The organism is Pseudomonas sp. MSSRFD41, assembly GCF_014230245.1.
GTDB lineage: Bacteria > Pseudomonadota > Gammaproteobacteria > Pseudomonadales > Pseudomonadaceae > Aquipseudomonas > Aquipseudomonas piscis.
Genome location: NZ_JACKZK010000003.1, coordinates 166,325 through 221,030 on the forward strand (window position 1 = coordinate 166,325; position 54,706 = coordinate 221,030).

59 protein-coding genes (1 of these 59 only partly in view) are annotated in these 54,706 nt (G+C 65.1%); 36 read left to right on the forward strand and 23 right to left on the reverse strand.

Annotated features, from left to right (window positions below; genetic code table 11):
• The 6 genes in view from H7A76_RS07625 to H7A76_RS07650 are tightly spaced (at most 56 nt apart) and all read left to right on the forward strand, a layout consistent with a single transcriptional unit that may run on beyond the window.
• Positions 1-784: the 3' portion of an MFS transporter gene (locus H7A76_RS07625; protein WP_185697937.1), read on the forward strand. 557 nt of this gene lie to the left of the window's left edge; 784 of the gene's 1,341 nt are visible here — the last part of the coding sequence; the start codon falls outside the window, past its left edge; the stop codon is at positions 782-784.
• A 12-nt stretch (positions 785-796) separates the two neighbouring features.
• The gene (locus tag H7A76_RS07630; protein WP_185697938.1) at positions 797-1,558 is read left to right on the forward strand and encodes an SDR family NAD(P)-dependent oxidoreductase; all 762 of its coding nucleotides are present in this window, start codon (positions 797-799) and stop codon (positions 1,556-1,558) included.
• Between the two features lie 56 nt (positions 1,559-1,614).
• Positions 1,615-2,364: an SDR family NAD(P)-dependent oxidoreductase gene (locus H7A76_RS07635; protein ID WP_185697939.1), complete on the forward strand. Its 750-nt coding sequence runs from the start codon at positions 1,615-1,617 to the stop codon at positions 2,362-2,364.
• A gap of 13 nt (positions 2,365-2,377) precedes the next feature.
• Positions 2,378-2,677: a hypothetical protein gene (locus H7A76_RS07640; RefSeq protein ID WP_185697940.1), complete on the forward strand. Its 300-nt coding sequence runs from the start codon at positions 2,378-2,380 to the stop codon at positions 2,675-2,677.
• Positions 2,674-3,681 carry a CobW family GTP-binding protein gene (locus H7A76_RS07645; RefSeq protein ID WP_185697941.1) on the forward strand — a complete coding sequence of 336 codons (1,008 nt, stop codon included), beginning with the start codon at positions 2,674-2,676 and terminating at the stop codon, positions 3,679-3,681. The genes H7A76_RS07640 and H7A76_RS07645 overlap by 4 nt, the downstream gene beginning before the upstream one ends.
• Complete coding sequence (locus tag H7A76_RS07650) at positions 3,681-4,889, forward strand: PotD/PotF family extracellular solute-binding protein (RefSeq protein ID WP_185697942.1); 1,209 nt, start codon at positions 3,681-3,683, stop codon at positions 4,887-4,889. The genes H7A76_RS07645 and H7A76_RS07650 overlap by 1 nt, the downstream gene beginning before the upstream one ends.
• A gap of 3 nt (positions 4,890-4,892) precedes the next feature.
• Here the strand turns inward: H7A76_RS07650 and H7A76_RS07655 are convergent, their stop codons facing one another.
• From H7A76_RS07655 to H7A76_RS07685, 7 genes are all read right to left on the reverse strand, one after another.
• Entirely contained in the window at positions 4,893-5,513 is a 621-nt protein-coding gene (locus H7A76_RS07655) for a hypothetical protein (RefSeq protein ID WP_185697943.1), read from the reverse strand.
• A 9-nt stretch (positions 5,514-5,522) separates the two neighbouring features.
• Entirely contained in the window at positions 5,523-5,813 is a 291-nt protein-coding gene (locus H7A76_RS07660) for a hypothetical protein (protein ID WP_260497930.1), read from the reverse strand.
• A gap of 198 nt (positions 5,814-6,011) precedes the next feature.
• Positions 6,012-8,573, reverse strand: a complete 2,562-nt coding sequence (locus H7A76_RS07665; RefSeq protein ID WP_185697945.1) for a TonB-dependent receptor — start codon at positions 8,571-8,573, stop codon at positions 6,012-6,014.
• Positions 8,574-8,694: 121 nt separating this feature from the next.
• Positions 8,695-9,657, reverse strand: coding sequence for a FecR family protein (locus H7A76_RS07670; RefSeq protein WP_185697946.1), 963 nt, complete (start codon positions 9,655-9,657; stop codon positions 8,695-8,697).
• On the reverse strand, positions 9,654-10,202 hold the full coding sequence (locus H7A76_RS07675; protein WP_185697947.1) for an RNA polymerase sigma factor: 549 nt from the start codon (positions 10,200-10,202) through the stop codon (positions 9,654-9,656). Before H7A76_RS07675 ends, H7A76_RS07670 begins: the two co-directional genes overlap by 4 nt.
• A 152-nt stretch (positions 10,203-10,354) precedes the next feature.
• Complete coding sequence (locus H7A76_RS07680) at positions 10,355-11,938, reverse strand: rhodanese-related sulfurtransferase (protein ID WP_185697948.1); 1,584 nt, start codon at positions 11,936-11,938, stop codon at positions 10,355-10,357.
• A complete protein-coding gene (locus H7A76_RS07685) occupies positions 11,935-12,564 on the reverse strand; it encodes a cysteine dioxygenase (RefSeq protein WP_185697949.1) in 630 nt (209 codons plus the stop codon). The genes H7A76_RS07680 and H7A76_RS07685 overlap by 4 nt, the downstream gene beginning before the upstream one ends.
• A gap of 106 nt (positions 12,565-12,670) precedes the next feature.
• On the opposite strand from H7A76_RS07685, the gene H7A76_RS07690 reads away from it, so the two are divergent.
• The 8 genes from H7A76_RS07690 to H7A76_RS07725 all read left to right on the forward strand — a co-directional run bounded on the left by H7A76_RS07690 (position 12,671) and on the right by H7A76_RS07725 (position 20,695).
• Positions 12,671-13,570: a LysR family transcriptional regulator gene (locus H7A76_RS07690; protein WP_185697950.1), complete on the forward strand. Its 900-nt coding sequence runs from the start codon at positions 12,671-12,673 to the stop codon at positions 13,568-13,570.
• A gap of 156 nt (positions 13,571-13,726) precedes the next feature.
• Positions 13,727-14,548 carry an ABC transporter permease gene (locus H7A76_RS07695; protein WP_185697951.1) on the forward strand — a complete coding sequence of 274 codons (822 nt, stop codon included), beginning with the start codon at positions 13,727-13,729 and terminating at the stop codon, positions 14,546-14,548.
• A 3-nt stretch (positions 14,549-14,551) separates the two neighbouring features.
• A complete protein-coding gene (locus H7A76_RS07700) occupies positions 14,552-15,346 on the forward strand; it encodes an ABC transporter ATP-binding protein (RefSeq protein WP_185697952.1) in 795 nt (264 codons plus the stop codon).
• Positions 15,343-16,542 carry an acyl-CoA dehydrogenase family protein gene (locus H7A76_RS07705; protein ID WP_185697953.1) on the forward strand — a complete coding sequence of 400 codons (1,200 nt, stop codon included), beginning with the start codon at positions 15,343-15,345 and terminating at the stop codon, positions 16,540-16,542. Before H7A76_RS07700 ends, H7A76_RS07705 begins: the two co-directional genes overlap by 4 nt.
• Positions 16,539-17,477, forward strand: coding sequence for a D-isomer specific 2-hydroxyacid dehydrogenase family protein (locus tag H7A76_RS07710; RefSeq protein ID WP_185697954.1), 939 nt, complete (start codon positions 16,539-16,541; stop codon positions 17,475-17,477). Before H7A76_RS07705 ends, H7A76_RS07710 begins: the two co-directional genes overlap by 4 nt.
• A gap of 196 nt (positions 17,478-17,673) precedes the next feature.
• Positions 17,674-18,483: a class II aldolase/adducin family protein gene (locus tag H7A76_RS07715; protein WP_185697955.1), complete on the forward strand. Its 810-nt coding sequence runs from the start codon at positions 17,674-17,676 to the stop codon at positions 18,481-18,483.
• 11 nt (positions 18,484-18,494) lie between these two features.
• Complete coding sequence (locus tag H7A76_RS07720; RefSeq protein WP_185697956.1) at positions 18,495-19,457, forward strand: ABC transporter substrate-binding protein; 963 nt, start codon at positions 18,495-18,497, stop codon at positions 19,455-19,457.
• A 38-nt stretch (positions 19,458-19,495) separates the two neighbouring features.
• Complete coding sequence (locus H7A76_RS07725; protein ID WP_185697957.1) at positions 19,496-20,695, forward strand: dipeptidase; 1,200 nt, start codon at positions 19,496-19,498, stop codon at positions 20,693-20,695.
• A 7-nt stretch (positions 20,696-20,702) separates the two neighbouring features.
• Here H7A76_RS07725 and H7A76_RS07730 read toward each other — a convergent pair whose 3' ends face one another.
• Together H7A76_RS07730 and H7A76_RS07735 are read right to left on the reverse strand one after the other, a co-directional pair.
• Complete coding sequence (locus tag H7A76_RS07730; protein WP_185697958.1) at positions 20,703-21,452, reverse strand: hypothetical protein; 750 nt, start codon at positions 21,450-21,452, stop codon at positions 20,703-20,705.
• Positions 21,446-22,462 (reverse strand): hypothetical protein, encoded by a 1,017-nt coding sequence (locus H7A76_RS07735; RefSeq protein ID WP_185697959.1) that lies wholly within the window; start codon positions 22,460-22,462, stop codon positions 21,446-21,448. Before H7A76_RS07735 ends, H7A76_RS07730 begins: the two co-directional genes overlap by 7 nt.
• Positions 22,463-22,783: 321 nt before the next feature.
• Here H7A76_RS07735 and H7A76_RS07740 point away from each other — a divergent pair, with 321 nt between their 5' ends.
• From H7A76_RS07740 to H7A76_RS07785, 10 genes are all read left to right on the forward strand, one after another.
• On the forward strand, positions 22,784-24,361 hold the full coding sequence (locus tag H7A76_RS07740) for an FAD-dependent oxidoreductase (protein ID WP_185697960.1): 1,578 nt from the start codon (positions 22,784-22,786) through the stop codon (positions 24,359-24,361).
• An 89-nt stretch (positions 24,362-24,450) separates the two neighbouring features.
• Complete coding sequence (locus H7A76_RS07745) at positions 24,451-24,948, forward strand: RidA family protein (protein WP_185697961.1); 498 nt, start codon at positions 24,451-24,453, stop codon at positions 24,946-24,948.
• A 25-nt stretch (positions 24,949-24,973) separates the two neighbouring features.
• Positions 24,974-27,442, forward strand: a complete 2,469-nt coding sequence (locus H7A76_RS07750) for a TonB-dependent siderophore receptor (protein WP_185697962.1) — start codon at positions 24,974-24,976, stop codon at positions 27,440-27,442.
• A gap of 3 nt (positions 27,443-27,445) precedes the next feature.
• Positions 27,446-28,408, forward strand: a complete 963-nt coding sequence (locus H7A76_RS07755) for an aliphatic sulfonate ABC transporter substrate-binding protein (RefSeq protein ID WP_185697963.1) — start codon at positions 27,446-27,448, stop codon at positions 28,406-28,408.
• Positions 28,409-28,697: 289 nt separating this feature from the next.
• A complete protein-coding gene (locus H7A76_RS07760) occupies positions 28,698-29,474 on the forward strand; it encodes a 2OG-Fe(II) oxygenase (protein ID WP_185697964.1) in 777 nt (258 codons plus the stop codon).
• Positions 29,475-29,478: 4 nt separating this feature from the next.
• Positions 29,479-30,228, forward strand: coding sequence for a tRNA-dependent cyclodipeptide synthase (locus H7A76_RS07765; RefSeq protein ID WP_185697965.1), 750 nt, complete (start codon positions 29,479-29,481; stop codon positions 30,226-30,228).
• Positions 30,229-30,302: 74 nt separating this feature from the next.
• Complete coding sequence (locus H7A76_RS07770; RefSeq protein WP_185697966.1) at positions 30,303-31,730, forward strand: MFS transporter; 1,428 nt, start codon at positions 30,303-30,305, stop codon at positions 31,728-31,730.
• A 13-nt stretch (positions 31,731-31,743) separates the two neighbouring features.
• Entirely contained in the window at positions 31,744-33,075 is a 1,332-nt protein-coding gene (locus H7A76_RS07775) for an LLM class flavin-dependent oxidoreductase (protein WP_185698148.1), read from the forward strand.
• A gap of 62 nt (positions 33,076-33,137) precedes the next feature.
• Positions 33,138-33,476, forward strand: a complete 339-nt coding sequence (locus H7A76_RS07780; RefSeq protein WP_185697967.1) for a YegP family protein — start codon at positions 33,138-33,140, stop codon at positions 33,474-33,476.
• 174 nt (positions 33,477-33,650) lie between these two features.
• Positions 33,651-34,154 carry a hypothetical protein gene (locus H7A76_RS07785; protein WP_185697968.1) on the forward strand — a complete coding sequence of 168 codons (504 nt, stop codon included), beginning with the start codon at positions 33,651-33,653 and terminating at the stop codon, positions 34,152-34,154.
• Positions 34,155-34,221: 67 nt separating this feature from the next.
• On the opposite strand, the gene H7A76_RS07790 is transcribed toward H7A76_RS07785, so the two are convergent.
• Both H7A76_RS07790 and H7A76_RS07795 read right to left on the reverse strand, forming a co-directional pair.
• Positions 34,222-35,109, reverse strand: coding sequence for a dihydrodipicolinate synthase family protein (locus H7A76_RS07790; RefSeq protein ID WP_185697969.1), 888 nt, complete (start codon positions 35,107-35,109; stop codon positions 34,222-34,224).
• Between the two features lie 34 nt (positions 35,110-35,143).
• Positions 35,144-35,926: an aldolase gene (locus H7A76_RS07795; protein ID WP_185697970.1), complete on the reverse strand. Its 783-nt coding sequence runs from the start codon at positions 35,924-35,926 to the stop codon at positions 35,144-35,146.
• Between the two features lie 161 nt (positions 35,927-36,087).
• On the opposite strand from H7A76_RS07795, the gene H7A76_RS07800 reads away from it, so the two are divergent.
• Positions 36,088-36,630, forward strand: coding sequence for a helix-turn-helix domain-containing protein (locus H7A76_RS07800; protein ID WP_185697971.1), 543 nt, complete (start codon positions 36,088-36,090; stop codon positions 36,628-36,630).
• A gap of 136 nt (positions 36,631-36,766) precedes the next feature.
• On the opposite strand, the gene H7A76_RS07805 is transcribed toward H7A76_RS07800, so the two are convergent.
• On the reverse strand, positions 36,767-37,786 hold the full coding sequence (locus H7A76_RS07805; protein WP_185698149.1) for a DUF4917 family protein: 1,020 nt from the start codon (positions 37,784-37,786) through the stop codon (positions 36,767-36,769).
• 157 nt (positions 37,787-37,943) lie between these two features.
• Here H7A76_RS07805 and yiaY point away from each other — a divergent pair, with 157 nt between their 5' ends.
• Positions 37,944-39,092: an L-threonine dehydrogenase gene (yiaY, locus tag H7A76_RS07810; RefSeq protein WP_185697972.1), complete on the forward strand. Its 1,149-nt coding sequence runs from the start codon at positions 37,944-37,946 to the stop codon at positions 39,090-39,092.
• Positions 39,093-39,135: 43 nt separating this feature from the next.
• Here yiaY and H7A76_RS07815 read toward each other — a convergent pair whose 3' ends face one another.
• Both H7A76_RS07815 and H7A76_RS07820 read right to left on the reverse strand, forming a co-directional pair.
• Entirely contained in the window at positions 39,136-39,420 is a 285-nt protein-coding gene (locus H7A76_RS07815) for a type II toxin-antitoxin system RelE/ParE family toxin (protein ID WP_185697973.1), read from the reverse strand.
• Entirely contained in the window at positions 39,410-39,649 is a 240-nt protein-coding gene (locus H7A76_RS07820) for a CopG family ribbon-helix-helix protein (RefSeq protein WP_068582179.1), read from the reverse strand. Before H7A76_RS07820 ends, H7A76_RS07815 begins: the two co-directional genes overlap by 11 nt.
• Before the next feature lie 196 nt (positions 39,650-39,845).
• Between H7A76_RS07820 and H7A76_RS07825 the strand changes: the two genes are divergently transcribed.
• The 7 genes from H7A76_RS07825 to H7A76_RS07855 all read left to right on the forward strand — a co-directional run bounded on the left by H7A76_RS07825 (position 39,846) and on the right by H7A76_RS07855 (position 45,555).
• The gene (locus H7A76_RS07825) at positions 39,846-40,586 is read left to right on the forward strand and encodes a hypothetical protein (protein WP_185697974.1); all 741 of its coding nucleotides are present in this window, start codon (positions 39,846-39,848) and stop codon (positions 40,584-40,586) included.
• Between the two features lie 148 nt (positions 40,587-40,734).
• On the forward strand, positions 40,735-41,316 hold the full coding sequence (locus H7A76_RS07830; RefSeq protein WP_260497931.1) for a hypothetical protein: 582 nt from the start codon (positions 40,735-40,737) through the stop codon (positions 41,314-41,316).
• Between the two features lie 3 nt (positions 41,317-41,319).
• Entirely contained in the window at positions 41,320-41,736 is a 417-nt protein-coding gene (fos, locus tag H7A76_RS07835; RefSeq protein WP_185697976.1) for a fosfomycin resistance glutathione transferase, read from the forward strand.
• A gap of 126 nt (positions 41,737-41,862) precedes the next feature.
• Positions 41,863-42,501: a LysE family translocator gene (locus H7A76_RS07840; RefSeq protein ID WP_185697977.1), complete on the forward strand. Its 639-nt coding sequence runs from the start codon at positions 41,863-41,865 to the stop codon at positions 42,499-42,501.
• A gap of 110 nt (positions 42,502-42,611) precedes the next feature.
• Positions 42,612-43,961 carry a sensor domain-containing diguanylate cyclase gene (locus H7A76_RS07845; protein ID WP_185697978.1) on the forward strand — a complete coding sequence of 450 codons (1,350 nt, stop codon included), beginning with the start codon at positions 42,612-42,614 and terminating at the stop codon, positions 43,959-43,961.
• A 128-nt stretch (positions 43,962-44,089) separates the two neighbouring features.
• The gene (locus tag H7A76_RS07850; RefSeq protein ID WP_185697979.1) at positions 44,090-44,614 is read left to right on the forward strand and encodes a DUF4142 domain-containing protein; all 525 of its coding nucleotides are present in this window, start codon (positions 44,090-44,092) and stop codon (positions 44,612-44,614) included.
• 170 nt (positions 44,615-44,784) lie between these two features.
• Complete coding sequence (locus H7A76_RS07855; RefSeq protein ID WP_185697980.1) at positions 44,785-45,555, forward strand: GNAT family N-acetyltransferase; 771 nt, start codon at positions 44,785-44,787, stop codon at positions 45,553-45,555.
• Positions 45,556-45,594: 39 nt separating this feature from the next.
• Here the strand turns inward: H7A76_RS07855 and H7A76_RS07860 are convergent, their stop codons facing one another.
• The 5 genes from H7A76_RS07860 to H7A76_RS07880 all read right to left on the reverse strand — a co-directional run bounded on the left by H7A76_RS07860 (position 45,595) and on the right by H7A76_RS07880 (position 50,014).
• Positions 45,595-46,371: an AraC family transcriptional regulator gene (locus H7A76_RS07860; RefSeq protein ID WP_185697981.1), complete on the reverse strand. Its 777-nt coding sequence runs from the start codon at positions 46,369-46,371 to the stop codon at positions 45,595-45,597.
• A gap of 97 nt (positions 46,372-46,468) precedes the next feature.
• Positions 46,469-47,737, reverse strand: a complete 1,269-nt coding sequence (locus H7A76_RS07865; protein ID WP_185697982.1) for an FAD/NAD(P)-binding oxidoreductase — start codon at positions 47,735-47,737, stop codon at positions 46,469-46,471.
• Positions 47,734-47,967 (reverse strand): (2Fe-2S)-binding protein, encoded by a 234-nt coding sequence (locus tag H7A76_RS07870; protein WP_185697983.1) that lies wholly within the window; start codon positions 47,965-47,967, stop codon positions 47,734-47,736. The genes H7A76_RS07865 and H7A76_RS07870 overlap by 4 nt, the downstream gene beginning before the upstream one ends.
• Entirely contained in the window at positions 47,964-49,085 is a 1,122-nt protein-coding gene (locus tag H7A76_RS07875) for an FAD-binding oxidoreductase (protein ID WP_185697984.1), read from the reverse strand. Before H7A76_RS07875 ends, H7A76_RS07870 begins: the two co-directional genes overlap by 4 nt.
• Positions 49,082-50,014 (reverse strand): 4-hydroxyproline epimerase, encoded by a 933-nt coding sequence (locus H7A76_RS07880; protein WP_185697985.1) that lies wholly within the window; start codon positions 50,012-50,014, stop codon positions 49,082-49,084. Before H7A76_RS07880 ends, H7A76_RS07875 begins: the two co-directional genes overlap by 4 nt.
• 320 nt (positions 50,015-50,334) lie before the next feature.
• On the opposite strand from H7A76_RS07880, the gene H7A76_RS07885 reads away from it, so the two are divergent.
• The gene (locus H7A76_RS07885) at positions 50,335-50,487 is read left to right on the forward strand and encodes a hypothetical protein (RefSeq protein WP_185697986.1); all 153 of its coding nucleotides are present in this window, start codon (positions 50,335-50,337) and stop codon (positions 50,485-50,487) included.
• A 109-nt stretch (positions 50,488-50,596) separates the two neighbouring features.
• Positions 50,597-52,168: an APC family permease gene (locus H7A76_RS07890; protein ID WP_185697987.1), complete on the forward strand. Its 1,572-nt coding sequence runs from the start codon at positions 50,597-50,599 to the stop codon at positions 52,166-52,168.
• 117 nt (positions 52,169-52,285) lie between these two features.
• Here the strand turns inward: H7A76_RS07890 and H7A76_RS07895 are convergent, their stop codons facing one another.
• Positions 52,286-52,522, reverse strand: coding sequence for a hypothetical protein (locus H7A76_RS07895; RefSeq protein WP_185697988.1), 237 nt, complete (start codon positions 52,520-52,522; stop codon positions 52,286-52,288).
• Positions 52,497-52,763 carry a hypothetical protein gene (locus tag H7A76_RS07900; protein WP_185697989.1) on the reverse strand — a complete coding sequence of 89 codons (267 nt, stop codon included), beginning with the start codon at positions 52,761-52,763 and terminating at the stop codon, positions 52,497-52,499. The genes H7A76_RS07895 and H7A76_RS07900 overlap by 26 nt, the downstream gene beginning before the upstream one ends.
• A 120-nt stretch (positions 52,764-52,883) precedes the next feature.
• On the opposite strand from H7A76_RS07900, the gene H7A76_RS07905 reads away from it, so the two are divergent.
• On the forward strand, positions 52,884-53,438 hold the full coding sequence (locus H7A76_RS07905) for a GNAT family N-acetyltransferase (protein ID WP_185697990.1): 555 nt from the start codon (positions 52,884-52,886) through the stop codon (positions 53,436-53,438).
• A 41-nt stretch (positions 53,439-53,479) separates the two neighbouring features.
• Here H7A76_RS07905 and H7A76_RS07910 read toward each other — a convergent pair whose 3' ends face one another.
• Together H7A76_RS07910 and H7A76_RS07915 are read right to left on the reverse strand one after the other, a co-directional pair.
• Positions 53,480-53,854: a hypothetical protein gene (locus H7A76_RS07910; RefSeq protein WP_185697991.1), complete on the reverse strand. Its 375-nt coding sequence runs from the start codon at positions 53,852-53,854 to the stop codon at positions 53,480-53,482.
• A 160-nt stretch (positions 53,855-54,014) separates the two neighbouring features.
• The gene (locus H7A76_RS07915) at positions 54,015-54,302 is read right to left on the reverse strand and encodes a hypothetical protein (protein ID WP_185697992.1); all 288 of its coding nucleotides are present in this window, start codon (positions 54,300-54,302) and stop codon (positions 54,015-54,017) included.
• Between the last annotated feature and the right edge of the window lie 404 nt (positions 54,303-54,706).

The window sequence follows — 54,706 nt, forward strand, 5'->3', positions numbered from 1 at the left end:
GGGCTGCTTCATCTTCGCCGCGATCCCGGCGATCGTCATTGCGGTGCTGGCGCGCAAGCTCAAGGAGAGCCCGCAGTTCCAGATCCATCAGCGCATCAGCCAGTTGCGCAAAAGCGGTTCGGTGAGCGAGGCCCGGGCGGTGGCGCTGACCTACGGCGTGGACTACGACGAGCACAGCAAGGCCGGCCTGGCCGCGGCCTTTCGTGGCCCGGCGCGGCGCGTGACCCTGGTGATCGGCGCGGCGATCCTGCTCAACTGGGCGGCGATCCAGGTGTTCAGCGTGCTTGGCACGTCGGTGATCGTCAGCGTGCATCACATCTCTTTCGAGAACTCGCTGATCATCCTGGTGCTGTCCAACCTTGTGGGGTATTGCGGCTACCTGAGCCATGGCTGGATGGGTGACAAGATCGGCCGGCGCAATGTCATCGGCCTGGGCTGGATGCTCGGCGGCCTGTCGTTCGCCGGCATGCTCTACGGCCCGAGCAATCTGCCGATGGTGGTGGGCCTCTACAGCCTGGGGCTGTTCTTCCTGATCGGCCCGTACTCGGCGGCGCTGTTCTTTATCAGCGAGAGCTTCCCCACCAGCATCCGTGCCACCGGTGGCGCGATCATCCATGCCATGGGTCCTATCGGCGCGGTGGTGGCGGGCTTCGGCGCCACCCAGGTGCTATCGGCCGGTGGCGACTGGCAGACCTCGGCGCTGTATTTCGGCGCGCTGCCTTGCTTCCTCTCCGGTGCGCTGATGTTCGCCGCGCGCCATGTGCGTCCTGAATCCGTTCAATAAGGAAAATTATCCATGACTGCGAAAGTCGCCTTGATCACCGGTGCCGCCAGCGGCATCGGCCAGGCCCTGGCCGTGGCCTACGCCCGGACCGGTGTGGCGGTGGTGGGCGGGTATTTCCCCGCCGACCCCCATGACCCGCAAACCACCCGCGATCTTGTGGCCGAGGCGGGTGGGCGTTGCCTGATGCTGCCGCTGGACGTGACCGACGGTGCGTCGGTGGACGCCCTGGCGGAACAGGCCGTGGCGCACTTTGGCCGCCTCGACTATGTGGTGGCCAATGCCGGCCTGCTGCGCCGCGCACCCTTGCTGGAAATGACCGATGAGGCCTGGAACGCCATGCTCGATGTGGACCTGACCGGGGTCATGCGTACCTTCCGCTCGGCGGTGAAGCACATGGGCGAGGGCGGCGCCCTGGTGGCGATTTCCTCCATCGCCGGCGGCGTCTACGGCTGGCAGGACCATGCTCACTATGCTGCGGCCAAGGCCGGGGTGCCGGGGTTGTGCCGTTCGCTGGCGGTGGAGCTGGCGGCCAGGGGCATTCGCTGCAATGCGGTGATCCCGGGGCTGATCGAAACCCCGCAGTCCCTCGACAGCCAGAACTCCCTGGGCCCGGAAGGATTGGCCAAGGCGGCCCGGGCCATTCCCCTGGGGCGGGTCGGGCGGGCCGACGAGGTGGCGTCCCTGGTGCGCTTTCTTACCAGCGACGAGTCCAGCTACCTGACCGGGCAGAGCATCGTCGTCGATGGCGGCCTGACGGTGCGCTGGCCGGAGTGAACGTCTTGGCCAGCCGGCTTATCGGCGAACCGCACACCTTTTCAGGAGAAAGTCCCATGCAATACCTGCACAACCGTCGCGCCGTGATCACCGGCGCCGGCAGTGGTATCGGTGCCGCTATCGCCCGGGCTTACGCTACGGCCGGCGCCCGCCTGCTGCTGGCCGACCGTGATCCGGTACGCCTGGCCGAGAGTGCCCGGGCCTGTCGCGAATTGGGGGCCGAAGTCTTCGAGTGCGTGGCCGATGTCGGCAGCGTCGAAGGTGCCCAGGCTGGGGTCGATGCCTGTGTCGAACATTTCGGCGGTATCGATATCCTGGTGAACAACGCGGGCATGTTGACCCAGGCGCGCTGTGTCGAGCTCTCCGTCGAGATGTGGAACGACATGCTGCGGGTCGATCTCACCAGCGTCTTCGTAGCCAGCCAGCGGGCCTTGCCCCATATGCTGGCACAGCGCTGGGGGCGGATCATCAACGTCGCCTCGCAACTGGGGATCAAGGGGGGGGCCGAGCTGACTCACTACGCCGCGGCCAAGGCCGGGGTCATTGGCTTCACCAAGTCCCTGGCCCTGGAGGTGGCCAAGGACAATGTACTGGTCAACGCCATCGCCCCGGGGCCGATCGAGACGCCATTGGTGTCCGGCATCAGCAGCGCCTGGAAAATCGCCAAGGCCGCCGAGCTGCCCCTGGGCCGTTTCGGCCTGGCGGATGAAGTGGCGCCCACTGCGGTGCTGCTGGCCAGCGAGCCGGGGGGCAACCTGTTTGTCGGCCAGACCCTGGGCCCGAACTCCGGGGATGTCATGCCATGAAGGAGGGTTGAGCATGTGCGGATTATGCGGGCTGCTGGGCGAAGACGTGCATTGGAGCGATCCGCTGGGGGACAGGCTGCCCCGGCGCCGCGAGCGCTTGCGCAGAATCGCCGCGATCAACCGGATTCTGGCGCCGTTCCGGCTCAAGGTCGAAGACTTCCAGGGCTCGGCCTATCTGCTGTTGGGGGCCACCGGTCGCCAGGAACTGGCCAGCGGCCTGGAGCAACTGTGGAGCCTGGCCGAGTCCATGCTCGGCCGGCCTCTGGATCCTCTTGATCCTGTGGTCCTCAAGCACCTGGAGCAACAGCCATGAGTATGCCCTTGAACGTCATCACCGGGTTTCTCGGCAGCGGCAAGACCACCTTGCTCAATCGTCTGCTGCAGGGCCAGAGCCTGGGGGACACGGCGTTGCTGATCAACGAGTTCGGCGATGTCGGCATCGATCACCTGCTGGTGGAACAGGTGGCGCCGGACACCGTGCTGCTACCCAGCGGCTGTGTCTGCTGCTCGATTCGCGGCGAGCTGAAGGAAGCGTTGCTGGGGCTCCTGGCGCGGCGCAGCCGGGGCGAGATCCCGGCCTTTCGCCGGGTGTTGCTGGAGACTACCGGGCTGGCCGACCCGGCGCCGATCCTGGCCACGGTGAACAATGATCCGCAGTTGCGTGGGCGGGTACATATCGGCCTGCTGGTCACCTTGGTGGATGCCAGCCACGCGGCGCTGCAGGAGCGCCTGCATCCGGAGTGGCTGGCCCAGGTGGCGGCCGCGGATCGCTTGCTGCTGAGCAAGACCGACTGTGTCAACGAGGCGATCCAGGCAGCCTTGCGCGAGCATTTGCAGCGTCTCAATCCCGGGGCACCAGTGCTGCTGACCCAGGCGATCCAGGGGGGCGATCAGCTGTTGCTGGAGGAGGGCCTGCGTGGCGCGACGGCGGAGCGGGAAGTGGCTCGCTGGCAGTTGCAGCGGCCACTGAAAGCCGCTGCGCCGCAGCATGGCGAGGCGCAAGTGTGCAGTCTGGAATTCGAGCAGCCGCTGGACTGGGTGGGCTTCGGGGTCTGGTTGTCGATGCTGCTAAGATGCCACGGCGAACGAATTCTACGGGTGAAAGGATTGCTCAACATCAGCGCCAGCCAGGCTCCCATCGTCATTCATGGCGTGCAGCATTGCCTGCACGCTCCCGTGCATCTGCCCCGTTGGCCCAGTGCCGATCATCGCTCGCGGCTGGTGTTTATTCTGCGCGGGCTTGAGCCTGAACAACTGCGCCGCTCCTTCGAGGTGTTCGCCCGCAGCTTCGCCCCGGTCGTCGGGGAGTGTGCCTGATGGCGGCGACGCAACCGGTTACCCTGCGGGTACTGGGCACCTCGGTGACCCTGCTCGAGTCCTTGCGGGTGCGCGCCGAGCAGGACCTGGGCATTCGCCTGGTGTATCAGGTGCACGATGTGGAACAGGCCCAGCGCATCGCGGTGATGCAGCCGGACAGTTACGACCTCTATGACCAGTGGTTTCACAACGTCGATTTCGTCTGGCCGGCCCAGGCAATCCAGCCCATCGACACCCGGCGCATTGCCCTGTGGCACGAGATCAACGACCTGCCCAAGCGCGGGCGCCTGTCGCCGGATGACCGCCTGGGCAGCGGCAGCGTGCCCAGCGAACGGCTCTATGTGCAACGCGATGGTAGCCTGGGCAGCACGGTCAGCGACCGCATCAGCATGCTGCCGCTGACCCACAACGCCGACAGTTTCGCCTACCGCCCGGAGCGCCTGCCGGCGGGTTTTTCCAGCGTCAATGAGAGCTGGGGCTGGCTGCTGGAGCCGGCCTGGAGCGGACGCATCGCCTTGCAGAGCGATGCGGCGATTGGTGCCCTGGATGCCGCCTTGGCGGTGCAGGGCTGTGGCCTGGAGTCCTTCAAGGACATCGGGAACCTGAGCATCGAAGAGATCGACCGGCTGGCGCAGATCCTGGTGCGCAAGCAGCGCGAAGGGCACTTCGCGGCGTTCTGGTCCGACGATGAAGAGGCCGCGCAACTGATGCTCAGGCCGTGCATCGATATCCAGAGCCTGTGGTCGCCAACCCTGATGCGCCTGCACCGGGCCGGGGTCAAATACCGCCTGGCGGTGCCGAAGGAGGGCTACCGAGCCTGGTTCGGTGGCCTGTCGTTGTCGCGCCATGCCAAGGGTGCGGTGCTGGACGCGGCCTATGCCTACCTCAACTGGTGGCTGTCGGGCTGGCCCGGTGCGGTAATGGCTCGCCAGGGCTACTACATCGGTAACCCGGCGCGCACCCGCGATCACTTGAGCAGCGCCGAATGGGATTACTGGTATGCCGGCAAACCGGCCCGGGAAGAGTTGCCGGGCAGCGACGGCGAACCGCTGATCGATATTGGCGAAACCCGCGATGGCGGTTCCTACCCGCAGCGCATGGGGCATATCGCCGTGTGGAACTCGGTGATGGACGAGCACAACTACCTGGTAAGGCGCTGGGGGGATTTCCTGCGGGCGGGCCGGGTGGCCGGTCGGGGCAAAGGCTGAAGGTCACAGCCCCAGGCGTGCCAGCTGGCGCAGGTCGGCGATCACCGCCGGGTTGCCGCCTTCGAGCACATCCAGGCGAATCTGCGCGATGAGTGATTTCAGCAGTTCAGTCTGGGTCATCCGCGTCGCCTGCAGCAGGCGCGCGAGATCCGCGGCCACATAGTGGTTCACCTTCAGCGACAGGCGTTTCATTGCATGCACGGCAGGTATCTGGCGGACCTCGGCCTGTTGGGCCAGGTACTGGGCGAAGTCGTCGTGCACTTGTTCCAGGGCAGGTACAAGGGGGGCGCTGAAGTAGTAGCTGAAGAACAGCTTGCGCATCTGCACCCCGGCGTCTTCGGCCACCGAGTGCATCGCGGCGTCCAGGACGTCGAGGTAGACCGCCGGCAGCCGCGCCTCGATGGAGGTCAGTTGCTGGCGGCGCGCTTCCTTGATCGCCGGGGTCGACTGGGGGGGAATGGCCACCACCGTGGCGCAGAGGTCGCAGACCCCCACCAGGATCTCCCGGGCCTGGCCGTTGCCGTCGCTGAAGGGCACGTCGCGCCGGGTGTAGCTAATGCCCACGACCTGCTGGCAATGCTCACAAAGTGCCTTGCCCCGGTCGCCCTGCAGATAGAGTTTCATGGGTTGTCCTCATCGGTGAACGCTGATGAACCACGCCTCTGGCTCGATAAAGTAGAACTTGATGTACCAGCCCGCCTTCCTCAGCACATGGACGGCAAGGTCCGGGGCGCTGTGGTGGACACTGCACTGGTGGTCGCTGCCCTTGCAGGCGACGATGACCTCGATCAGTTGGCCGGCCGACACCTCGCCGGTGGCCAGCAGGTTCTTGACCTCGATCGAGTCGCGTGCGGCATGCAGATAGTTACCGCTCTGTAGTGCATTGATCAGGTCCCGCCTGACCTTCCTGAAGCCTCTGTCCATGATGCTTGCCTGTTTGTACGATAGTGTTCGTACGCGGTCAATGGGGCGTTGGCTGAAAGCGCCCAAAGGCACTCCAACGGTTTTCAGGGGGGAGGTCGATCCTAGCCCAGGGAGGGCCAGTGGGAGGGCGAAGCTAAAGGTTTGCAATACATCGGTGGTGCTTCGCCTGGCGCAGCGTGCTGCGCCAGGCGAAGGCCTTCAGAAGAACCGGGTCACGCTGATCTTGGCGTTGCGCCCCACGCTGTAGGCGTTGTCGCCACTGAGCGGCGGGCGGTAGTCGCGGTTGAACATGTTGTCCAGGGTGAAGTGGACTTCGGTGCCCTTGAGGTAGGCCTGCTGCGGTTTCCAGTTGGCGAACAGCCCGTGCACGTTGTAGCGGTCGTTCTTGTACTGGTCCCAGTACGAGTCGCCCATGGCGCTGGCTACGCCGCCGGGGTAGAGATCGCTGGGCACCCGGTCGGTCTGGCGCACCCATTGGCCCTGCCAGCCCACCTGGGCATCCCACTGGGGAATCTTCAGGCCCAGGGTCGCCACCCATTTACGCGGCGGAATGTCCCGGGCCCAGACGTTCGGCCCCCAGGGGTTGGTGTAGGCGCCCTGGTGCTTGCCGGTGATCCAGGAGTAGGACAGCGAGCCGAACAGGTAGTTGGAGTCGTAGAAGCTCTCGACCTCGAAGCCCTTGATGGTCAGGTCGCCGATATTGCGATAGACCGACATCGGCGACTCCTTGCACACCTGGGCGATGCTTTTGCCGGTGCTCAACTGCTCGGCGCAGCCGATGCCGGTGGCCTTGAGAATCTCGTCGCTGATCTTGTTCTGGAACACCGTGGTGCGGATCTGCGCGCTGTCGTTGTCGGTCAGCAGCTTGGAGAAGTTGTGGATGGTCCCCGCCCGCAGCGCGGTGATGCGCTCCGGGTCGAGGTTGCGGCTGGTGGCCGAGCGGCTGCTGCCCGGGGCCTGGACTTCGTACTGCTCGTCGATCACCGGCGCGCGCCAGGTCTTGCTGTAGTCGGCGAACAGCGCCAGTTGCGGGTTCACCGTCCAGAACGCCGACAGGCGCGGCGACCAGCCGGTATAGGTCTTGTCGCCATAGTCATGGCCGTCCTTGGGGTTGCTGCTGTTGTACAGCGGCGCATCGTTCTCCTGGCCACGGTTGCGCACATGGTCGTAGCGCAGGGACGGGGTCAGGGTGAAGTCGCCCAGGGTGATGGCGTCCTGGATATAGAAGGCGTTGTTGTCGACCTTGCCATGGGGCATGAAGCCTGGCTGGTAGTGGCCGTAGTTGTACTTGGGCACTTCATAGGTCTTGCCCGGCATCCACATATCCACCTCGCGGGTGTGCTTGCGGATCTGGATGCCATTGGTCAGGGCGTGGTCCAGCGGGCCGGTGCTGAAGCGGCTGACATTGGTCACTTCGAGGATCTTGTCCTCGTAGCCCACGGTGATCTTGCGCCCGCCGGTAACCGGTTGGTAGAAGGCGCTCGGGCCGCGTTTGTCGGTCTGGTCGGTCTTGGAGTTGGAATACTGGACCTTGAGGTCGACCCAGGGATTGTCCACCGGGGTGTATTGGTACTTGGCCAGCCAGGTAGTGTCGAGGGTGTTGCGCTGGGCCAGGTAGCGCTTGGTGGCGCCGTCATAGCCGTACTTGTCGATGTTGGCCTTGCTTGGCGGCTCCGGGTAGTTCTTGGCCGAGAAGGGCGCCCAGATATCGCTGTCGGAGCTGCTGTAGGTGAAGCCCAGGCGCTGCTCGTCGGTCAGTTGCATGTTGAGCTTGAACAGCTGGCCGTCCAGGTCCTGGGCGGTATTGGGCTGGCGCTTGGGGTTGACCAGGTACTGGTTGCGCGGATCGGGGATCGAGCTGGCCAGCTTCATGTCGTCGCCATCGCGCTTGGTCCAGTAGGCCAGGGCATCGAAGCGATGATCGTCGGTGCGGCCATAGACCGCAGAGGTGTAGGCCTGCTGATGGTCGTTGCTGCTGTAGCCGTACTTGACCATGGCACCGACATTGCGCCCGTCCTGCAACAGGTCCGGGGCGTCCTTGGTCTCGGTGTGCACGGTGCCGCCGAAGCCGCCGTTGCCGGTCTTGGGCGAGTGCGGGCCCTTTTCCACCTCGACTCGACGGATCAGCTCCGGCTCGATGAAGATCACCCCTTGCTGGTAGCGCTCGAAGCCGCTCTTGGTGGCGCCGTCGACGGTGATCGGCACATCCTCGGCGTCCCCCAGGCCCCAGATATTGATGGTCTGGCCACCCGGTTTCAGCGAGCCGCCCAGGCTCACGCCGGGCAGGGTATCGATCAGGCTGACCACGTTGTTGGCCTGGTGGCGATCGATCTCCGCCTGGTTCAGGGTCGAGCGGCCGACGCTGGAGGAATCCACCACCGAGCCGTTGCCGATCACGCTCGTGGCCCCCAGTTGCAGGGCCGAGCCGCTGCTCTGGCTGGTTTCGGCAGGACGCACGATATAGGTGTTGTCGACCTTGACCAGGCTGAACTGGCCGTTGCGCAGCAGCTGGCGGATCGCCTCTTCCGGGCTGAAGTCACCTTGCAGGGCTGGCGCCTTGGCGTTACGCAGCAGTTGCTCGTCGAACAGCAGCTGGATTTTCCCTTGCTGGGCGACCTGGCTCAGGGATGCGGCCAGGGGCTGCGCCGGCAACTGGAAATGGAGTGATCCGGCGTGGGCCGGCAGGCTCAACGCCAGGCAGACGGCCAGCAGGGTCGGGCGGGTACGAACTAACGGAACAGGCAAGAGCGCGCGAAACATGACTTCCCCCAAATCGGCTTAAAGGCCGGAAAAGCGCTGCGGACAGATTGCAGACGGGAGGAAGACGCGACAGTGAAAAAAAACCTCATATGCGAATGAAATATATTCTCATGCTTGAGGTTCAGCGGGCTTCGATCTTCAACTGGCCATTGGCCTGGGCCACGGTTTTGACCGGGATCAGCGTGGGCAGGGCCTTGATCAGGGCGTCCGGATCGTTGACGTCCAGGTTACCCGAGACCTTGTAGGCGCCCAGGGGGCCATCGGCCAGCTGCACTGGCTGGCGCCGGTAAAGGTTCAACTCGTCCACCAGGCTGGCCAGGTCACGGTTGCGAAAGGCCAGGCGGCCGCTACGCCAGTCCGCCACGTCGTCCTGTTCCAGGGACTGCTGGCGCAAGGTGCCCTTTTGCAGGTCGTAGATGGCCTGTTGCCGGGCACCGAGCAAGGCCAGTTCGGCGGGGCGCCCGTCCGGGCTGAAGGCCACTTGCCCATGGGCGACGCTGACCACCAGCTGGCGTTGGCCACGCCGCACATCGAAGGCCGTGCCAACGACCCGTACCTTGGCCGCGCCGCTGTGCACCCACAGCGGTCGCTCCTTGTCGGCGGCGACCTCCAGGTACAACTGGCCGTGTTGCAAGTAGATATCGCGCTGTTGTGCGCTGAAGTCGATTTGCACCTGGGTATTGGCGTTGACGTACAAGGTGCTGCCATCGGGGAGCTTGAAGGCTCGTGACCCCTGTTCCTGGGCCGCGACCTGCTGGACGTAGGGCGTCCTGGACGTGCCCAGGTTGACCGCCAGCACCGTGCACAGCACGGCCGCGGCCACCGCCAGGGCCGGACGCCAGGCCGGGTTCCTGCGCCGGGGCAGTGCAATCGGCTTGCTCAGTTGCTGCAATTGCGCCAGGTCCACCCACAACTCTTCGAATTCGGCATAGGCCCGGGCATGGGCCGGATGCGCCATCCAGGCGTCGAAGGCCTTGCGGCTGGCGCGGTCCGGGGAGTTGCGGTTACGGGCGAACCAACTGGCGGCCTCGACATCGATCTGTTCGCTGTCGCTGTCGTCTTGGCGGCCGGGAAAGCGGGTCATTCAGGCAGCTCCTTGCCGTTTTCTCGTTGTAGGTGCTGCTTGCAGTGCAGCAGGGCAAAGGCGATGTGTTTTTCCACCATGCTGACGGAAATCCCCATGCGCTGGGCAATCTGTGCCTGGCTCAGCCCTTCGAAGCGGTGCAGCATAAGGGCTTCGCGGCGGCGCGGCGAGAGTTGGGCAAGGACTTCCTTCAATTGTTCCAGGCGTTGCAGGCGCTGGGCGGCGGGCAGCGGCTCATGCCGTTCGTCGGCCAGGGGCTCGTTGTCGAAGCTGTCTTCGGGATGGGCCTGCTGATGCGCCTTGGAGCGCACCTGCTGGTGCCGCCAATGATCACGCAACAGGTTGCGCGCCATCTGGAACAGGAAGGCCCGGGGCTGCTCCACCTGGGCCCGGTCACGGTAATCGAGCCACTGGGTGAATACGTCCTGGGTCATGTCCGCCGCGTCGCAGGCGTTATCCGTGCGCTTGCGCAGGAAATGCAGGATGTCGGCATAGAACCCGCGAACTGAGTCCACCGAGGCAGAGTCGGGCTTGGAGCGAGACATGGATATCCTTCTTGACGACGCGGTGGGCAGGAGGTCGCGAATGATATCGAGAATTATTGCTATTTGTCACTTGGCCGATTGATAGCACACTGCGGCTGCTTTCCGTCCTGCCAGCGGCTGGCCGAGTTGTACCGGCAAGCCGCCTCCAGCGTTTAAATCACGAAGAAGCCGTGAGTGCCGTCGCGTCCCAGCTGCGCCACCAGGCCGAACTCCCAGTCCAGGTAGGCTTGCATGGCTTCCCGGGGATTGTCGGTGCCTTCATAAGGGCGCCGGTAGCGATCGATGCGTGGCGAGGCCAGGCGCTGCTGGCCTTGCTCCACGGGCAGCCCGGCTTCGATCCAGGCACTGGTGCCGCCGCTGAGCACGAACACCGGGCGTTGGGTCAGGGCCTGCAAGTGCGGGGCGACGAAGCGCGCCAGCAGGCTGCTGCCACAGGTCAGGACGAAGCGCTCGGGTGGCGGCAGGTGCTCCAGGGCCTGGGCCAACTGGCTGGGCAGTACCCACCAGGCGCCAGGGATATGGCGTTGTACATGGTTGGCGCTGGCAGTGACATCCAGCACCAGGGTACCGGGCTCGCGCAGCCAGTCGGCCAGGGTCCGCGGGCTGATTTCCTCGACCGCCGGGCTGTCCGGCAACGGCGCCTGCCACGCCCCGCGCACGCTGAAGTCGCTGCCCCGCAAGCCGTCGAGCACGGCTACTTGCCAACCCATCTGCGCCAGCCATGAAGCGCTCATGTTGGCCCGCACGCCATCGTCGTCCACCAGCACCAGGCGCGCGCCGCGCACGCTGGCGAAATGGTCGGTCTCCTGCACCAATTGGCCACCTGGGGTGGAGCGGGCGCCGGGCAGGTGGCCGGCGGCGAATTCTTCCGGGCTGCGCACATCGAACAGGTAGCTGGTGCGCTGGGGTTCGGCCTGCCAGCGGCGCCACTGGGCCAGGTCGATGCGCGCCACGTCGGCCCGGTCGGCCACCGCCCGGGCCGCGGCCTGGGCTTGTGCGCGGTGGGCGCCGGCGTGTGTGGTGAAGCGCCGCTGCTGGCCGTGTTCCAGGGCCTGGCCGGCGAGGGTCCAGCCGATGGTGCCGTTGCGCAGGGCCGCCACCGGGTTGGGAATACCGGCGTTCACCAGCGATTGGGTGCCGATGATGCTGCGGGTGCGTCCGGCGCAGTTGACCACCACCCGGGTTCGTGGATCGGGCGCCAGTTCGCGGACCCGCAGCACCAGCTCGGCCCCGGGCACGCTGGTACTGCCAGGGATGCTCATGGTCTGGTACTCGTCGAAGCGCCGGGCGTCGAGCACCACCAGGTCGGCTTGCTGATCGAGCAAGGCCTGCAATTCCTCGGCAGCCAGCGATGGGGTGTGGCGCTCGGCCTCCACCAGTTCGCCAAAGGCCTTGCTCGGCACGTTGACGTCCTTGAACAACTCGCCCCCGGCGTTGCGCCAACCGTCGAGGCCGCCCGCGAGCAGGGCGACATCGCTGTAGCCCAGTTGTCGCAAACGGGTCGCGGCGCGTTCGGCCAGGCCTTCGCCCTGGTCATAGAGCGTGATGGCGGTATCGCGCCTGGGGATGCGCGCATACACCTCCAGCTCCAGTTTCGACAGCGGGATATTGGCGGCGAACAGCGGATGGGCTTCGGCGAAGGGCGCTTCTTCACGCACGTCCACCAGGGCCAGTTCCTGGCGTTCGAGCAAGGCCTGGCGGATTTGTTCCGGGCTGCGGGTCGGGAAATCGGTCATTGCAGGGGCTCCTTCGACAGGTCCCAGAGGTTGGGCAGCAAGGTGTTGGAATAGCCGGAGATGAAAGGCTTCTCGTGACCGTCCAGGTCATGCACCCCACGCCGCACCGCGCCGATGTTGGCGCCGTAGACATGGATGCTGATGGACACCCGGTCGGCATGGGCGTTGGTCACCTGGTGGATATCGCCAATACGCGGCGACACCGCTTCCACCTGGCCCGGCACCAGGCGCACCGGTGAGCCGGCAGGCTGCAGGCGGCCGTCGGCCAGGCGCTCGAAGCCCTGGGAGTCCTCGGCGCCGCGCAGCATGCCGATCAGGCCCCAGGTGCGGTGGTCATGAATCGGCGTGCGTTGGCCCGGACCCCAGACGAAGCTGACGATGGAGAAACGCTGGCGCGAGTCGGCGTGCAGCAAGAATTGCTGGTAGCGCTGCGGATCGGCCTGGGCGAAGGCGTCGGGCAGCCAGTCGTCCTGGCTCACCAGGCGTTGCAGCAAAGTCGCCCCCTGGTCCAGGACCCGGGCTTCGTCGGGATGACTGTCGAGCAGCTCGGCCAGGTCACCGATGAAGCCGCGCAGGCGGGCCAGGTTGGGTGAGGCGATGGAGACGGTCGAGGCGTTGTGGGGCATGGGTTCCCTCCGTGGACACAGGACGAACGACACGAACTACACGGTCGAGCTAAAAGGTATTATTCTTATCGAACATTTTTCCAGTCATTTATTATGCGAAAAAAGAATGAAGATAGATGATCTGAACGCGTTCGTGGCGGTGATCCGCTGCCAGACCATCAGCCAGGCGGCCGACGCCCTGCAACTGACCCAGCCGGCCATCACCCGCCGGGTGCAGAACTTCGAGGAGGCGCTCGGGGTCGAGTTGCTGGACCGCAATACCAAGCCGCTCAAGCCCACCAGCATGGGGCTCAGGGTGTATGGCCAGTGCCTGGAAGTGCTGCGCAGCATCGATGCGCTGAACGAGCTGGTGGCCAGTGACGGCGCCCCCAGCGGCGCCCTGCGCATCGGCGTGCCGCAGACCATCGGCGATGTGGTGCTGCTCGATGCCCTGAGCCAGTTGAAGGCCCTCTACCCGCAGTTGCAGACCTCGGTGGCCACCGGTTGGGGCAGCCACCTGCTGGGCAAGGTCGAGAACGGCGAGCTGGATGTGGTGGCCGCGTTGTTCCCTGCCGGCAAGGTGTTTCCCGAGGCGGTGGTGGGGCGTTCCCTGGCCAGCATGAACCTGGTGGTCGTGGCGGCCCGGGGCGAAGCGCGCAAGCGTTCCTGCAAGCTTGCCGATTGCTACCAGCGCGGCTGGGTACTCAATCCCGATGGCTGTGGTTTCCGCGCTGGCCTGCAACGGGCCCTGAGTGCCCAGGGCCTGTCGCTGCAGATCAACCTGGAGACCTTCGGCACCGAGCTGCAACTGGGGTTGATCGCCAATGGCCTGGGGTATGGCCTGGTGCCGCTGCCCTTGCTGGAGAACAGCAGCCATCGGGACAAGCTGGAGATCGTGCCGGTCAGCGATTTCAAGCCGGTGATCGACCTGTGGCTGATCCATCCGCGCTTCCTCGGCAACCTCCAGGAGCCGGTGAGCATGTTCGGTGAAATGGTGGCTGCCCGTGTCGGCCCGTCACCGTCCTGAACGGCGCGGACAGTTCGCTGGTATGCAAGTTAATTGCATATCTCAAGTGCTAGTGAATGCAATTTTTGTATATTAATTTAGAACCAAAACGAATTTCACGGACGTTTTTTATGTAGTTAGCATGGGCTTCGAACGCGCTGAAATAGGGATGTTGAAATGCCTGCGCAAGCCCCGCTCAAAGTCTCCGGCCATTGGCCTGCCAGCCCTGGATATCGGGCCCTGGTGCAACTGCTGCTACGCCTGGCCAGCCCGTTGCTGCTGCTCGTGTTGTGGGAATTGGCCGCGCGCACCGGGTTGCTGCCGGCGCGGGTCATCGCCGCCCCCAGCACCATCGGTGCCACCCTGTGGCAGATGCTGGGCAGTGGTGAGCTGGGTGGGCATCTGTGGGTGTCCCTCAAGCGCGCCTTCGCCGGCCTGGCCATCGGCGTCAGCCTCGGTACGCTGCTTGCCCTGTTGGCCGGCCTGTCGCGCGGTGGCGAGCTGGCCATCGACTCGCCGATGCAGATGCTGCGCACCTTGCCGTTCCTGGCCATCGTGCCGCTGTTCATCCTCTGGTTCGGAGTCGGCGAGGCGCCCAAGATCGCCCTGATCGCCCTGGGCACCACCTTTCCCATCTACCTCACGCTGTTCTCCGGCATCCGCAGCCTCGATCCCAAGCTGCTGGAGGCCGCGACCCTGCTGGGCCTCAAGCGCTGGGAACGGATCGTCCACGTGATCCTGCCCGGGGCCCTGCCGGCGTTCTTCGTCGGCCTGCGCTACGCCTTCGGCATCAGCTGGCTGGGCCTGGTAGTGGTGGAGCAGATCAACGCCAGCGCCGGCATCGGCTACTTGGTCAATGACGCCCGGGACTTCATGCGCACCGACGTGATCGTGATCTGCCTGCTGGTCTACAGCGTGCTCGGCCTGGGCATCGATGCCCTGGTACGCGGCCTTGAAGGTTTCGCCCTGGCCTGGCGGCCGACTTTCATCAGGAGTTGAGCCATGCAGCTGTCATCTTCGCCACCGGGCCCGACCGCAGCGGGCCATTTGCCGGCCGCTGTCGAAGGCCGTGGCATCACCCGGCGCTTCGCCGGGCAAGCGGTGCTCGACGAACTGGACCTGGACATCGCCCCGGGAGAGTTCGTCGCCTTGCTGGGCCGCAGCGGCTCGGGCAAGACCACCTTGCTGCGCGCCCTGGCCGGGCTGGAGCCCATCGACGCCGGGCGCTTGCAGGTACCGACGGCCATGGCCGCGGTGTTCCAGGAGCCACGCTTGATGCCCTGGAAGCGCGTTTGGCGCAACGTCGCCCTCGGCGTACGGGGCGAGCAGGTGCGCCAGCGGGCCCAGGCGGCGCTGGAGGAGGTGGGCCTGGCCCATCGGTTGCAGGCCTGGCCCGGCACCTTGTCCGGTGGCGAGGCCCAGCGCGTGGCCCTGGCCCGGGCCCTGGTGCGCGAGCCGCAGCTATTGTTGCTGGACGAACCCTTTGCCGCCCTCGACGCGCTGACGCGGATCCGCATGCATCGGTTGATCATCCGCCTGTGGCAGGCCCATGCCCCGGCGGTGTTGCTGGTGACCCACGATGTCGATGAAGCCCTGCTGTTGGCCGACCGCGTGCTGGTGCTGGCCAACGGGCGCATTGCCGAGCAACTGCCGATCCGCCTGCCGCGCCCGCGCCAGGCTGGCCTTCCCGGGTTCCAGCAACTGCGTGGGCGGTTGCTGCAATTACTGGGCGTCGAAACCGAGGCCGAGCCGGCCCCCCTTGTTGCCCCACCCCTGAGCAGGATTGCCAGCCGATGAGCCTTTGCACTGAACAAACCATCGCCACTGCGGCGCCCCTTGAGCTGGACTCCGTGGCGTTCGCCGACCTGCTGCAGCAGTTGAGCGAGGAGTTTGCCGCCACGGCGGCCCACTATGATCGCCACGGCGAGTTTCCCCATGCCAACCTGCAACGCCTGCACCAGCATGGCTTGCTGGCCTTGACCGTACCCCGGGCCCTGGGCGGCAGCGAGGCGACCCTGGCCCAGGCGCGGCGGGTGATCGGCGCCGTGGCCCAGGGCGAACCGTCCACCGCCCTGGTCCTGGTGATGCAGTATTTGCAGCACACGCGCCTGCAGCAGAACACCGCCTGGCCCCTGCACCTGCGCCAGCAAGTAGCCCGCGAAGCGGTGCAGGACGGGGCGTTGATCAATGCGTTGCGGGTCGAGCCGGACCTGGGCACTCCCGCTCGCGGCGGCCTGCCGGCGACCCTGGCGCGGCGGGTCGAGGGTGGCTGGTTGCTCAGCGGTCGCAAGATCTACTCCACCGGCATTCCCGGGCTGACCTGGCTGGCGGTGTGGGCCCGCAGCGACGAGCCCGAGCCCCGCGTGGGCACCTGGCTGGTGCACCGCGACAGCCCGGGCATCCGCATCGAGGAAACCTGGGACCACTTGGGCATGCGCGCCACCGGCAGCCACGACGTGATCTTCGACGAGGTGTTCGTGCCCCTGGAGCAGGCGGTGGACATCCAGCCGGCCAACGTCCCGCGACCTTCGGAACTGGACAGCAAGGGCGTGCTCTGGCTGGCGGTCTTGCTGTCGGCGATCTACGACGGGGTGGCCCGCGCCGCCCGCGACTGGTTGCTGGGCTGGCTGGCCCAGCGGGCCCCGGCCAACCTCGGCGCGCCGCTGTCGAGCCTGCCGCGTTTCCAGGAACTGATCGGGCGTATCGATGCCTTGTTGCTGAACAACCGGGTACTGCTCGACGCCGCCGCCGAAGGGCGCATCGCCGCCAGCGAGGCCACCCAGGTCAAGTACCTGGTCACCAGTAACGCCATCAGTGCGGTGGAACTGGGGATCGAGGCCATCGGCAACCCGGGGCTGGCCCGCGGCAATCCCATCGAGCGCCACTATCGCGATGTGCTGTGCAGCCGTATCCATACGCCGCAGAACGACGCCATCCTCGGCGCGGTGGGGCGTGCCGCGTTCGCCTTGCCCAGCCGTGGAGCCCAGGTGTGACGCGCATCGCCAGCCAGCTCGACGCCGCCTTCAACCGGCAGTTGCGCCAGTGGCTGCCCGGGATCGAGGTGCTGGACCTGCCCCGGGGCATTCCCGTCGGCTTGCCCACGGATATCCAGGTGCTGCTGGCCGCGCCCCATGCCGATTTTCGCGACGCGGCGCAGCCACCGGCCGGCTGGCCCTTCGGCCTGGGTTTCGTGCAACTGGCCAGTTCCGGCCTGGATTACTTCCCACGCTGGCTGTTCGAGCACCTGCCGGTGGCCAGTGCCCGGGGCTGCACTGCGTCCAGCATCGCCGAGTTCGTCCTGGCGGCGATCTTCGCCGCCGCCAAGGGGTTGCCCCAGGTGTGGGTCGAGCGTGCCGAACATTGGCAGCAACGACCGCTGGCGGCGGTGGCCGGTAGCACCCTGGGCTTGTTCGGTTTTGGCAGCATTGCCCGGGAACTGGCGCCCAAGGCCCTGGCGCTGGGCATGCGGGTGCTGGCCCTGCGGCGTTCGCCGCAGCCTTTGCAGGTGCCCGGGGTGGAGTCGGTGAGCGACCTGGGGCAACTGTTTTCCCGCGCCGACCACCTGTTGCTGGCGGTGCCGCTGACCGAGCAGACCCGCCAGGTGGTCGACGCCGATGTGCTGGCCATGGCCAAGCCGGGGCTGCACCTGATCAATATCGCCCGGGGCGCGCTGATCGATCAGCCGGCGCTGCTCAAGGCCCTGGACAGCGGGCGCATCGGCCTGGCCAGCCTGGACGTGGCCGATCCCGAGCCGTTGCCCGAGGGGCATCCGTTCTACCGCCATCCACGGATTCACCTGTCGCCGCACACCTCGGCCAACTCGCCCGGGGTCTACCTGAATATCGCCCGGCTGCTGGAGCGCAACCTCCGGCGCTGGGGCGATGGTTTGTCCCTGGAGAATCCGGTGCAGATCCAGCGTGGCTACTAGCGTGCGGGGCCTAGGTCTTCCGGTGATCGCCAGGCAAGGCCCTGCGGGCCTTTTCGCAGCCTCGCGGGCTCGGCAGCGGCGCCCCTGCCGGTTTGTGTAGCCGCTGCCGAAGGCTGCGTAGCAGACGCGGGGATCTTGAGACCGCAGAAGGGCAGGCGGGAGCCGGGTGTTCATGAGCATTTCAAGGAGAGTGGATATGACCGCACATTTTCGTCCCGCGGTGTATGACTTGCCCCGCGATGGGCATACGGTTTTTCGCTGGGAGCACCCGCCGCGCCAAGCCAGCGTCGAGCTCGAGCGATTGCAACGCAAGCAGAGCCTGGCGGCGGCGTTCCGGGTTTTCGCCCGGTTGGGTTTCGACATGGGTGGGGCCGGGCATATCACGGTGCGCGACCCGGAGCACCCGGAGCATTTCTGGGTCAACCCGGTGGGGGTGTATTTCGGCCATGTACGGGTTTCCGACCTGTTGCTGGTGGACCCCGACGGCGCCATCGTCGAAGGCGAGGGCGCGTTGAATCTTGCAGCCTTCGCCATTCATGCGGCGCTGCACCAGGCCCATCCCGAGGTGGTGGCCGCCGCCCATGCCCACTCGTTGCACGGCAAGGCCTGGTCCAGCCTGGGTCGCTTGCTGGACCCGCTGACCCAGGACGCCTGCGCCTTCTATGAGCGGCACGCGCTGTTCGACAACTTCTCCGGGGTGGTGCTGGAGGCCAGCGAAGGGGCGCGGATCGCCGCCGCCTTGCATGGGCACAAGGCGCTGATCCTGCAGAACCATGGCCTGCTCACGGTGGGCGAGACCGTCGAGGCGGCGGCCTGGCGCTTCATCGCCATGGATAACGCCGCCCAGGCCCAGCTGCTGGCGGAGGCTGCCGGTACGCCACGGCCCATTCCCCATGAAGTGGCCCGCCACACGGCGCGCCAGGTGGGCACCGAGTTCGGCGGCTGGTTCAGTTTCCAGCCCTACCGCGAGCGCATCCTGCGCGAAGAAGCGGATTTTCTCGATTGAGGACAGCCAGCATGCAGCGTCGTCGTTTCCTGCAACTCTCGGCCCTTGCCGGCCTGGTCGGCGCCTTGCCGCGCCTGGGCCTGGGAGCCGCCACCGACTGGTCCGGGGTCACCCTGAACGTCGCCACCTATAAGGGCGCGGCCCCGAGCTTCTTTACCCAGGCGGGTATCGAACCACCCCCTTACCAGGTCAAGTACGCCGAGTTCACCGGCGGCAACCTGAGCTTCGAGGCCCTGGTCAGCGGCACCCTGGACATCTCGCCAATGAGCGAGATCCCGCCGATCTTCGGCATCAAGAACCAGGCCCCGGTGAAGCTGATCGCAGTGCTCACCGGCGACGTCAACAACCAGGCCTTCATCGTGCCCAAGGGCTCCAGCGTCCAGTCCATCGCCGAGCTCAAGGGCAAGCGCGTCGGCTACATCCGTTCCACCAGCTCTCACTATTTCCTGCTCAAGGCGCTGAAGGAGCAGGGACTGGGCTTCGCCGACATCGTGCCCATGGCCCTGACCCCGCAGGATGGTTTTGCCGCGTTCCAGAACGGCGCCCTGGATGCCTGGGTCAGCTTCGGCTACTTCATCCAGCTGGCCGAGCTGCGTGCCGGGGCCAGGGTGCTCAAGACCGGGCAAGGCTACCTGTCGGGCAACTACGTGATCGCCGCCAACCAGCAGAGCATCGCCGACCCGCGCAAGCATGCGGCGATCACCGACTACATCCTGCGCGAGTACCGTTCCTGGCAGTGGATCGCCAGCCACCCCGAGGAGTGGGCGACCCGCAGCGCGCAGATCCTCGGCATGCCCCGGGAAGTGTTCCTGGCCCAATACCGCGCCCAGAGCGGCCCGCGCTTGCTGCAACCGGTGGACGATGCGGCGGTGAAGTCCCAGCAGGACGTGGCCGATCTGTTCTACGAGGCCGGGGTGTTGCCCCAGCCGCTGGATGTTTCCGGCCTCTGGGACCGCAGCTTCCATTGGGGCTGAGGGCCCGGCGTGTTTTTCCAACCGGCCCTGGAGGCCCCATGCTGCGCCGATCCTTGCTGACCCTGGCCCTGGCCAGCCCGTGGGCGCTGGCCCAGGAGCCCGCCGCGGCCCTGCACCAACGCCTGACCGTACTCGACAGCCACCTCGACACCCCGATGCAACTGGCCCGGCCGGGGTGGGACATCCGCCAGCGCCATCGCTACCAGGACGACCTGTCCCAGGTCGATCTGCCACGGATGCGCGAGGGCGGCCTGGATGGCGGCTTCTGGGCGATCTTCACGCCCCAGGGGCCGCTCGATGCCGAAGGCCGGACCCAGGCCAGCGAGCACGGCCTGGCGGTGTTGACCCGAATCCGCGACCTGGTGGCCGCCCATCCCCAGGACTTCGCCCTGGCCCTGCGCGCCGAGGATGTGTCGGCCATCGTCGGCCGTGGCCAGCGCGTGGTGTTCATCAGCATGGAGAACGCCGAGCCCCTGGCGGCCGATCCCCAGCGGCTGCTCACCTACCATCGCCTGGGCCTGCGCATGCTGGGGCTGGTGCATTCGGCCAACAACGATTTCGCCGATTCGGCCACCGCCTTGCCGCAATGGCGGGGCCTGAGCCCCGCCGGGCGCGAACTGGTGAGCGCGGCCAATCGCCTGGGCATCCTGCTGGATGTGTCCCATGCCTCGGACCAGGTATTCGACCAGGTGCTGGCCCTGTCCACGGCGCCGATCATCGCCTCTCATTCCAGCAGCAGGGCCATTACCCAGCATCCACGTAACCTGGATGACCAGCGCTTGCGCCAGCTGGCGGCCAAGGGTGGGGTGGTGCAGGTCAACAGTTTCCCCAGCGACCTGATCGACGCCGTCCCCAACCCCGAGCGTGCCAAGGCCCTGGGGCCGCTGTACCGCGAGTTTCGCTTGGCCGCCAGCCTCAGCCCCGGACAAGTGGCGGACCTGGCCGAACGCATCCGCCAGGTCGAGGCCCGTTACCCGCAACCCAGGGCGACCCTCGACGACTACATGAAGCACCTGCTGCATATCCTCGACGTGGTGGGGCCTGAGCATGTGGGCATCGGCGCTGACTGGGATGGCGGTGGCGGGGTCGAGGGGCTGGAGGATGTGGCGCAACTGCCACGCATCAGCGAACGCCTGCTGGCGGCGGGCTACAACGAAGCCGACCTGGCGAAGATCTGGGGCGGTAATTTGTTGCGGGTGCTGGCAGCAGCCCAGGCCAAGGCAGTTGCGGATAACTGAGCCCAGGTCAGGCCAGGTGAAAGGCTTGTCTGATTCGCTGGAGCACGGCGGGCAGTTCTTCGTTCAGGCCAAGGGTTGCCGGCTCAATCGACTGTTCAGCCAGCAGCGCCAGGCACCGGCTCAATTCCTCGGCGATGGCTTGGGGCAATACTATCGATCGGGGGGCCAGCAGCACCGAAAGGCTGAGAATGTCATTGCGATGCTTGCGAATATTCCTGCTATCGACACTTTCACCGTTGCTCTGTTGCTGGGTCAGGTTCAGCCAGGCATGAGCCTTGAGTGGGATCAGGCGATCGGCCCCGATGTGGCTGATGAAGTCGGTTTGCTGTATGCCGCCCAGCAGGAAGTCGTAGTAACGGTCGTCGAGCAGGATGGCGGACAGGCCCGATACGGCTTCTTCGACGGGAAGCGGGCTCAAGGTTGCCCCCTCGGCGAGGTCGATTCCACTGGGGCTGCGTGAGAAAAGTTCGAGCTGCGCTGGAAAGCTGTCGTCTTGCGGTGTGGTGAAGCGATAGAAGACCGGCCTGTCGTTACGTTGCCTGATCCGATAACCACCATGCCGCACAAAGTCCCAGAAGCCGGCGGCGAAGGAGCTGTCCAGGGCCTCGACGATCAGCACGATGTCCAGATCCCTGGTGGCCCTGAATGCCTGGCCGGCTTCCTCCATGCTCAGGTAGGCGGCTACCCCGCCGATCAGCACATAGCGATCGCTGTAGTCGGCAAAGAACTCTCGAAAGCGCTCCAGCCCCCTCACCATTGCATGTCTTCCTCCAGTTGGCCCAGGGCGATCTGGATCCGTTCATCCTTGCTCTCCTGCAGGCTCAGGAGCAGCGAGAAAGGATCGACCCAAGGCTTGGCCCACGCATAGATCGTGGGTTCGTAGGTCCAGATTTCCAGCGCGCAGACTGCTTCGTCCCGAGCGACTTCGATGATCGTCGCGTCGATGCCCTGGAGCCTGGCCAGGGTTTCACTCGAGCAGGCATAGATCGGCAACCGGGGGGCGACCAACAGTGTCTGGCCTGCCAGGGCCGATTCGCCCGCGAGCAGCAAAGGTTGCCCATCGAGCTGCGGGACCGTGTTCAGCCACAGGGTTCTCCTGGTCGGGGAACGCATGTGTTTCCTGGCGTTGCGCCAGAGCTGGCGGGCAGGAGTATGGATCTCGATGTGTTGCTGGCGATCTGCGCCCAGCGTGACCAGATCCAGACTCTTGAGCTCCTTCACTGCCCGCGAGATGGTCATCTTGGAGTATTTGAACGGTTGGCCCAGGGTCGCCTGGGAGAGCTGCAGGGAGGATGTGCAGTTGTTCATCAGCAGGTGAATCAGCATGGCTTGGGTCGCCGGGCTCAGGTGTTCGATCTTTTCCTGACGGGCCCGGAAGTATTCCCGCAGATCCAGGCCCAGCTCGGGAATGAACAGCTGGTTGCCTGGCACGATGAACTGCACGCCTGCTTCGATTAGCCGCTTGCGTTCATAGGAGGCCAGTGCGGGCGCCACCAGCAGCAGTGGTGCATCGGTCAGCTTGCGCAGGGCCTGCAGGTGTTTCTTGATATCGGGAAGGCTGATGGACACCTGCTGGTTTTGCATGAGCACGATACAGGCCTGCCCCAGCAGCTTCATCTCCAGGCAGGAATAGGTACTGGTCAGGTAATGGGGGAGTTTGGCGGCGTGGGACCAGGTAGCGAATGTTGGCCGGTCGCCTAGCACGGTTTCGATATAGGCGGCCAACAGCAGCAGATCTGCTTCGATTGGCTGGAAATCTTGAGTCATGACTCATCCTTTGTAACTATTTTTTTGAACGGTATCATTGAAAATGTTACTGTTCAATAATTATGTTATAGGTGTAGACGAGTGGAGCCAGGCTAGTCTTTTCCACGCAGTGCACTGAGGCTATGCAGTGGTGAATATTTATGCGTGTGACGCAGTTCATAATCGCTTGAATATGAAACAAAGTAATATTTGCATATGCTTAAAATGTATTTCTCTTATTAAATAAGCGCCCCTAGGATGGCTTTCCATAGACCCAAGTGACTGCACAAGTCGCCGGGCTATAACCGAACGTACTATCCATCCGCAGCAGGGAGCGCTGGCATGCCACTGACCAGAAGACAATTGATCGCCCGTATCGCCGCGGTTGGCGGCGTCCAGGCGGCGAGCGCGGTCATGGGCTTGTTCGGCATGGCGGGCCATGCCGAGGCGGTCGAGGAAAACTACGCCTCGTTGCCGGCCATACCGGTGGGCAAGGGCGCCAGGGTGGTGGTGATCGGTGCCGGGATCGGCGGCCTGGTCAGTGCCTATGAGCTGCACAAGGCCGGGTTCAAGGTAACCTTGCTCGAGGCCCGCGACCGGGTCGGCGGGCGCAACTGGACGGTGCGCGGCGGCGATCGGGTGGAGTACAGCGATGGCAGCGTGCAAGTGGCGCGCTTCGATCCGGGCTTCTACCTCAATGCCGGCGCCGGGCGCCTGCCCAGTCACCACCAATTGATGCTCGGCTACTGCCGCGAGCTGGGGGTGGAACTGGAGGTACTGGTCAACACCAGCCGCAATGCCTTGGTCCGCCCTGACTTGAACCAGCCGGCGCTGCAGATCCGCCAGGCGGTCAATGACAGCCGCGGGCATTTTTCCGCACTGCTGGCCAAGGCGGTCAACCGCCACGCCCTGGACCAGGAACTGAGCGCGGCGGATCGCGACAACCTGCTGAGCTTCCTCAAGACCTGGGGCGACCTGTCGGACAAGCTCGAGTACCTGGGGTCGGCCCGCTCCGGCTACAAGGTCTGGCCCGGGGCCGGCGACCAGTTGGCGCAGAAGAACGATCCGCTGCCCTTGCAGACCCTGCTCAACCCGGCGCTGACCACGGCGCTGATGATCGACGAATACCCGGAGTTTTCGCCCACCATGTTCCAGCCGGTGGGCGGCATGGACCGCATCCCCCAGGCCTTTGCCCGGCACTTGAAGGGGCAACTGCGGCTGCACAGCGAGGTGCGCTCGATCAGCAACCGCCAGGACAGCGTCGAGGTGACCTACCTGGACCGGCGCACCGGCCGCAGCCAGCGCCTGGTGGCCGACTATGCGATCAGCTCCTTGCCCTTGCCGCTGTTGGCCCGGGTCGAGAACAACTTCAGCGCACCGGTGCGCCAGGCCATCGCCGCCGTGCAGTTCGGCTACGCCAACAAGGTGGCCTGGCAGTCGCGGCGCTTCTGGGAGAGCCAGTACCAGATCTACGGCGGGCTGTCCTTCATCAACCAGGAGGCCTCGGGGCTGTGGTATCCCAGTGGCGGCTTCAACCAGCCCGAAGGGGTGCTGGTGGCGGCCTATAACAATGGCGAGACCGCGCGCAAATTCGGCGAGAAGAGCCTGGCCCAGCAAATCGAGATCTCCCGCCAGGCAGTGGAGCTGCTGCACCCGGGCCATAGCCATGAACTGCGCCATCCGCTGGTGATCGCCTGGAGCCGGATTCCCTACAACTTCGGGCCCTGGATCAGCCATGAAGTGGTCGAGCCGGACTACAGCCTGCTCAACCAGCCCCAGGGCCGGGTCTACCTGACCAGCGACGGCCTGGCCCACAGCGGCGTGGGGATCTGGCAGGAGGCCGCCGCCGGCGCCGCCCGCCGGGTGGTGCGGCAACTGTTCCAGCGGGCGCAAGGCGCATCGCTACAACAAACGGCCTGAACCGGCCGAACATTCATAAAAACAGCGGTAACCCATGCCGGGTAGCGGACCTCCGAGGCTGGCAACCACAACCTTGGGAGCGTCTTTGCATGTCTTTGAAAAATACCGTCGTAGGGCTGGGGCTGCTGTTCGCTGCCGCCAATGGCTGGGCCGCAGGAATCCAGCGCATACCGTCCACCTATCCCAATTCGCCGATCCTGCAGGCCGTGACCCTGCCGGCCAATAGCGAGGTGACCTACCTGTCCGGCCTGCTGCCGGACCCGGTGGACCCCAAGGCCGCCAAGGAGCAGATCCACGCGGTGGGCAATACCGAGGCCCAGGCGCGGGTGGTGCTGGGCAAGGTGCAGGCGATCCTCGCCAGCCGGGGCTTGGGCCTGGGCGATGTGGTGCAGTTGCGCATCTACCTGGTGGGCGATCCGGCGCTGGGCGGCAAGCTGGATTTCGATGGCCTGCAAACCGCCTTCCGCGAGTTCTTCGGGACCCAGGAGCAGCCGTTCAAGCCAGCCCGGACCACGGTGCAAGTGGCGGGGCTGGTCCTGCCCGGCGCCTTGATCGAAGTCGAAACCGTTGCCGCCCGAGTGCGTTGAGCATTCTTCGAAAGGATCTGAAGTCATGGGTATTTCCTTGCATAAAATCGCCCTGGGCGCCGCCCCCCTGGGTCTCGGACTGCTGGGCCTGGCCCCGGCGCAACAGGTGCTGGCCGCCGACGAGACCCTGGGCACCGTGGTGGTCACCGGAGTGCGCGGCAGCCAGCAGCGCACGGTCACCGACAGCCCGGCGCCGATCGACGTGATCGACAGCGAGCAACTGCGCAGCATTGGCCAGAACGGCCTGAAAGAGATGCTCGGACGGCTGCTGCCGTCGTTCAACGTGCCCACCATCAACGGTGGCGGCACCGCGTTCCTGGTGCGTGGGGTGAGCATGCGCGGCCTGGGCGGCGACCAGGTGCTGGTGCTGATCAACGGCAAGCGCCGGCACAACTCGGCGCTGATCAACAACGGTGCCCGGGTCGGCAATGCCTCGGTGCCGGTGGACCTGGACCTGATCCCCACCGCCGCCATCGAACGTATCGAGGTGCTGCGCGATGGCGCGGCGGCCCAGTACGGCTCCGACGCCATCGCCGGGGTGATCAACATCATCCTCAAGCGCAATGCCGAGGGCCTGACCTCCGACACCAGCCTGGGCCAGTACTACGACGGCGACGGCACCACCGGCCACGAGGCCTTCAACTGGGGCAACAAGCTGGGGGACAACGGCGGGTTCATCAACCTGTCCTGGGACGCCAAGCTCCAGGAACCCTACGAGCGTTCCAGCGCCGCCAGCGGCCAGCTGTATTTCAAGCAGCCCGATGGCTCGCCCGACCCCAGGGAAAGCCATCGCCAGGGCTGGGGCACCGAGTACGGCCTGGGGCGTGACCGCACCACCAGCCTGGCCTACAACGCCGAGCTGCCCCTGGAGGACGACCTCAAGCTGTATTCGTTCTCCACCTTGAGCTACCGCAACAGCAACAAGAACCTGGGGCACCGCAAGCCCACCGACATCACCAGCCTGGCCGGGGTGCCCAACGCCCCGTACCCTAACGGTGGCCAGGCCCGCCGGGAAATCCGCGAGACCGATTTCCAGGTCGCCGGCGGCGCCAAGGGCCTGTTGGGCGGCTGGGACTGGGACCTGTCCAGCACCTATGGCAAGGACCGTGGGGTGCTGGACACGGCCAACAACCTGAACATTTCCAACGGTCCCTACAGCCAGCACGACTTCCACCTGGGCAACCTGGTGTTCGACCAGTGGACCAACAACCTGGATTTTTCCCGGGCCCTGGACATCGGCTGGAGCAGCCCGCTGGAGACGTCCTTTGGCGTGGAGTACCGCTGGGAGAAGTACGCGCTGGAGGAGGGCGAGGCCAACTCCTATAACCAGGGCAGCTACATTCCCGCCACCGGGCCTTTCGCCGGTGTGGTGCCCGACCCGGGGCTGTTCTCGGTCAACGGCACCACCCCCGAGGATGCCTACAGCCTCAAGCGGCATAGCGAGGCGGCCTATATCGACCTGGGCCTGAACATCACCCCCGACTGGTACGTGGGGGCGGCGGCGCGCTACGAGAAGTACAACCTCGGGGTGGGCGACACCACCAGCGGCAAGCTCACCACCCGCTACGAATTCCTGCCCGGCTACGCGGTACGGGCGGCGGTGAGCAACGGCTTTCGCGCACCGTCCCTGGCCCAGAGCGTATTCTCCACCACCAGTACCGTGACCCAGTTCGGCGCCGCCGGCACCACCACCTCGGTGCGCACCAAGCAGATGCGTCCCAACTCGCCCGAGGCCATCGCCCTGGGCGCCAAGGACCTGGAGCCGGAAACCTCGCGCAACTACAGCCTGGGCTTTACCGCCGAGCCCACCGAGCGCCTGCGCCTGACCGCCGACTTCTACCTGATCGACATCGACAAGCGCATCCTCCAGACCGGCATCCTCAAGGGCCCGGCGGTGTCGCAGATCCTGGTGGAGAACGGCCTGTCGCCCAACCTTGCCGGGCAGTACTACACCAACGCCGCGGACACCCGGACCAAGGGCGTGGATGTGGTGGCCGACTACAGCCAGTCGTTCGGTGAGTACGGCACGGCCAAGTGGAGCATCGCCTACAACCACAACAAGACCACCATTCGCGACCTGGCCGACACCCCGGCGGCGCTGTCGCGGCTGGGGGCCGGTTATGTGCTGTTCGACCGCCAGCAACAGATCGACCTGACCCAGTCCACGCCCAAGGACAAATGGATCCTGTCCACCAACTACAAGGTCGGCGACTGGACCACCAACCTGCAGCTGACCCGTTTTGGCGAATACACCGAAGGCTCGAACATCCCGGCCAACGACCGGACCTACAGCGCCAAGTGGATCACCGACCTGGACGTGGCCTACGACGTGACCCAGAACCTCACGGTGGCGGTGGGGGCCAACAACCTGTTCGATGTCTACCCGGACAAGATCGGCCTCAAGGCCTGGGCCGGCACCTACGAGTACGGGATGTTCTCGCCCTACGGCCTGGGTGGCGGCTATTACTACAGCCGTGTCAGCCTGGCGTTCTGAGTGATGGCCGAACCTACCGGCAAGTCTTGGCGCCAGCGCTTGGGCCCAGTGATCGCGCTATGCGGCGGCTTGCTGCTCGGCGCCCAGGCCCTGGCCGAACCGACGCTGCGGGTCTCCAGCCAGAAGCAGTCGCTGAAGATCCTGCTGCAAGCGGCTGGAGAGCTGGAGCAGGTGCCGTACCCCATCGAGTTCGCCTCGTTCGCTGCCGCCGCGCCCACCGCCGAGGCCCTGGCCGCCGGGGCGGTGGACATCGGCAGCCTGGGAGATGCGCCGTTCGTGTTCGCCGCCGCGGCTGGGGCGCCGCTCAAGACCGTGGGGGTGATCAAGCTCAAGGTCACCCCCACGGCCGTGGCGGTCGTGGTCAGGGATGACTCGCCATTGCAGGACGCCGCCAGCCTCAAGGGTCGGCGCATCACCACCACCCGCGGGTCCATCGGCCATTTCCTGGCGCTGGCGGCCTTGCGCTCGGTGGGCCTGCATGGCAGCGATGCGCAGTTCGTCTTTCTCCAGCCCGCCGAGTCCCGCAGCCTCTTGAGCAACGGCCAGGCCGACGCCTGGGCGACCTGGGACCCCTACACCAGCATGGTGCAGCTGGAGGGTGGCACCCGGGTGCTGGTCAGCGGCGCGGGGTTGTTCGCCGGGCATATGCTGCTGGTGGCCAACGACCAGGCGATTGCCGAAAAAACTGCGCAGATCGCCGATTTCCTGCGTCGCCTGGGGCGTGCCTATGCCTGGGCCAACCAGCACCAGGAGGCGTTCTCGCGGATCCAGGCCGGCTATAGCGGACTGCCGGTGGAGGTGCACCTGCGTTCCAACCGTTATGCCGAACCCCGGCGTATCGCCGTGGGGCCGCCGGTGGTGGAAGACCTGCAACGCACCGCCGATCTGTATCGGGAGGAGGGCATCATCCAGAAGTCTTTCGAGGCCTCGGCCCACATCGATCGGCAGTTCAATGAAGTTGAATGAACGATGGCGGTTTGATTAATAAAGCTCAGGAGGAAAGAGTAACTAACCAATTAAAGATGTCAGTCTTTCAAGTTAACTATCAGTGAATTTAATACTTGTCCCGCAGCCTGTTAAAGCGGCCTGTGATGGCCGGTATTTGCCTGATTTTCGATACATTTTTAAGTTTGGATATTAGAGGTAAAGGGTATTTCACAAGCCTTGGGCGACTGCCTAAGGTGGCCTTGCAACAAATTATTACCTTCCATCCAGATGCACTTCATCGCTACTTCCAGGGAATAAGGGAGCTTGCATGTTCACAGTCACTACTGCCGACAAACTTGAAGCGCGGCACATTATCGATGTGGTGGAAAAACGCTCTTACGGCGTCCAGCTCAAAGGTTTCTGTCCGCCGGATACCTTGCAGGTGGCGCGCGACCACCTGTACCAGCAGGACCTGCGCAGTGCCTTCAGCCAGCAGCAGGAGTTCGTGCGCATCGGCAAGGCCTATATCGAGATCCAGGATGAGCAGAGCCGGGCCGAATACCACGCCCTGGCGCTGCCCAACATCCGCAAGATCCGCAACCTGTTCCGCCCGCTGGCCTCGCCCATCGATGAGCTGCGCTTGCTGCTGGACGAGGTCTGGCCCCGGGGGGCGCACCTTTTGCAAGTGGACGGGCAGAAGTGCTTTGTCGGTATCGCCCGTTTCCAGGGCTCGGGAGTCGATCTCACGCCCCATACCGACAAGCTCGAGCGCAATGCGCCAGAGGGCCACAGCCCGCCGTTGCTGACCCAGCTGTCGACCAATATCTACCTGGAGATTCCCGAGGACGGTGGCGAGCTGGAGATCTGGGGCATCGAGCCGGACGAACAGGAATACGACCGCCTGCGCGGCGAACGGGCCTACGGTATCGAACGCCATCTGCTGCCGCCGCCGGACTTCGTGGTCAAGCCCGAGCCCGGCGACCTGATCCTGCTCAACCCGCGGCTGATCCACGCGGTGCGCCCCTCGGCCACCAGCACCCGGGTCACCCTCGGGGTCTTCATCGGTTATTACGGCGAACAACAACCTTTGGCCTACTGGAGCTGAATTCATGAGCAAGGTGCAGGAAATCAACCTCAAGGCCTATTTCAACAAGGGCGGCGAAGAGCATCAGTTCGAGGGCAAGCGGGTGGTACTGGCGGTCAGCGTCGGCCAGGAGTACCACGAGGACCAGAAGCTGCGCTCGACCATCCACCTGATCAACCAGTCCGGCTTCAGCCACGTCAAGGTGGTGGTGGCCGACACCCTGCAGCGCCACAACAAGCATGGCCAGTCGCCGGGGGAGGCCTTGTCGGCGGCGATCCGCGATGGCGATGCCTGGCTGGCGCGCAACCAGGCGATCCTCGATGGCCTGCGGGTGCCTTACCACATCACGCGCTGGAACCAGGAGCTGGCCAGCGATCGTTATGCCGAACTGCGCCAGCACCTCAACCAGGTCTACCAGCAACGGGCGGAATTGCGCGAGGCCATCGACAGCACCATCGGTGTGTTCATCGAGCGCTTGCGCCTGCGCGACGAACAGGCTGACCTGGAGCGGGCGGCGGCCCAGTGCCGGGAATACATCCTCGAGGAGATCCCGATCATCCTGCCGCTGTGGGCCGACGAGGGTTACCACTACGTGCTTTATCCGCAGCAGATGACCACGGCCATGGCCACCAGCCGCGACCTGCTGATCGAGCCCCACAGCCCGGACCGGGTGCGCTGGTTGCCGTTGAAGTTCAAGAAGCGCGGGATCCCGATCCCGTTCACCTTGCCCGGCGCCATTCACCCGAACTGGACCCGCGGCGCCATCGCCATCTGAGTCCGTGTTTTTTTCTGCCAATGGCCGTCGCCGTGGGGCACGGCCAACGGGATTTGTGAATTCAAGGAGTTTCCATGGGCGTTTTTGCGCAACAGCAACGCAAATGGTGGGCCTTGCTCGGAGTGAGCATCGCCAGTTTTCTCGGTTGTGTGGATTTCACCATCGTCAATACCGCGCTGCCGGCCTTGCAGGCCGACCTCGGGGCGGCGGTGGACAGCCTGCAGTGGGTGATCAACGGCTTCATCCTGGCGTTGTCCAGCTTCATGGTGCTGGTGGGGCGGCTGGCCGACCTGCACGGTCGCAAGCGGGTGCTGTTCATCGGCCTGAGCGTGTTCGGCCTGGCTTCGCTGGCGGCGGGCCTGGCCGGGCAGATCGATACCCTGATCGCGGCCCGGGTGCTCCAGGGACTGGCTTGCGCAGTGCTCTACACCGCCTCGGGCGCCATCGTCTCCGCCACCTTCGACAGTGCCGAGCAGGGCCGGGCCTTCGGCGTGCTGTTCGGGGTCAACGGCGTGGGCCTGGCGGCCGGGCCGGTATTGGGTGGGCTGATTACCAGCAGCTTCGGCTGGCAGTGGATCTTTTTGATCAATGTGCCGTTCGTGCTGCTGAGCCTGGGGATCTGCAGCTTCAGCGTCAGGGAGTCGCGAGCGGCGCAGGCCGGGGTCCGGCTCGACGGCTGGGGCGCCTTGCTGTTGCTGATCGGCCTGCCGAGCCTGGTGCTGGTGATCGTCCAGGGCGCGGCCTGGGGCTGGGGATCGCCGCCGGTGCTGGGCCTGGCCCTGTTGGCGCTGCTGGCCCTGAGTGGGTTCCTGGTGGTGGAGCGGCGGGTCGCGGCACCGATCATCGACCTCAAGCTGTTCGCCAACCGGCGTTTCGTCGCGGCAGTGGTGGCGAGCTTCAGCCTGGCGGTGTTCTATTGCGTGGCGTTCTTCGTCATGCCGCTGTACCTGGCGCAGATCCGTGGCGCCTCGGTGCAGGCCAGCGGCCTGTTGCTCTTGCCCACCACCCTGGGCGTGGCGTTGCTGTCGCCGCTGGTGGGGCGCCTGGTGGACCGCAAGGGGCCGGGGTTGCTGATCAAGGCCGGGCTGGCGCTGTTCATCCTGTCGGCGCTGTTGCAGGCCGGGTTCGAGCGCCAGACGTCGTTGCCCTACCTGCTGGGCGCCTTCGTGGTCATGGGCCTGGGTTGGGCGAGCATCCTCGGGCCATCGACGGTGCTGGGGATTTCCTCGGTGCCCCAGGAGGTGGGGTCGGTGGCCATGGGGTCGCTGATGACCTTGCACAATGTCGGCGGCGGTATCGGGCTGGCCCTGGGCGTCGGCTTGTTCCATCAGTTTGCCGCTACGCCGGCGGGCGATGCCCAAGCGGCCTTTCTCAACGGCTACCAGGTGGTGATGGGCTTCCTGGCATTGACCAGCCTGCTGGCCTGGAGCGCGGTGAGCCTGTTGCTGCGCGCCGCGGCTGTCCCGGCGCCGGTGGCGCAGGAGGAGGCCAGCCGTGGCTGAGCGTGGCGGGCAGATGGGGCTGGGGGCGTTTCTGTCCGGTTCCGGCGCCCATGGCGGCAGCTGGCGCCATCCCCTGGCGGATGCCGATGCGTCGTTGAATTTCGCGCGTTACCGCCACTACGCGCAAACCCTGGAGCGGGGCTGTTTCGATGCCCTGTTCCTCAACGACAACGTGGCGGTGGGCGAGCTCGACCCGCGGGTGCTGGCCCACAGTTCCTACAGCCTGCGCTGGGATCCCTTGACCCTGCTGCCGGCCCTGGCGGTGGTGACCCGGCATATCGGCCTGATCGCCACCGCCAGCACCTCCTACAACGAGCCGTACAACCTGGCGCGCAAGTTCGCCTCCCTGGATCACCTGAGCGGCGGGCGGGCCGGCTGGAACCTGGTGACCGGGCTGATCGGCGGCGAGAACTTCAACCATCCCCAGCCCCCCGACCATGACCTGCGCTACGAGCGGGCCGAGGAGTTCTTCGATGTGGCCAGCGGCCTGTGGGACAGCTGGGCCGATGATGCCTTTCCCCGGGACAAGGCCAGCGGCGTGTGGCTGCACCCGCACCGTATGCACCTGTTGCAGCACCGCGGCCGGCACTTCCAGGTCCAGGGCCCGCTGAATGCGCCAAGGCCGGTGCAGGGCTGGCCGGTGATCGCCCAGGCCGGCTCCTCGGGACCGGGGCGCGAGCTGGCGGCACGCTGCGCCGAACTGGTGTTCACCGCCCAGACCGACTTGGCCCAGGCCAAGGTTTTTTATGCCGAGCTCAAGGAACGGCTACCCCATTACGGGCGGCATGCCGGGCAGTTGAAGATCTTCCCGGGGATCGCTCCCACCGTGGGCCGCAGCCTCAACGAAGCCGAGGAGAAGTACCAGCAGTTGCAGGAGCTGCAGGATCCCCAGGCGCAGCTCAAGGCCTTGTCCTACTTGCTGGACCTGGGCATCGACCTGTCGCGCCTGGCGCTGCATGCGCCCGTGCCGTTGCCGGACGACGGCAGTTCCACCGAACGCCACCAGAGCCGGAGGCAACTGGTGGTGGAGCTGATTCGCCGGGAGCGGCCGACCGTGGCCCAGTTGCTGCGCAGCCTGTCCGCCAGTGGGCATAAGGTGCTGGTGGGCACCCCGGAGCAGATCGTCGATGAACTGGTTACCTGGTACCAGGAGTACGCCGCCGATGGCTTCAATGTGCTGTTCACCCACCTGCCGGGGGCCATCGACGACTTCGTCCGGCTGATCACCCCGCAATTGCAGCGGCGTGGCCTGTTTCGCCAGCGCTATACAGGGCGGACCTTGCGCGAGCACCTGGGGCTGGCGCGGGTGGAGAACCGTTTTTTCAGGGCAAGAGAACCTGGCTGAATCGTTGTGAGGAGCTTTACTCCGTAGGCGCGACACCTATCGATCAGCCAAGGAGCGACAGCATGTCTGGATGGTATGAGTTGAAGAAAAGCAGCAACGGCCAGTTTCGTTTCGTGCTCAAGGCCGCCAATGCCGAGGTGATCCTCACCAGCGAGCTGTACACCACCCGCGCGGCGGCGGAAAACGGCATCGCCTCGGTCCAGGCCAACAGCCCGCTGGACGAGCGCTACGAGCGCAAGAGCGCCAAGGACGGCAAACCCTATTTCAACCTCAAGGCTGCCAACCACCAGGTCATCGGCAGCAGCGAGTTGTATGCCTCGGAGGCGGCTCGGGACAAGGGCATCGCCAGCGTCAAGAACAATGGCCCGACCCACAACATCAAGGACCTGACGGCGGCCTAGCCAGCCACTGGGCCTGGTCGTCCATGGGACGGCCAGGGCACCGGATGCGGTTTCCTGGCGGCGGAATTTTGTCGACGAGCCCCAAGCGGTTTATCCTGCGCGGATCATCCGGCAGCGACGACCTGTCGAGCCAGGGTGAGGCTTTCGAACATTGTCCAAGGGAACTGCGACATCATGCTTCGTCCGTTGATTGTGCTGCTCGCGTTGTTGACGCTGGGCGGCTGCCAGGCCTGGCACAGTTTGCCTGCCGTGCAACTTGAGTCTGTGCGCGAATTGCCGGTGATCCACGTCAGCGGCATGGGCGACCTGGCGTCCGCGCCGCTGCGCGAGGCGCTGGTCCGGCGCGGGGCCTTTGCCGACGTGCAAAGGGGGCACGACCCCGAAGGCTACAACGTCATCGTCCTGGCCCAGAGCGATCTGGAGGACCAGCACAACCTGCCCCTGACCCTGCTCAGTGCCTGCACCCTGTTCATCGTGCCGGCACCGGTGAGCTGGAACAGCCAGATGATGTTCCACTTAAGCCGTGGCGATCGCCCATTGGCCAAGTACATGATCGACAACCGCACCCGGGCCTGGCGTGGGCTGTTCAATCCCGATGGCGGGCGCAACGAGCATCTGCAGCGCATCGCCGACGACTTCATCGCGCAGATGCGCAAGGACCCCAGCTGGCGCGAGTAGCGCCGTGGCACCCGGCATCAGGCCCGAGCGGTTCGCACCGTTCGGGCCTGATGCTTTCAGCGGCAGTTCAAGCCAGCTGGTGCAACAGCCCCTGCAATTGCTGGCGTGCGGCCTGGGCCAGGGGGAACACCGGCCGGCGCGGTTCGCCGGCGGCCAGGCCGGTGAGCTCCAGGCCGGCCTTGACCGTGGCTGGCAGGCCGCCCTTGAGAATGAACTCCAGCAGTGGCAATTGCCGGTAGAACAGGGTGCGGGCGCGCTCCAGGTCGTTGTCGCGCATCGCCTGGTAGAGGTCGAGGTTGAGCTGCGGGATCAGGTTCGCCGCCGCGGTGCACCAGCCCCGGGCGCCGGCGGCGAAGGCTTCCAGCGCCAGGGGGTTGCAGCCGTTGTAGAACGGCACCTGGCCTTCGCCGAGCAGTTGCAGTTTGTGCATGCGCTGGATATCGCCGGTGCTTTCCTTGACCAGGGTGACGTTCTCCACGCTGTGGAAGATCTTCAGGATCAGCTCCACCGACATGTCGATGCCGCTGGTGGCCGGATTGTTGTAGAGCATGATCGGCACGCCGATGCTGTCGCCGATGGCCTGGTAGTGGGCGAGGATCTCGGCCTCGCCGAGCTTCCAGTAGGAGGCGGGCAACACCATCACCACATCGGCGCCCTGGGCTTCGGCGAAGCGCGCGCGGCGGATGGCCTTGGCGGTGGTCAGGTCGGAAACGCTGACGATGGTCGGCACCCGCCGGGCCACGTGGCGGATGCTGAATTCACTGACCTGTTCCCATTCGGCGTCGCTCAGGTAGGCGCCTTCGCCAGTGCTGCCCAGGGGGGCGATGGCATGTACGCCGGCGTCGATCATGCGATCGATGGAGCGGCCGAGGGCTTCCAGGTCCAGGCCTTCGCCGTGGGCACTGAAGGGGGTGACGGTGTAGCCGATGATGCCGTGAATGTTCGGGGTGGACATGGTGCAACTCCTGCAAGGCATGAAAGGGGGCGGATCAGTTCAGGCAGTCGGCGTGTCGTTTAAGGTTTTGCCGGGCGTAGTAGTTGAAGGCGGCGCCGTGGCGCTTGGGCTTGGAAATCCAGTCGTGGGCTTCACGGCCCAGCTCCGGGAGGATCGGCTTGATGCTGCCGGCAGCCGTGGCCAGTAGTTGCAGGCGCGCCGCACGCTCGATCAACTGGGCGATCACGCAGGCTTCCTCGATGCTGGCGCCGGTGGACAACTGGCCGTGGTGCGACAGCAGGATCGCGCGCTTGTCGCCCAGGGCCGCGGAGATGATCTCGCCCTCCTCATTGCCCACCGGCACGCCCGGCCAGGCTTCGAGAAACGCGCAATCCTCGTACAGCGGGCACAGGTCCATGTGCGAGACCTGCAGCGGCACTTCGAGCATCGACAGCGCGGCGACGTGGGTCGGGTGGGTATGGATGATGCAGTTCACATCCGGCCGGGCGCGATACACCCAACTGTGGAAGCGGTTGGCCGGGTTGGGCATGCCGTGGCCTTCCAGGACTTCCAGGTCCTCGTTGACCAGCAGCAGGTTGCTGGCGCTGATTTCGTCGAAGCCCAGGCCCAGTTGCTGGGTGTAGTAGGTGCCTGGTTGCGGGCCGCGGGCGGTGATCTGCCCGGCCAGGCCCGAGTCGTGGCCGTGCTCGAACAGGATGCGGCAGGTCAGGGCCAGCTTTTGCCGGTCGGTCCACGTATTATCCGCCAGGGTATTGTGCATCTGGGTCAGGGCTTGCTTGACCAGTTGCTCCTTGGGCAATGCTAATGTCTTGGCCATTTTCGGGGTCCTTTGATCGGTGCGATGGACGTCGGGTCTACGGCTCACCCGCTGCTTGCGAGATCGTTGGGTGAGTGCGAATGACACTAAAGAGGCTATATGACACTTTGTGTCATTGGCAAGCACCAATCGTTGTTTCCTAGATGGATTAATCGTTCTACATGTCTATCCGTTTGAAATTATTGAGAAAAAAACTTGGCGTGACCCTGGAGGCCCTGGCCGAGAAATCCGGCATGACCAAGAGCTACCTGTCCAAGGTCGAGCGGGGACTGAACACGCCGTCGATCTCCGCCGCGCTGAAGCTGGCCAAGGCCTTGAATGTCAAGGTCGAGGAACTCTTCGCCGAGGACAGCATCAGCCTCGACAGCTACAGCCTGGTGCGTAGCCACGAGCGCCAGTCGCTGGCGGCCGATGACCAGGCCCCGGGTTATGCGGTGCTGGCCCATCAGGTCAGCGAGCGCAACCTGCTGCCGTTCATCATCTACCCGGCCCGGGAGTTCAGCGACAAGACCTTCAAGGAGCACCTGGGGGAGGAATTCCTGTTCGTCCATGAAGGCCGGGTGGAAGTGGATTTCATGAACGAACGGGTGGTGCTGGAGCGTGGCGATGCGCTGCATTTCAACGCGCAGAAACCCCACCGCATCCGTTCCCTGGGGGACGAGCAGGCGCAGTTGCTGGTGGTGGTGCACAGCGCCGAGGAGTGATGCGCTACACCGCCGCTGCTGGGCTGGCGAAGCTGTGCCAGGGCTCACAGGGCCTTGCGCCAATCTCGTTGATCGTGCGGCCGCTGCGCGCCCGTGCGCAGCCTGCGGCTACACGGGGCGTTTGTGGCCGATTGGCTCAGCGCTCTACCGGGACTGCCAGCGCCGGGTCGCCCAGGGCGTGGGTCCTGGAGTCGAAGAAGCGCAGGTTCAACTCCACGCCTTCGAACAGCTTGGCGTAGTGGCGCTTCTGGTGCTGGACGAACGCCGGGCTGCGCGGATAGACGGAGAGGGCCAGGGTGTCGGCGCCGCACTGGCGGATCGCCTGGGCCAGGTGGGCATCCTGGGGCCCAAGGTTGTGGCCGAAGATGCACAGGGCACCCTGGTGGTCCAGGAGTTGCTGGTAGCAGAACGACAAGTAGTCGCTGCCGCGGATGGTCTTGAGCTTGTCCGCCAGGGGGCCTTCGTTGACGAACAACGGCACGTCGTCCAGCGTCTTGAGGGTGTTGTTGATGGCGAAGCTGCCCAGCAGCGTGCCTTCGGTGGAGGTCAGCTTGCGTGTGCTGCCATCGAGGTTGCGTACCAGGTGCAGGCCACCGTGCAGGTACAGGATGCGGGTTTCAGGGGGGTGGGGGCCGGCCAGGTCGAAGGCCGGTTCGCTGCCCTGGAACAGGTCGTTCAGGCCCTGGGGGGCATGCTGCACGGCCCAGTAGTTGAGCAAGTCGTAGTTGCTGGTGAATACCGTGGAATATTGCCGAAGTTCGCCGTTGATCGCCGCCAGGCTCTCGGGTTGCACCAGGCTCCAGGGAATGTGCATGGCGTGCACGCTGTTGATCAGCGCTTCCTTGATCGCGTAGTAGCGGTTGCGCGGTGCCGCCGAGCTGATGGCCAGGGCCTTGTTGACTCGGCTGGTGGTCTTCAGCGCGCCCAGGACCTGCTCGAAGCTGCGGGTCTGCAAGGCCTCGAACACGCTGAGCTCGGATTGGCCGAGGGGTTTTTCCACGACGCCGCGGACATTTTCGAACAGCGAGTCGTAGGCGAAGTCTTTCCACACCGCCCGGCTGGCGCCGTTGCCGATCAGCAGGCCGGTGAACCGGGTGCTTGCGCGCAGGGCATTCCAGTTTTCAAGTTGGGCATCAAATTCCTGGAAATCCTTCATCGCGGTCATCGGTCTCGGGGCTGTAGGTGGTCGGGGCGCGACTTTATCACGACCGACCCTTGCGCCAGATCAACAACATCAGTGACCGATCGGTCGATTCTGTTCCACGGACATTGAATCGACACCCTGAACGGGGCCCCCGCCTGGAGATTTCCTGATGAGTAGCACCTTCTTCATTCCAGCCGTCAACATCATGGGCATCGATTGCCTCGACGAGGCCATGAGCGCCATCCGCAACCATGGCTTTCGCAAGGCGTTGATCGTGACCGATGCCGGGCTGGCCAAGGCTGGCGTGGCCGGGATGATCGCCGAGAAGCTGGCCATGCAGGACATCGACTCGGTGGTCTTCGATGGCGCCAAGCCCAACCCGAGCATCGCCAACGTCGAGCAAGGCCTGGCCCTGCTGCGGCAAGCCAAGTGCGACTTCGTGGTTTCCCTCGGAGGCGGTTCGCCCCATGACTGCGCCAAGGGCATCGCCCTGTGCGCCACCAACGGCGGGCATATCAGCGACTACGAGGGCGTCGACCGTTCGAGCAAGCCCCAACTGCCGCTGGTCGCCATCAATACCACCGCCGGCACCGCCAGTGAAATGACCCGCTTCTGCATCATCACCGACGAGTCGCGCCACGTGAAAATGGCCATCGTCGACCGCAACGTCACGCCGCTGCTGTCGGTCAACGACCCGGCACTGATGGTGGCGATGCCCAAGGGCCTGACCGCCGCCACCGGCATGGATGCCCTGACCCACGCCGTGGAGGCCTATGTGTCCACGGCGGCCAACCCGATCACCGATGCCTGCGCCTTGAAGGCCATCAGCATGATCAGCCACAACCTGCGCCAGGCGGTGCATGACGGCGGCGACCTGGTTGCGCGGGAGAATATGGCCTATGCGCAGTTCCTGGCGGGCATGGCCTTCAACAACGCATCCCTGGGATTCGTGCATGCCATGGCCCACCAGCTGGGTGGCTTCTACGACCTGCCCCATGGCGTATGCAACGCGGTGCTGCTGCCCCATGTACAAAGCTTTAACGCGACGGTCTGCGCCGCGCGCCTGACCGATGTGGCCCATGCCCTGGGTGCGGATATTCGTGGCTTCAGTCCGGAAGAGGGGGCCCAGGCGGCGATCACCGCGATCCGTACCCTGGCCCGTGATGTGGAGATTCCGGCTGGCCTGCGGGAGCTGGGCGCCAAGCTGCAGGACATTCCGATCCTGGCCGCCAACGCGCTGAAGGACGCCTGTGGCCTGACCAACCCGCGTCCCGCGGAGCAACGGCAGATCGAGGAGATTTTCCGCAACGCCTTCTAAAAGGGCAGCGCCGAGCGAATTGGGCCCCTGCCGTTGCAGGGGTCTACCAGCGCTGCGGAGGCTGGCGGCGAGTGTGGAAGATGCACAGTATCTGCAACCGACTACCGCGCACTCGATAGGGAATCAGATAAGGCCATCCAGGCACGACCCATTCTCGGGTACCGGGTAGCCGACCTTCGCGCCCGCTGGCCGGAAAACGGGCCAAATGCTCGATGCCAGTGAGCAGGGTCTCCACGAACTCCCTGGCGGCTTCAGGATTGTCCTGGGCCATGTAACGCGCCTCGTCATCCAGGTTTTTCAGGGCTGTTCGCAGCCACTCAATGTGCATTGCCGGTCCATTTACCCGTGATGGCCGCTACTTCCTCCGCGCTGGCGAAATCCCCCGCATCAGCTTCCCCGAGCGCCTTTTGGATCTCCTCGATCTGCCAGGCCTCCCGGGCGAGGTATTCACGCAACGCATCCACCGCCAGGAACGACTTGCTACGCCCTGTCGCTTTCGCCAGCAGAGCAAGGGTTTCAGCCATTTCGTCGGGCAGGCGCAGGGACATGATGGACATAGCGTTCTCGTTGTAGTGATGTGTAATACAACATACTACTCCGTCATGTCGTGGTTGCGAGGTCGCCGTTCGTCAGGCCTGGAGTGGTGATCGGTCCATGCCAGGATGGGTGATTTCCTTCACTGATTGCATTGAAAGCGGCGGTTCCACGGAGGATAGTGCGGCCCTTGTCTGCCCTCGTCACAAGGAGCCGTGAATGATCCGTCCATCGTCCCTGATCCAGATCCTGGGTGGCATCGGGTTGCTGTTGGGCAGCGCCGCGGTCGCCGCCCAGTGCCTGCCGCCGCCACGCAATGCCCAGGTGCCGGGGTTTTCCCTGTGCAAGGAGTGGCCGGCCTTCGCAGGCCAGAGCATCAGCCTGCTGGCCGAATTGACGCCGGATCCGACCGTGGCCGATGCCTCCGATGACGGCTCCTACGATCTGCAACTGGCGGTGCTGGATCGCCAGGACGCAGAGGTGCTGGCCAGCTACCGCCAGCCGGCGGCCTTCGTCTCCGATGCCATCCACCTGGACAGCCTGAAGCTCGACACCGGACGCTTCCAGCTGGCCCCGCAGGTGCGTGCCTTCGGCGTCAGGGCGGCGTTCTCCGGCTCTTCGCGGGTCAATCCGTTCGATCAGGTGCTGCTCAGTCTCTATGTGCGCGAAGGCACCAGGCTGCGTCCGGTGATGGAGAAGTTCGTGGCCTATTCCTATAGCGGCGAGTGGGATGGGCAATGCACCGGGCAGCGGGTCGAGACCACCCGTACCCTGGATATCGCCAAGACCGGCAGCCACGGCTATGCCGACCTGATCGTGCGCTCGGTGAGCGTCACCACCCTCGGCGAAGGCCAGGGCGAGCAGTGCCAGTCCCGATCCGTCACCAGCAAGCCTGTGCTGACCACCCTGCATTACGATGGCCAGCGCTATGTGTTGCCCAATGAACTGAACGGGATGTGAAGGCGTATCGATGAAGCGCTGTGGAGCTGGCCTTGGACTGGCGTTATTGGGTTTGTTGGTGGTCACGGCGGCCCGGGCCGACTGTGATGGCCGCGTCGATGTTCCTGGGGCGTTGCATGTTTGCAAGGCCTGGCCTGCGCAGCCTGGGATGAGCATCAGTGCCCGGGCGACCCCGATGCCTGGGGATGGCGACACCCGCAGCTATAGCCTGGATGTGGCCCTGGTGGCTGATGACTCCGGTTGGACGGTGGCCAGCAACTACAAGGATTCGGCACTGTTCTGCGATGCGGTGGCCGTGCAGGGTATGCAGATCGATACCGCGCGTTATCGCTTGAACCAGGCGGAGCAGGCCTTTGGCCTGCGGGTTCTTTACAGCCACGACTCCAACGCCGCGCCCTACGAGAAATCCGTGCTGACTCTCTACCGGCGTGAGGACAAGGAAATCCTGCCCTTGCTGGAAGGGCTGGTGGTGGCTGAGCGCTCCGGTGAGTTCGGCTGGGAAGGCCAGTGCTCGGGGCATTCCCGGGCGATGCGCCGGACCTTGCAGATGGGCCCTGGCCAGCGTCATGGCTACGCCGACCTGATCGTGCGTACCCGCGAAATCAAGACTGAGCGTTTCAAGGGCCGCGACGGTTGCGACAGTCGCGACCTGTCTGCCCGCAACAGTACCCTGACCTTGCACTACGACGGTGTGCGTTATCCGATTCCCAACGCCTTGAAAGGATCCTGATCGATGCTGACCGGCCTCAACCACCTGACCCTGGCGGTCACCGATGTGCCCCGCAGCCTGGCCTTCTATCATTCACTGCTGCAACTGCGCCTGGAGGCCAGTTGGGATGGCGGCGCCTACTTGTCCCTGCCAGGACTGTGGTTGTGCCTGTCGCTGGATGGGCAACGCCAGGCGCCTGCGGTGGCCGACTACACCCACTATGCGTTCAGCCTGGAGGCTGGCGATTTCGATTCCTTCGTCCTGCGCCTGCGTGAAGCCGGAGTGCGGGAGTGGCGCGACAATCGCAGCGAGGGGGCTTCGTTCTATTTTCTCGATCCGGACGGGCACAGGCTCGAGGCCCATGTGGGCGACCTGGCTTCGCGCTTGCAGGCCTGTCGCCAGCGGCCCTATGCCGGCATGCGTTTCTATCCGGCCGACTAGCAACACAGCATCCTGATCGACAGTTGAACAAGCCGCTGGTAGCCGGCCCCAGGGATCGTGCAGAATCCTGCACATTCATCCTGTGCCTGGCGGCTGCGCCTGGCCCGTCGACCTGGAGTCTCGCCGATGACCTCATCGCTGTTGCTGGCCGTTATCACCTCGGGTTTCATTTATGCGATCACCCCCGGGCCCGGAGTGCTGGCGGTGTTCGGCATCGGCGCGTCCCGTGGGCGGCAGGCGGGGGCCGGTTTTCTCTGCGGGCACATGCTGGGCGACGTGGTCTGGTGCAGCACGGCGCTGATCGCCATTGTCGGGGCCCGGGAGATCGGCAGCGATGCGTTCAATATCCTCGGCGTGCTCAGCGGCCTGTACCTGTTCTGGCTCGGCCTGCGGGCCATCCGCAGTAAACGGCGCGATGGCGACGAACCCCAGGGCCCGGCGCGCAACCCGTTCTGGCACGGGATCCTGTTCGGCCTGACCAATCCCAAGGCTTATCCGGTGGCGGTGGCAACCTTCACCGCGCTGCTCTCCAGCCGCGCGGAGATGTTGACCTGGTCGATGCTGCCGGGGCTGATTGCCCTGAGTTTCCTTGGCGGCCTTGGCGCATACGCTATCCTCATCGGCATCGTCGGCGCGCGTAAGGTACGCAATTGGTACCAGCGCCACGAGCTGGCGATCACCCGGGTCTGCGGGGTGATGTTCATCGGGTTCGCGGTCAACGCCCTGGTACATGCGGTGCCGGGGCTGGTCGGCAACAAGTCGTAAGCAGGGCCGTTCGCAGGTTGCGGCGGTGCGCAGCCGGTGCCAGGCACCGGCTGACCGGGCTCAAGGGATGGGTACTCAAGTGCATTCTTCGTGGGTAGTAGCTTTCTTTGATGGCAACCAAGAACTCCGCGCCTCTGGCCAGTTTCATCGACCTGCTCCTGGACGCCGTGTGCGCGGTGGATGCGGACGGTCGCTTCGTGTTCGTCAGCGCCGCTTGCGAACGGGTCTTCGGCTATACCGCCGATGAGCTGATCGGGCGGCCGATGATCGAACTGGTGCATCCGGATGACCGTGAACGCACCTTGCAAGCCGCCCGGGAAATCATGGGTGGCACGCCCAAGCCCAATTTCGAGAATCGCTACCTGCGCAAGGATGGCAGGGTGGCGCACATCCTCTGGTCGGCGCGGTGGTCGGAAGTCGACCAGTTGCGCATCGCCGTGGCCCGGGACATCACCGAGCGCAAGCGGGCCGAGTCTCGGCAGGCGGCGCTCTACGCGATTTCCGAAGCCGCCCAGGCTTCCGAGGACCTGCTGGCGCTGTTCAAGCATGTGCACCGGATCATCGGCGAGTGGCTGCCGGCCGTGAACTGCTCCCTGGCCCTGTATGACGAGCGTGCCGAAAGCCTGGGTTTTCCCTATCACGTGGATGACTGCGAAGGCCGCCCGGACCTGCCGGGGACCCTGATCGGGCGCTTTTGCGGCGAGGTCCTGCAACGCGGCCAGCCGTTGCTGCTGACGGCCGGAAACCCTTCGACCCAGGAACTATGGGAGCAGTTCGCCGCTCTCCAGGGAGCCCGTTGCTGGCTTGGGGTACCGCTCAATGCGCAGAAGGGCATCATCGGCGTGCTGGTGGTCAAGAGCGCGCCGGGTTCCCCGGGCTACGGCGAGCAGGACCAGGAATTGCTGCAGTACGTCAGCGCCCAGTTGGCCGCGGCCATCGAACGCAAGCAACTGCATGCTCGCCTGCACTACATGGCGGAGTACGACCAGCTGACCCACTTGCCCAACCGCGAGTTGCTGCGTGAGCGCCTGCGCCAGGCCCTGGCTCGCGCTCGGCGGGAATCGGGGCGCATGGCCTTGTTGTATGTCGACCTGGACCGGTTCAAGGAAGTCAACGATACCTGCGGCCATGCGGTGGGCGACATGCTCTTGCAGGCGGTGGCCAATCGGCTCAAGGGCTGTGTACGGGAGGTCGACACCGTGGCGCGGATCGGTGGCGACGAGTTCGTGATCCTGCTGGAGAACGTGCAACATGACGACGATGCCCAGCGGGTGGCAGACAAGATGCGCCGGGCCCTCGGCGAGCCATTGCGCCTGGACGGCCATTCATTGAACATTTTGCCGAGCATCGGCATCGGCCTGTATCCCGAACATGGCCTGGAGGAGCAGCAATTGTTCAAGCATGCCGACGAAGCCATGTACGCAGCCAAGCGCGCCCGCAAGAGCCGTTCCAACGCCTGAGCGCACAGGGTTCGGAGGATGCTTGGCGCACCGTTCGTCGTTCCACCTAAACCTTTGGCGGCTTGGGTTTTCCGATGCAGACGGGAGTCACTACTCCCGATGATTCACTGCAACAGGAGAGCCGTACCATGAACGCCATCGCCACTGTCATGCGCAGCGCCGGCCTGGCGCTGTTTCTGGGCCTCTGGGCCAGTGGAGCCCTGGCTCAATCTCCCGCCGCCTTCATCGACGACGCCTCGGCCCAGGGCATGGCCGATATCGAGGCCAGCCGCCAGGCGCACCAGCAAACCTCTTCCAAGGCCGTCAAGGAATACACCATCCAGGTGATCAACGACCGCACCATGGCCAACCAGCACCTGGCCAGGATCGCCAAGCGACTGGACCTGCCGGTGGCTCCGCGCGAGCAAGTGATGAGCAAGGCCAAGTCCCTGATCCCGGCCGTCGCCGAGGGCGAGGACTTCGACCGTGCCTATGCCGCGAACCAGATCCGCAGCACCGAGGAAGCGATCCGCCAGATCCGCCAGGAGGCCCAGGACAGCCAACTGCCGGAACTCAAGGCCTTTGCCGAGGAAACCCTGCCCAAGCTGGAAAACCACTTGCAACTGGCCAAGGCCCTGCGGGCCGGCCGCCTTCCCGACTATCAGGAAGGATGAGGGCAGCGCGCCCGTCCGGCATAGGGTGGGCGCTGCGTCCTGTTGTGGTTACACCTCGGAACATTCCTTCGCAGAATAAAACAGGATTGTGCTGGAGCCTTGGGGGCTACGGGCTTAACGTGGCCGGGATGTGGCGCCACCCGGCGTCACGAGGTTCAAGGAGACAGCGCATGACGCATGCAGGGGCTTCGGTCATCGACCTGTACCACCAGGCGGAAGACTATTTCTTCGTATCCATTTCCCAGTTCTATCGGCGTTTCGGTCCGGACCTGGGGGCCTATTGCACCGGCGTCGAGGCCAGCAGCCTGAACCTGCTGATCATGCGTGACCTTGGCGCCGAGAGTGCCGCGCAGTTGGCCGAAGGCGTGGCCTTCCTGCAGCGTACCGACATGCCGTTCTGCGTGGTGCTGCCTGAAGTGCATGTGTCCCGGGTCAGCGAGCAACTGCGCCAGCAGCGCCTGCAGCCGGCGGACCGCACCACCTGCATGGTCCTGGACCTGGCTGCTTATGAAGCGCCACCGGCCATGCAAGGGCTGGCGGATGTGCGCGGCACCGATGACTGCCTGGAGGATTGGGGCGTGCCGGTGGAAAGCGCATTCGCCTCCAGTGGCGGCGGGATCGAGCAGTACCTGGCCCGGCATCGGGCGGCGGCAGAGGCTGGACGGAACCTGCGCCACTTCGTGCTGTACGTCGACCAGCGCCCGGTGAGTGCCCTGACCTTGTCGATGGGACCGGGCGTGGCGCGGCTGGACGATATCGGCACCCTGCAAGAGTGCCAGGGGCGGGGCTATGCCACCGCGCTGATCCACTCGGTACTGCCTATCGCCAAGCGGGAAGGGGCCGGGATCTGCGTATTGGAAGCGTCCCTCGACGGCCTGTCGATCTATCGCAAGGTGGGTTTCCAGCGCCTGTTCGACTACCGCACCTTCTGCGAGGAATGAAATCCTGCCAGCCGGCCGGCAGGACTAGGAGTACTGCCGTCAGCGTCCGGCGTTGAGGCGGAACTGGCGCGGGCTAAGGCCGGTCAGCGCCTTGAACTGCCGGCTGAAGGCGCTGTGATCGGTATAGCCGCATTGCAGCGCCACTTCGGTGATGGGTTCTTCGGTGACCAGCAGCCGCGAGGCGTGTTCCAGGCGAGCCTTGTGGATCATCTGCCGTGGCGTGAGATGGAAGATGCGCTTGCAGTAGCGTTCCAGCTGGGCGATGGACAAGTTGGCGATGCGGGTCAGGTCCTCCAGGCGGATGGCTTCGCTGTAGTGTTCGCGGATATGCCGGTCCACCGCCGCCAGGCGTTCATAGGCCGGGTGGGTGTCGCGGGCGGCCTGCAGGTCCAGGGAGATGCCGGCCATGCCGATGATCTGGCCATCACGCCCGTACAGCGGCAGCTTATGGGTCAGGCACCAGCCGGGTTCGCGGCTGCCGTACAGGTGCAGCTCCAACTGGCCCTTGATGGTGATGCCCTGGCGCAGTACCCGCTGGTCCTGCTCGGTGTAGACCGGACCGAGCATTTCGGGGAAGACCTCGGCGGAGGTCTTGCCCAACAGTGGCCGGATGTTCTTGAAGCCACAACGTTGGGCCAGGGTCAGGTTGGCGCTCAGGTAGCGCGCGTGCAGGTCCTTGATGAAGAACACCACGTTGGGCACGCAGTCGAGCAGGGGCGTGATCAGTTCCATGCTGGCCAGTAGGCCGTCGATATCCCGGGGACGCTGGGCGGCAATGGCTTGGGGCAGTTGGTTGAGCTGTGCGCTATCGATCATCGTCGTTCTCTCTCCGGGGCTCGGTGGGGCCTTGATCGAGCCAGGGAGCATGCCAGTGCGGGCCTGGGCCAGCCGGGGAGATGGCCCGCGGCGGTCCTCAGGTACTGGAATGCTGTTGTTCAGCGTCCTGCATCAGGGTGGCGATCCGTGCCGGCACCAAGGGTGCCCGTGGTGGTGTGGCGCTCCAGCCGAACAGCTGCTGGGCGGCGTTGGCGCAGACCCGGCCTTGGCAGGCTCCCATGCCGCAACGGCTTTGCAGCTTGGCGGTAGTCCAGTCAGGGGCCGCGGCCACCGCGGCGTAGGGGACATCCTCGCAGCGGCACAGCAGGGTATCAGGCCGGGCCAGCTCCAGGACCTGCGGACGCAAGGCGAAGTGTTTCCGCAGTTGACCGGCAAAGCGCTGCCAGCGCTGCCTCTGGCGTACCAGGCTGGCGACCCGATCCGTCTGCCCGGTGGCCATGCAGCCGGCGATCTCGCCTTCGACCAGAGCCAGTTCGCTGCCACCGATGCCGGTGCATTCGCCGGCGGCGTAGACGTGGGGCAGGCTGCTGCGTTGCTCGGCGTCGACGGCGATCGCGCCTTGCTCCAGGCGGCAGCCCAGGTGGCTGGCCAGGCGCGTGTTGGGCACCAGGCCGAAACCACACGCCAGGTAGTCGCAGGCAAGCTCCTCGATACGCCGCCCCTGGCGGATGCGTACCGCTTCCAAGTGTTGGTCACCGAGTGCCTCGACCACGTGGGCGTTGCCACGATAGGCCGGGGTCGCCAGGCGCAAGGCCTGGGCCAGCTTGTTCGGCCAGCGCCACAACTGGCTGGCGAAGCCCAGCAAGGCGGCTGTCGAAGCCTGTTCCAGCACCCGGGTCACTCGAGCCCCGGCCTGGCGAGCCGTGGCGGCGCTGGCCAGCAGTAGGGGGCCGCTGCCGGCGATCACCACTGAGCGCCCGGCCAGTGGCAGGCCATTCTTCAGGAGCGCCTGCAGGCCTCCGGCCCCGGTGACGCCGGGCAGGGTCCAGCCGGGAAATGGCAGCAGCAGTTCCTGGGCCCCGCAGCACAGGATCAGCTGTTCGTACTCCACCTGCCAGGCTTGCCGGGCATCTTCCAGCAGCAGGCTGCGCGGACCCAGGGCACAGATGATGCGGGTGGCGCCAAGGTAGCGTACTGCCGGATGTTGCAAGGTCTCGAAGCGCTCGGCCTGGGCGGCGCTCGGTGGATGGTCCGGGCCGTGGCGCCAGATCTGGCCGCCGGGGCGCGGGTTGTCGTCGACCACCAGGATCGAACGGGCGTTGCGGCTGGCGGCCCTGGCCGCCGCGAGGCCTGCCGGGCCGCTGCCGACGATCAGTACCTGGCATTGCAAGCGTGGGGCGGTCATCGGCTGCGCTCCACCTGCATGCCGTCGCGGCACAAGGTTTGGCAGGCCAGCTGGCGATGACCGTCGATGGTCATCCGGCATTCATGGCAGATTCCCATGCCGCAGAAGGGGGCCCGTGGCCGGCCAGTGCAGGAGACGCGGGTGTGCAGGTCGCCGCTGGCGGCCAGCGCGGCGGCGACGCTGATGCCTGGGCGCACCTGCAATGGCTGCTGGTCCAGGTAGATGATCATGGGGTCTCTCCAGTCAGGGCGGCGAAACGCCCGGGCAGATAGGGGCGTGGATCGATCGCCGGGCGTTCGCCAAGCAGCAGGTCCGCCAACAGTCGGGCACTGCCAGGGGCGGTGGTCACTCCCAGGCCTTCGTGTCCGACCGCCAGCCACAAGCCGGGTTGGCGTGGGTGCTCGCCGAGGATCGGCAGGCCATCGGGAGTGGCGGCACGAAAGCCGGTCCAGGCGCGGATGCCGTTGAGCTGCGCCAGGTCCGGCAGGTAGTCCACGGCACGACGCAGCATCGTCGCCAATACCTGCGGGTCGGCCTCTGGATCGAGGATGTCGAACTGGCGGGACGAGCCGATCAGCAACTGGCCGGTGGGACGCGGCTGGACGTTGAACGCCACCGAGGCGCCGTCGCTGGCATGGGCGCTGGCGGCATATCCCAGTTCCACCAGCTGATGGCCGACCTGGCGTGGATAGCGGTCGGTGATCAGCAGGTGGCCCTTCTTCGCCCGCAAGGGCAGTGCCGGTAGCAGGCTGCGGGCGCCGAGGCCGTTGGCCAGCAGCACCCTGGGAGCCTGCAGCAGGCGACCGTCGTCGAGTTCCAGTTGGTCCCCGGCAAGGCGCCGTACATGGGCACGCAGGCGGTTGATTCGCGGATGGCTGTCCAGCAGCCACTGGGCGGTGGCGGGAGCGTAGAGGATGCCGTCGCCGGGGACTTTCAGCGCACCGCCCAACCCCTTGCGCAGCATGGGCTCCAGCGCCGCCAGTTGCTGGCCGTCGAGCATCTGCGTGGCCACCCCGTGCTCGGCCAGGATGCCCTGCTTGGTCCGTGCCAGGTCCATCTCGCCGGCATCGGCGGCCAGCCACAGGGTGCCGCAGCCATGATAGGCACAGGCGTCGGGCAGGCGTTCGCGCAAGCGCCGCCAGAGCTCCAGGGAGTAGTGACTCAGGGCCAGCTCCGCCGGGTTGTCATCCATGACCACCAGGTGGCCCATGCCCGCCCCGGTGGCGCCGCCCGCGGCATCGTCCAGCACCAGGACCTGCAGGTCACGCCGGGCCAGTTCGTGGGCGCAGGCGGCGCCGATGATCCCGGCGCCAACCACGACCACGTCCGCGGTGAGCGCCTGGCTCACGAACCGATGCCCCAGGCGAACGGATCGCTGTCGTCCAGCAGCAGGGTGGCTTCGGCGCTGATGTGAGCGCTGCCCCGCAGGATCGGGATGATCTGTTCGCCGGCGGTTTCGTAGTAGGCGCTGAACTGGCTGCCGATAACGCTGGCCTGGCGCCAGATCTGGCCCGGGACGAGCTTGCCGTCCGCCGCCAGGCACGCCAGCTTGGCGCTGGTACCGGTGCCGCAGGGCGAGCGATCGTAGGCCTTGCCGGGGCACAGCACGAAGTTGCGGCTGTCGGCCTGGGGATCCTCGGCGAACAGCTCGATATGGTCGATCACTGCGCCTTCGGCGCCGGTGATCCCGGTGGTTTCAAGGGCCTGGCGTACGCTCCAGGTGTAGTGGGTCAGGGCCTCGACATTATCCAGGGCGATGCGTTGGCCGTGCTCGCTGATGAGGAAGAACCAGTTGCCACCCCAGGCGATATCACCGTGCACCAGGCCCAGGCCGGGAACCTGCACGCCCACTTGGCGACGATAACGATAGGCGGGCACGTTGCGCACGCTCACCGACAGGTCGTCGTGCAGGGTGGCCTGCACCGTGCCCACCGGTGTTTCGATGCGGTGCACACCGCAGTCGATCCGCCCCAGGTGGTACAGGGAGCGGACCAGGCCGATGGTGCCGTGGCCGCACATGCCCAGGTAGCCGCTGTTGTTGAAGAAGATCACTCCGGCACAGGCATCGACCGCCTGCGGTTCGCAGAGCAGGGCCCCCACCAGTACGTCGCTGCCGCGGGGCTCGAGAACGCAGGCGCGGCGCCATGGATCGTGCCGATCGCGCAGGATATCCAGGCGCTCGGCCATGGAACCCTGGCCCAGGTCGGGGAAACCATCGATGACCAGGCGAGTGGGTTCGCCACCGGTATGGGAGTCGATCACGGATATTTTTTTCATGGCAGCACCTGATGGAAAAGAGCTACAGAGTGGGCCAGAGGAGGGCTACACCGCTTGTGGGTTTTCGCTGTTCGAGATGACGAAATCAGCATAGTTTCGGGTGCTGGGGGATGACCTGGGAGGTGGTCGGCACTGGTGGCTGGCAGCAGGAAAAGAAGGCGCAGCGCTGCGGCTGATGGTGCTGGAGAAGAATGGAAAAGTGTGCCGATTTCGTCTGTTTCACGCAGGAAAACCCTCAAGCTGCCACGAGGATAAAAGGCGACTCTGGTTTTTGTTTCCGGCCCTGATCGGTCGGAGCGACTTCATATAAGGAAAAGATCATGAGCCGTACAGCCTTCTGCCACAGCGGTGCCTTGCCCACCGCGTCCACTGTGTTCGAAGCCCGTTCATTCCTTGATCCACAGGCCTCTGGCGAACTGTCGCCGCGCCTGTCGGATCCCTCGGTAGCAACCCTGCCAGGCTACGGCTGCTGAAGGCTACCGGCCCCGCGACTCAAGGACCACGACACGCGATCAACGCCGATGGCTCCCTCGGCGTGAGATCCGATCTGCCTATTCCAATAACCCATAAAGGCGCGCCTCCATGTCAGGCAAAGGTAAATTCAAGAAACAACTCTCTCTGGTGGACCTGACCTTCATCGGTCTGGGTGCGATCTTCGGTTCCGGCTGGCTGTTCGCCGCCAGCCACGTCTCGGCGATTGCCGGACCGGCGGGAATCTTTTCCTGGCTGCTGGGCGGTTTCGCCGTACTGCTGCTGGGCATCGTCTATTGCGAGCTGGGGGCGGCCCTGCCCCGCGCCGGTGGCGTGGTGCGTTACCCGGTGTTCTCCCATGGCCCGTTGCTGGGCTACCTGATGGGCTTCATCACCTTGATCGCCTTCTCCAGCCTGGTGGCGATCGAAGTGGTGGCGGCCCGGCAATATGCCGCGGCCTGGTTCCCCAGCCTGACCCACGAAGGCAGCAGCAACCCGACGCTCATCGGCTGGTTGGTGCAGTTCGCGCTGCTGTGCCTGTTCTTCTGGCTCAACTACAACAGCGTCAAGACCTTCGCCAAATCCAACAACTTCATCAGCCTGTTCAAGTTCATCGTGCCGCTGCTGGTGATCGGGGTGTTGTTCACCTTCTTCAAACCCGACAACTTCCACGTCCAGGGCTTTGCCCCGTTCGGCATGTCGGGGATCGAGATGGCGGTGTCGGCCGGGGGCATCATCTTCGCCTACCTGGGCCTGACGCCGATCATCTCGGTGGCCAGTGAAGTGCGCAATCCGCAGCGCACCATCCCCATTGCCCTGATCCTCTCGGTGCTGCTCTCGACCTTGATCTACGGCCTGTTGCAACTGGCCTTCCTGGGCAGCATTCCCACCGAGATGCTGGCCAACGGCTGGAGCGGCATCAGCAAGGAGTTTTCCCTGCCCTACCGCGATATCGCCCTGACCCTCGGAGTGGGCTGGCTGGCCTACCTGGTGGTGGCCGATGCGGTGATCTCCCCCAGCGGCTGCGGCAACATCTACATGAACGCCACGCCGCGAGTGGTCTACGGCTGGGCTCGCACCGGCACCTTCTTCAAGATCTTCACCCGTATCGACGAACAATCCGGCATCCCGCGCCCGGCGCTGTGGCTGACCTTCGGCCTGTCGGTGTTCTGGACCCTGCCATTCCCGTCCTGGGAGGCGTTGATCAACGTAGTGTCCGCGGCACTGGTGCTGAGCTACGCGGTGGCGCCCATCAGCGTCGCGGCCTTGCGCAAGAGCGCACCGGAGCTGGCACGGCCTTTCCGGGTCAAGGGTTTTGCGTTGCTGGGGCCGGTGTCCTTCGTGATCGCCGCGCTGATCGTCTACTGGTCTGGCTGGGGGACGGTGTCCTGGCTGTTGGGGCTGCAGATCCTGATGTTCGTGATCTACCTGCTGTGCAAGCGCCTGGTGCCCACCGACCACCTGAGCCTCGGCGAACAGGTACGCTCTTCCCTGTGGCTGATCGCTTTCTACGCGTTGACCATCGGCATTTCCTACCTGGGCAGCTTTGGCGGGATCGGCGTCCTGGCCCATCCGTTCGACACCCTGGCGGTCACGCTCATGGCCCTGTGCATCTACTACTGGGGAGCCAACACCGGAGTACCGAGCGCCAAGCTGGCATTGGATGGCGATGAGTCGGAGTGACAGGCTCGACCTGGTCCTGGGCGAGGTGAACTGATCGCCCGGGAACCTGGATTCAGGTCACGCACAAAAAGGCCGGCGTCACGCGCATGTGCAGCCGGCCTTCGTGTATTCAGGGCCTCAGAAGCGGACGTTGGCCGCCAGTTCCGCAGAACGTCCAGGGGCGACGATGGCGAACATACCGACGTGGGAGGCGTCGTAGCAGGTCTCGTCGGTGAGGTGCAGCAGGTTGAGTTGCAGGTCCAGGCCCGCGCTGTAGTTGTGGCCGGTGGGGCCGGTTGCGAAGGCGCCGAAGATGTCGGCCTGGTTGATCAACGAAGTGTTGACTAAGTTACGTCCACGCGCGGGGCCGCGCATCACCACACCGCAGAGCTGGGTCTTGATGGCCTCCTTCGGAACCGAAGGTCGGCCGGCTCAGGATGTAGTCCTGCATGCTGCACCCTTGCCGTGTGGTGTTGCGCAGGCTCAGGTGGTCGTTGAAGTCGTGTTCCAGCAGCAGGGTGGCGATATCGGTGGAGGTCTTGCGCAAGTCACGCTTGGCAAAGCCATAGAAGTTGCCCCGATCGACCTTGACCGGTTTGCCGGTGATGGCCGACACCGGATGTTCCTGGTCGGTACGCCAGGTAGCTGGCTTGGCAGGTGGATTTAATACTGGCAGTGATTCTCTTTTTCCGGGCGCTGCGGTTTCATGGGCAGCCTTCGACCAGGAAAACGCGCCATGGAACTGCATTTCGAAACCCCCAACCTGCTGTTGCGACCCCGGACCCTCGAGCACTTCGAAGCCTGCCTGCGCATGGACCAGGACCCGCAGGTCACGCAATTCATCCCCGGAACCTGGGACGGTGGGCAATGGCACCGGGATTTCCTGCGGGGGCGGATGTCCCGGGATTTCGGCGAGCGTTGCGGTTACTGGGCGATTTTTACCAAGCAAGCGCCGGATGAGTTCCTTGGCTGGGTCTCGTTCATTCCCTTCGAGGCCGTGGGGCCGGAGCTGGAGATGGGCTGGCGCCTGGTGCGTCGGGCCTGGGGACGCGGGGTGGCCTCCGAGGCCGCTAGGCGCATCGTCGAGCATGCCTTCGCCGACCCGGCCGTCGAGCGGCTGGTGGCCGATGCCCATGTGGACAACGCCGCGTCGCTGGCGGTAGCCCGCAAGATCGGTTTCCGGGTCAGCCACGATGGCGAGTTCGAAGGTGTGCCCAGCCGGTTCCTGGAAATGACCCGCGAAGACTTTCAGCGGCACCAGGCCGAAAGCCGCTCCCCGGCTGTTCGCTGACTGCGCGGGCGAGGTGCCGGACCCGGCGTCTCACCTGGCGCTCACAGATGGCGACCGACCCACCACAGCACCAGGAAGGCGATGCCGGCGGCCAGCGCCGAGAGCTGGAATAGATTGATCAGCCACTTCAGGCCGAGGGGGAAGTGGCGATAGTCGCGCACGCTCATTCCACCGTTGCGCAGGAACAGGTGGGGCATGGCGAACAGGCCGCCGATGCACAGCAACATGAAGAAGCGACTCAGGGGATCCTTGCCCAGCAGCGGCATGCGGATGGCGATGACCCGGCACCGCGACAGATGCCTGACCATGTCATCGAGCCTGAAATAGCCCAGGTAGATCTGGATCGCCAGGGAAACCAGCGCGGACACGACCACCAGTACCCAACCGGCGGTGTAGATATCTTCGGCATTGCACATAGCTGTTCAGTGACCTCCTCAAGCCTCGCGCCTTGGCGCTCGGCGTAGCGCTCCTCCAGTGGACCCTGCACGCAGGGCAGCCGGGCACCATAGCATCCCCGGAGCGGCGTTGGTCATGCCCGACGAGTCTGTGCCGGTCGGTGGGCGAGGGGGACAAGGGCTAGAGCTTGGCGCAACGCTCCACGTCGGCCTGGGTGGTGACTTGGGTCTCGATGCCCAGGCGGTACTTGCAGTAGTCGATGATCATCTGTCGTTCTTCCCCGGTGAGCTTCTCCACCTTGCGGTAGTCACCATCATTGGCGTGGATGTTGAAGAACTCCAGGCGCAGGCTTGGCGAGTGCTTGATGAACCAGCGGGTATGGGTCTCGGCTTCCTCCAGTTCGGTGTAGTAGCCGACGTTGAGCAGGACCAGCAGGGCGAGGAACAACAGCACGAGAAGTTTTTTCACAGGCGATGCCTTCCATGGAGGGGGCACCGTGGTGCCGGGGCGGCAATGCTCCCGGGGCAGGCCTCGCTTGGCAAGCCCTATTGGAGCACGGTTCCTGTCATTAATTGTCACGAATGTTCCGGGCAGGTTCAGCTGGCAGACAGGTGCAGACTGCTAAAAAACTCCACGTCCGGCAGGAGCTGGACAGTGACAGGGGGCAAACAGGCCGGGACCAGGTCCCGGCCTTTCCATGCAATAGCGACGCAAGCAGCAGTGAAGAAAACGATCCTCGGATCGTTTTTTTTGCCTGAGTCAGCGTCAGGATCGGCACCGTGCCAGGACCGGGACATCGCGCGGATACCCGCGTCCTCGGGAGCGCTAGCTCTGGCACGGTTCTTTGCGGCCGATGCTGCCGGGGCGTTGGA

Coding starts and splice junctions, on each gene's coding strand:
- H7A76_RS07770 (WP_185697966.1), top strand. CDS start 30,303: ATGGGCGTTTTTGCGCAACAGCAACGCAAATGGTGGGCCTTGCTCGGA.
- H7A76_RS07805 (WP_185698149.1), bottom strand. CDS start 37,786: ATGAAGGATTTCCAGGAATTTGATGCCCAACTTGAAAACTGGAATGCC.
- H7A76_RS07695 (WP_185697951.1), top strand. CDS start 13,727: ATGCCTGCGCAAGCCCCGCTCAAAGTCTCCGGCCATTGGCCTGCCAGC.
- H7A76_RS07640 (WP_185697940.1), top strand. CDS start 2,378: ATGTGCGGATTATGCGGGCTGCTGGGCGAAGACGTGCATTGGAGCGAT.
- H7A76_RS07680 (WP_185697948.1), bottom strand. CDS start 11,938: ATGACCGATTTCCCGACCCGCAGCCCGGAACAAATCCGCCAGGCCTTG.
- H7A76_RS07645 (WP_185697941.1), top strand. CDS start 2,674: ATGAGTATGCCCTTGAACGTCATCACCGGGTTTCTCGGCAGCGGCAAG.
- H7A76_RS07660 (WP_260497930.1), bottom strand. CDS start 5,813: ATGGACAGAGGCTTCAGGAAGGTCAGGCGGGACCTGATCAATGCACTA.
- H7A76_RS07760 (WP_185697964.1), top strand. CDS start 28,698: ATGTTCACAGTCACTACTGCCGACAAACTTGAAGCGCGGCACATTATC.
- H7A76_RS07910 (WP_185697991.1), bottom strand. CDS start 53,854: ATGTGCAATGCCGAAGATATCTACACCGCCGGTTGGGTACTGGTGGTC.
- H7A76_RS07720 (WP_185697956.1), top strand. CDS start 18,495: ATGCAGCGTCGTCGTTTCCTGCAACTCTCGGCCCTTGCCGGCCTGGTC.
- H7A76_RS07780 (WP_185697967.1), top strand. CDS start 33,138: ATGTCTGGATGGTATGAGTTGAAGAAAAGCAGCAACGGCCAGTTTCGT.
- H7A76_RS07725 (WP_185697957.1), top strand. CDS start 19,496: ATGCTGCGCCGATCCTTGCTGACCCTGGCCCTGGCCAGCCCGTGGGCG.
- H7A76_RS07745 (WP_185697961.1), top strand. CDS start 24,451: ATGTCTTTGAAAAATACCGTCGTAGGGCTGGGGCTGCTGTTCGCTGCC.
- H7A76_RS07670 (WP_185697946.1), bottom strand. CDS start 9,657: ATGACCCGCTTTCCCGGCCGCCAAGACGACAGCGACAGCGAACAGATC.
- H7A76_RS07635 (WP_185697939.1), top strand. CDS start 1,615: ATGCAATACCTGCACAACCGTCGCGCCGTGATCACCGGCGCCGGCAGT.
- H7A76_RS07860 (WP_185697981.1), bottom strand. CDS start 46,371: ATGATCGATAGCGCACAGCTCAACCAACTGCCCCAAGCCATTGCCGCC.
- H7A76_RS07790 (WP_185697969.1), bottom strand. CDS start 35,109: ATGTCCACCCCGAACATTCACGGCATCATCGGCTACACCGTCACCCCC.
- H7A76_RS07735 (WP_185697959.1), bottom strand. CDS start 22,462: ATGACTCAAGATTTCCAGCCAATCGAAGCAGATCTGCTGCTGTTGGCC.
- H7A76_RS07665 (WP_185697945.1), bottom strand. CDS start 8,573: ATGTTTCGCGCGCTCTTGCCTGTTCCGTTAGTTCGTACCCGCCCGACC.
- H7A76_RS07675 (WP_185697947.1), bottom strand. CDS start 10,202: ATGTCTCGCTCCAAGCCCGACTCTGCCTCGGTGGACTCAGTTCGCGGG.
- H7A76_RS07865 (WP_185697982.1), bottom strand. CDS start 47,737: ATGACCGCCCCACGCTTGCAATGCCAGGTACTGATCGTCGGCAGCGGC.
- H7A76_RS07700 (WP_185697952.1), top strand. CDS start 14,552: ATGCAGCTGTCATCTTCGCCACCGGGCCCGACCGCAGCGGGCCATTTG.
- H7A76_RS07890 (WP_185697987.1), top strand. CDS start 50,597: ATGTCAGGCAAAGGTAAATTCAAGAAACAACTCTCTCTGGTGGACCTG.
- H7A76_RS07650 (WP_185697942.1), top strand. CDS start 3,681: ATGGCGGCGACGCAACCGGTTACCCTGCGGGTACTGGGCACCTCGGTG.
- H7A76_RS07730 (WP_185697958.1), bottom strand. CDS start 21,452: ATGGTGAGGGGGCTGGAGCGCTTTCGAGAGTTCTTTGCCGACTACAGC.
- H7A76_RS07885 (WP_185697986.1), top strand. CDS start 50,335: ATGAGCCGTACAGCCTTCTGCCACAGCGGTGCCTTGCCCACCGCGTCC.
- yiaY (WP_185697972.1), top strand. CDS start 37,944: ATGAGTAGCACCTTCTTCATTCCAGCCGTCAACATCATGGGCATCGAT.
- H7A76_RS07845 (WP_185697978.1), top strand. CDS start 42,612: ATGGCAACCAAGAACTCCGCGCCTCTGGCCAGTTTCATCGACCTGCTC.
- H7A76_RS07830 (WP_260497931.1), top strand. CDS start 40,735: ATGAGCATCAGTGCCCGGGCGACCCCGATGCCTGGGGATGGCGACACC.
- H7A76_RS07820 (WP_068582179.1), bottom strand. CDS start 39,649: ATGTCCATCATGTCCCTGCGCCTGCCCGACGAAATGGCTGAAACCCTT.
- H7A76_RS07840 (WP_185697977.1), top strand. CDS start 41,863: ATGACCTCATCGCTGTTGCTGGCCGTTATCACCTCGGGTTTCATTTAT.
- H7A76_RS07630 (WP_185697938.1), top strand. CDS start 797: ATGACTGCGAAAGTCGCCTTGATCACCGGTGCCGCCAGCGGCATCGGC.
- H7A76_RS07895 (WP_185697988.1), bottom strand. CDS start 52,522: ATGCGCGGCCCCGCGCGTGGACGTAACTTAGTCAACACTTCGTTGATC.
- H7A76_RS07740 (WP_185697960.1), top strand. CDS start 22,784: ATGCCACTGACCAGAAGACAATTGATCGCCCGTATCGCCGCGGTTGGC.
- H7A76_RS07685 (WP_185697949.1), bottom strand. CDS start 12,564: ATGCCCCACAACGCCTCGACCGTCTCCATCGCCTCACCCAACCTGGCC.
- H7A76_RS07825 (WP_185697974.1), top strand. CDS start 39,846: ATGATCCGTCCATCGTCCCTGATCCAGATCCTGGGTGGCATCGGGTTG.
- H7A76_RS07850 (WP_185697979.1), top strand. CDS start 44,090: ATGAACGCCATCGCCACTGTCATGCGCAGCGCCGGCCTGGCGCTGTTT.
- H7A76_RS07705 (WP_185697953.1), top strand. CDS start 15,343: ATGAGCCTTTGCACTGAACAAACCATCGCCACTGCGGCGCCCCTTGAG.
- H7A76_RS07855 (WP_185697980.1), top strand. CDS start 44,785: ATGACGCATGCAGGGGCTTCGGTCATCGACCTGTACCACCAGGCGGAA.
- H7A76_RS07765 (WP_185697965.1), top strand. CDS start 29,479: ATGAGCAAGGTGCAGGAAATCAACCTCAAGGCCTATTTCAACAAGGGC.
- H7A76_RS07750 (WP_185697962.1), top strand. CDS start 24,974: ATGGGTATTTCCTTGCATAAAATCGCCCTGGGCGCCGCCCCCCTGGGT.
- H7A76_RS07815 (WP_185697973.1), bottom strand. CDS start 39,420: ATGCACATTGAGTGGCTGCGAACAGCCCTGAAAAACCTGGATGACGAG.
- H7A76_RS07755 (WP_185697963.1), top strand. CDS start 27,446: ATGGCCGAACCTACCGGCAAGTCTTGGCGCCAGCGCTTGGGCCCAGTG.
- H7A76_RS07655 (WP_185697943.1), bottom strand. CDS start 5,513: ATGAAACTCTATCTGCAGGGCGACCGGGGCAAGGCACTTTGTGAGCAT.
- H7A76_RS07775 (WP_185698148.1), top strand. CDS start 31,744: ATGGGGCTGGGGGCGTTTCTGTCCGGTTCCGGCGCCCATGGCGGCAGC.
- H7A76_RS07800 (WP_185697971.1), top strand. CDS start 36,088: ATGTCTATCCGTTTGAAATTATTGAGAAAAAAACTTGGCGTGACCCTG.
- H7A76_RS07715 (WP_185697955.1), top strand. CDS start 17,674: ATGACCGCACATTTTCGTCCCGCGGTGTATGACTTGCCCCGCGATGGG.
- H7A76_RS07905 (WP_185697990.1), top strand. CDS start 52,884: ATGGAACTGCATTTCGAAACCCCCAACCTGCTGTTGCGACCCCGGACC.
- H7A76_RS07795 (WP_185697970.1), bottom strand. CDS start 35,926: ATGGCCAAGACATTAGCATTGCCCAAGGAGCAACTGGTCAAGCAAGCC.
- H7A76_RS07785 (WP_185697968.1), top strand. CDS start 33,651: ATGCTTCGTCCGTTGATTGTGCTGCTCGCGTTGTTGACGCTGGGCGGC.
- H7A76_RS07870 (WP_185697983.1), bottom strand. CDS start 47,967: ATGATCATCTACCTGGACCAGCAGCCATTGCAGGTGCGCCCAGGCATC.
- H7A76_RS07880 (WP_185697985.1), bottom strand. CDS start 50,014: ATGAAAAAAATATCCGTGATCGACTCCCATACCGGTGGCGAACCCACT.
- H7A76_RS07690 (WP_185697950.1), top strand. CDS start 12,671: ATGAAGATAGATGATCTGAACGCGTTCGTGGCGGTGATCCGCTGCCAG.
- fos (WP_185697976.1), top strand. CDS start 41,320: ATGCTGACCGGCCTCAACCACCTGACCCTGGCGGTCACCGATGTGCCC.